Source organism: Microbacterium lacusdiani (genome assembly GCF_054779895.1).
The window spans coordinates 167,073-223,065 of the sequence record NZ_BAAGXJ010000001.1; the positions used below are offsets into that span (position 1 = coordinate 167,073).

General features: G+C 72.8%; 52 protein-coding genes, 1 tRNA gene, 1 other RNA gene and 1 pseudogene (2 of these 55 only partly in view). 30 read left to right on the forward strand and 25 right to left on the reverse strand.

All coding sequences use genetic code 11. From position 1 onward, the window contains the following. Positions 1–852: the 3' portion of a citrate synthase gene (locus ACYVGN_RS00830; protein WP_460788156.1), read on the forward strand. It extends 447 nt beyond the left edge of the window; 852 of the gene's 1,299 nt are visible here — the last part of the coding sequence; its start codon lies beyond the left edge, outside the window; the stop codon is at positions 850–852. 65 nt (positions 853–917) lie between these two features. Here the strand turns inward: ACYVGN_RS00830 and dapD are convergent, their stop codons facing one another. Beyond that, positions 918–1,865 (reverse strand): 2,3,4,5-tetrahydropyridine-2,6-dicarboxylate N-succinyltransferase, encoded by a 948-nt coding sequence (gene dapD / locus ACYVGN_RS00835; RefSeq protein ID WP_460788158.1) that lies wholly within the window; start codon positions 1,863–1,865, stop codon positions 918–920. Between the two features lie 23 nt (positions 1,866–1,888). On the opposite strand from dapD, the gene dapE reads away from it, so the two are divergent. The 3 genes from dapE to ACYVGN_RS00850 all read left to right on the forward strand — a co-directional run bounded on the left by dapE (position 1,889) and on the right by ACYVGN_RS00850 (position 4,449). Beyond that, the gene (gene dapE / locus ACYVGN_RS00840; RefSeq protein WP_055989710.1) at positions 1,889–2,965 is read left to right on the forward strand and encodes a succinyl-diaminopimelate desuccinylase; all 1,077 of its coding nucleotides are present in this window, start codon (positions 1,889–1,891) and stop codon (positions 2,963–2,965) included. Next, positions 2,947–4,158: a hypothetical protein gene (locus ACYVGN_RS00845; RefSeq protein ID WP_460788159.1), complete on the forward strand. Its 1,212-nt coding sequence runs from the start codon at positions 2,947–2,949 to the stop codon at positions 4,156–4,158. Before dapE ends, ACYVGN_RS00845 begins: the two co-directional genes overlap by 19 nt. A gap of 120 nt (positions 4,159–4,278) precedes the next feature. Then, on the forward strand, positions 4,279–4,449 hold the full coding sequence (locus tag ACYVGN_RS00850) for a DUF3117 domain-containing protein (protein WP_082543011.1): 171 nt from the start codon (positions 4,279–4,281) through the stop codon (positions 4,447–4,449). Positions 4,450–4,512: 63 nt separating this feature from the next. Here the strand turns inward: ACYVGN_RS00850 and ACYVGN_RS00855 are convergent, their stop codons facing one another. Next, on the reverse strand, positions 4,513–5,142 hold the full coding sequence (locus tag ACYVGN_RS00855; protein ID WP_055989704.1) for an O-methyltransferase: 630 nt from the start codon (positions 5,140–5,142) through the stop codon (positions 4,513–4,515). Positions 5,143–5,219: 77 nt separating this feature from the next. On the opposite strand from ACYVGN_RS00855, the gene ACYVGN_RS00860 reads away from it, so the two are divergent. Next, positions 5,220–5,591, forward strand: coding sequence for a Sec-independent protein translocase family protein (locus ACYVGN_RS00860; RefSeq protein WP_055989700.1), 372 nt, complete (start codon positions 5,220–5,222; stop codon positions 5,589–5,591). A gap of 3 nt (positions 5,592–5,594) precedes the next feature. Here ACYVGN_RS00860 and ACYVGN_RS00865 read toward each other — a convergent pair whose 3' ends face one another. The 4 genes from ACYVGN_RS00865 to ACYVGN_RS00880 are packed head-to-tail and all read right to left on the reverse strand — an operon-like array spanning position 5,595 to position 9,115. Then, positions 5,595–6,743, reverse strand: a complete 1,149-nt coding sequence (locus ACYVGN_RS00865; protein ID WP_134745739.1) for an Mrp/NBP35 family ATP-binding protein — start codon at positions 6,741–6,743, stop codon at positions 5,595–5,597. Beyond that, on the reverse strand, positions 6,740–7,276 hold the full coding sequence (locus ACYVGN_RS00870; protein ID WP_055989694.1) for a DUF1003 domain-containing protein: 537 nt from the start codon (positions 7,274–7,276) through the stop codon (positions 6,740–6,742). Before ACYVGN_RS00870 ends, ACYVGN_RS00865 begins: the two co-directional genes overlap by 4 nt. After that, positions 7,276–8,568: a magnesium transporter MgtE N-terminal domain-containing protein gene (locus tag ACYVGN_RS00875; RefSeq protein WP_055989691.1), complete on the reverse strand. Its 1,293-nt coding sequence runs from the start codon at positions 8,566–8,568 to the stop codon at positions 7,276–7,278. The genes ACYVGN_RS00870 and ACYVGN_RS00875 overlap by 1 nt, the downstream gene beginning before the upstream one ends. A 58-nt stretch (positions 8,569–8,626) precedes the next feature. Then, a complete protein-coding gene (locus tag ACYVGN_RS00880) occupies positions 8,627–9,115 on the reverse strand; it encodes an ASCH domain-containing protein (protein WP_134745741.1) in 489 nt (162 codons plus the stop codon). Positions 9,116–9,200: 85 nt separating this feature from the next. On the opposite strand from ACYVGN_RS00880, the gene ACYVGN_RS00885 reads away from it, so the two are divergent. Together ACYVGN_RS00885 and ACYVGN_RS00890 are read left to right on the forward strand one after the other, a co-directional pair. Next, a complete protein-coding gene (locus tag ACYVGN_RS00885; RefSeq protein ID WP_460788162.1) occupies positions 9,201–9,872 on the forward strand; it encodes a YflT domain-containing protein in 672 nt (223 codons plus the stop codon). Next, positions 9,869–10,525 carry an alpha/beta hydrolase family protein gene (locus ACYVGN_RS00890; RefSeq protein ID WP_460788164.1) on the forward strand — a complete coding sequence of 219 codons (657 nt, stop codon included), beginning with the start codon at positions 9,869–9,871 and terminating at the stop codon, positions 10,523–10,525. The genes ACYVGN_RS00885 and ACYVGN_RS00890 overlap by 4 nt, the downstream gene beginning before the upstream one ends. Before the next feature lie 106 nt (positions 10,526–10,631). On the opposite strand, the gene ACYVGN_RS00895 is transcribed toward ACYVGN_RS00890, so the two are convergent. Then, a complete protein-coding gene (locus ACYVGN_RS00895; RefSeq protein ID WP_460788166.1) occupies positions 10,632–12,029 on the reverse strand; it encodes an aminopeptidase P family protein in 1,398 nt (465 codons plus the stop codon). A gap of 56 nt (positions 12,030–12,085) precedes the next feature. Between ACYVGN_RS00895 and ACYVGN_RS00900 the strand changes: the two genes are divergently transcribed. Further along, the gene (locus ACYVGN_RS00900) at positions 12,086–12,469 is read left to right on the forward strand and encodes a DUF3054 domain-containing protein (protein WP_460788168.1); all 384 of its coding nucleotides are present in this window, start codon (positions 12,086–12,088) and stop codon (positions 12,467–12,469) included. Between the two features lie 3 nt (positions 12,470–12,472). Here ACYVGN_RS00900 and ACYVGN_RS00905 read toward each other — a convergent pair whose 3' ends face one another. Then, a complete protein-coding gene (locus ACYVGN_RS00905; RefSeq protein ID WP_460788170.1) occupies positions 12,473–13,501 on the reverse strand; it encodes an endonuclease/exonuclease/phosphatase family protein in 1,029 nt (342 codons plus the stop codon). Between the two features lie 129 nt (positions 13,502–13,630). Here ACYVGN_RS00905 and ACYVGN_RS00910 point away from each other — a divergent pair, with 129 nt between their 5' ends. Then, positions 13,631–14,521 carry a PHP domain-containing protein gene (locus ACYVGN_RS00910; RefSeq protein ID WP_460788172.1) on the forward strand — a complete coding sequence of 297 codons (891 nt, stop codon included), beginning with the start codon at positions 13,631–13,633 and terminating at the stop codon, positions 14,519–14,521. 13 nt (positions 14,522–14,534) lie between these two features. Here the strand turns inward: ACYVGN_RS00910 and ACYVGN_RS00915 are convergent, their stop codons facing one another. After that, entirely contained in the window at positions 14,535–15,953 is a 1,419-nt protein-coding gene (locus ACYVGN_RS00915; RefSeq protein ID WP_460788174.1) for a DEAD/DEAH box helicase, read from the reverse strand. A gap of 208 nt (positions 15,954–16,161) precedes the next feature. Between ACYVGN_RS00915 and ACYVGN_RS00920 the strand changes: the two genes are divergently transcribed. The 5 genes from ACYVGN_RS00920 to ACYVGN_RS00940 all read left to right on the forward strand — a co-directional run bounded on the left by ACYVGN_RS00920 (position 16,162) and on the right by ACYVGN_RS00940 (position 19,501). Next, positions 16,162–16,878, forward strand: coding sequence for a ferritin-like fold-containing protein (locus ACYVGN_RS00920; RefSeq protein WP_055989676.1), 717 nt, complete (start codon positions 16,162–16,164; stop codon positions 16,876–16,878). Between the two features lie 77 nt (positions 16,879–16,955). Then, positions 16,956–17,354, forward strand: a complete 399-nt coding sequence (locus ACYVGN_RS00925; RefSeq protein ID WP_128190659.1) for an ArsR/SmtB family transcription factor — start codon at positions 16,956–16,958, stop codon at positions 17,352–17,354. Then, complete coding sequence (locus ACYVGN_RS00930) at positions 17,351–18,229, forward strand: permease (RefSeq protein WP_308210419.1); 879 nt, start codon at positions 17,351–17,353, stop codon at positions 18,227–18,229. The genes ACYVGN_RS00925 and ACYVGN_RS00930 overlap by 4 nt, the downstream gene beginning before the upstream one ends. Positions 18,230–18,272: 43 nt before the next feature. Then, a complete protein-coding gene (locus ACYVGN_RS00935; RefSeq protein WP_164877222.1) occupies positions 18,273–18,434 on the forward strand; it encodes a hypothetical protein in 162 nt (53 codons plus the stop codon). Between the two features lie 80 nt (positions 18,435–18,514). Next, the gene (locus tag ACYVGN_RS00940) at positions 18,515–19,501 is read left to right on the forward strand and encodes an IS481 family transposase (RefSeq protein WP_366372575.1); all 987 of its coding nucleotides are present in this window, start codon (positions 18,515–18,517) and stop codon (positions 19,499–19,501) included. Here the strand turns inward: ACYVGN_RS00940 and ACYVGN_RS00945 are convergent. The 3 genes from ACYVGN_RS00945 to ACYVGN_RS00955 are packed head-to-tail and all read right to left on the reverse strand — an operon-like array spanning position 19,498 to position 20,679. Continuing rightward, positions 19,498–20,160 (reverse strand): DUF6226 family protein, encoded by a 663-nt coding sequence (locus ACYVGN_RS00945; RefSeq protein ID WP_055989673.1) that lies wholly within the window; start codon positions 20,158–20,160, stop codon positions 19,498–19,500. The genes ACYVGN_RS00940 and ACYVGN_RS00945 overlap by 4 nt on opposite strands. A 1-nt stretch (position 20,161) precedes the next feature. Beyond that, on the reverse strand, positions 20,162–20,452 hold the full coding sequence (locus tag ACYVGN_RS00950; protein WP_055989671.1) for a hypothetical protein: 291 nt from the start codon (positions 20,450–20,452) through the stop codon (positions 20,162–20,164). Positions 20,453–20,457: 5 nt separating this feature from the next. Beyond that, the gene (locus ACYVGN_RS00955) at positions 20,458–20,679 is read right to left on the reverse strand and encodes a DUF3107 domain-containing protein (RefSeq protein WP_055989668.1); all 222 of its coding nucleotides are present in this window, start codon (positions 20,677–20,679) and stop codon (positions 20,458–20,460) included. Positions 20,680–20,807: 128 nt separating this feature from the next. On the opposite strand from ACYVGN_RS00955, the pseudogene ACYVGN_RS00960 reads away from it, so the two are divergent. From ACYVGN_RS00960 to ACYVGN_RS00970, 3 genes and pseudogenes are all read left to right on the forward strand, one after another. After that, positions 20,808–21,597 (forward strand): annotated as a pseudogene (locus tag ACYVGN_RS00960) (fructosamine kinase family protein). Positions 21,598–21,607: 10 nt separating this feature from the next. Then, complete coding sequence (locus ACYVGN_RS00965) at positions 21,608–24,838, forward strand: ATP-dependent helicase (RefSeq protein ID WP_460788178.1); 3,231 nt, start codon at positions 21,608–21,610, stop codon at positions 24,836–24,838. Then, positions 24,835–28,362 (forward strand): ATP-dependent helicase, encoded by a 3,528-nt coding sequence (locus ACYVGN_RS00970; RefSeq protein ID WP_460788179.1) that lies wholly within the window; start codon positions 24,835–24,837, stop codon positions 28,360–28,362. The genes ACYVGN_RS00965 and ACYVGN_RS00970 overlap by 4 nt, the downstream gene beginning before the upstream one ends. Here ACYVGN_RS00970 and ACYVGN_RS00975 read toward each other — a convergent pair. Then, entirely contained in the window at positions 28,287–29,582 is a 1,296-nt protein-coding gene (locus ACYVGN_RS00975; protein WP_460788181.1) for a phosphotransferase, read from the reverse strand. The genes ACYVGN_RS00970 and ACYVGN_RS00975 overlap by 76 nt on opposite strands. Positions 29,583–29,711: 129 nt before the next feature. On the opposite strand from ACYVGN_RS00975, the gene nudC reads away from it, so the two are divergent. Further along, a complete protein-coding gene (nudC, locus tag ACYVGN_RS00980) occupies positions 29,712–30,623 on the forward strand; it encodes an NAD(+) diphosphatase (protein ID WP_230667513.1) in 912 nt (303 codons plus the stop codon). Further along, complete coding sequence (locus ACYVGN_RS00985; RefSeq protein ID WP_460788183.1) at positions 30,620–32,392, forward strand: ATP-dependent helicase; 1,773 nt, start codon at positions 30,620–30,622, stop codon at positions 32,390–32,392. Before nudC ends, ACYVGN_RS00985 begins: the two co-directional genes overlap by 4 nt. 787 nt (positions 32,393–33,179) lie before the next feature. Here ACYVGN_RS00985 and ACYVGN_RS00990 read toward each other — a convergent pair. Next, complete coding sequence (locus ACYVGN_RS00990; protein WP_460788184.1) at positions 33,180–34,649, reverse strand: zinc-dependent metalloprotease; 1,470 nt, start codon at positions 34,647–34,649, stop codon at positions 33,180–33,182. Positions 34,650–34,838: 189 nt separating this feature from the next. On the opposite strand from ACYVGN_RS00990, the gene ACYVGN_RS00995 reads away from it, so the two are divergent. The 5 genes from ACYVGN_RS00995 (at position 34,839) to ACYVGN_RS01015 (ending at position 40,753) form a co-directional block, all read left to right on the forward strand. Next, positions 34,839–35,882 (forward strand): YlbL family protein, encoded by a 1,044-nt coding sequence (locus ACYVGN_RS00995; RefSeq protein WP_460788326.1) that lies wholly within the window; start codon positions 34,839–34,841, stop codon positions 35,880–35,882. 67 nt (positions 35,883–35,949) lie between these two features. Further along, a complete protein-coding gene (locus ACYVGN_RS01000) occupies positions 35,950–38,859 on the forward strand; it encodes a UPF0182 family membrane protein (protein WP_460788186.1) in 2,910 nt (969 codons plus the stop codon). Between the two features lie 199 nt (positions 38,860–39,058). Further along, positions 39,059–39,132 (forward strand) — tRNA-Met (locus ACYVGN_RS01005). Between the two features lie 323 nt (positions 39,133–39,455). After that, positions 39,456–39,953 carry a DUF6328 family protein gene (locus ACYVGN_RS01010; RefSeq protein WP_134745756.1) on the forward strand — a complete coding sequence of 166 codons (498 nt, stop codon included), beginning with the start codon at positions 39,456–39,458 and terminating at the stop codon, positions 39,951–39,953. Next, positions 39,950–40,753 (forward strand): carbon-nitrogen hydrolase family protein, encoded by an 804-nt coding sequence (locus ACYVGN_RS01015; protein ID WP_374198144.1) that lies wholly within the window; start codon positions 39,950–39,952, stop codon positions 40,751–40,753. The genes ACYVGN_RS01010 and ACYVGN_RS01015 overlap by 4 nt, the downstream gene beginning before the upstream one ends. Positions 40,754–40,772: 19 nt before the next feature. On the opposite strand, the gene ACYVGN_RS01020 is transcribed toward ACYVGN_RS01015, so the two are convergent. Then, complete coding sequence (locus ACYVGN_RS01020) at positions 40,773–41,990, reverse strand: aminotransferase class I/II-fold pyridoxal phosphate-dependent enzyme (RefSeq protein ID WP_460788188.1); 1,218 nt, start codon at positions 41,988–41,990, stop codon at positions 40,773–40,775. 161 nt (positions 41,991–42,151) lie between these two features. Here ACYVGN_RS01020 and ACYVGN_RS01025 point away from each other — a divergent pair, with 161 nt between their 5' ends. From ACYVGN_RS01025 to ACYVGN_RS01035, 3 genes are all read left to right on the forward strand, one after another. Next, a complete protein-coding gene (locus tag ACYVGN_RS01025; RefSeq protein ID WP_460788190.1) occupies positions 42,152–43,630 on the forward strand; it encodes a S1C family serine protease in 1,479 nt (492 codons plus the stop codon). Positions 43,631–43,700: 70 nt separating this feature from the next. Next, positions 43,701–45,011: a CDP-glycerol glycerophosphotransferase family protein gene (locus tag ACYVGN_RS01030; RefSeq protein ID WP_460788191.1), complete on the forward strand. Its 1,311-nt coding sequence runs from the start codon at positions 43,701–43,703 to the stop codon at positions 45,009–45,011. Then, a complete protein-coding gene (locus ACYVGN_RS01035) occupies positions 45,008–46,459 on the forward strand; it encodes a CDP-glycerol glycerophosphotransferase family protein (protein WP_460788193.1) in 1,452 nt (483 codons plus the stop codon). Before ACYVGN_RS01030 ends, ACYVGN_RS01035 begins: the two co-directional genes overlap by 4 nt. 11 nt (positions 46,460–46,470) lie before the next feature. On the opposite strand, the gene ACYVGN_RS01040 is transcribed toward ACYVGN_RS01035, so the two are convergent. After that, positions 46,471–47,595: a glycosyltransferase family 2 protein gene (locus tag ACYVGN_RS01040; RefSeq protein ID WP_055989638.1), complete on the reverse strand. Its 1,125-nt coding sequence runs from the start codon at positions 47,593–47,595 to the stop codon at positions 46,471–46,473. Between the two features lie 52 nt (positions 47,596–47,647). Between ACYVGN_RS01040 and ACYVGN_RS01045 the strand changes: the two genes are divergently transcribed. The 3 genes from ACYVGN_RS01045 to ACYVGN_RS01055 all read left to right on the forward strand — a co-directional run bounded on the left by ACYVGN_RS01045 (position 47,648) and on the right by ACYVGN_RS01055 (position 49,821). Continuing rightward, positions 47,648–48,877 (forward strand): CDP-glycerol glycerophosphotransferase family protein, encoded by a 1,230-nt coding sequence (locus tag ACYVGN_RS01045; protein ID WP_460788195.1) that lies wholly within the window; start codon positions 47,648–47,650, stop codon positions 48,875–48,877. A 156-nt stretch (positions 48,878–49,033) separates the two neighbouring features. Then, positions 49,034–49,403: a transfer-messenger RNA gene (gene ssrA, locus ACYVGN_RS01050) on the forward strand. A gap of 121 nt (positions 49,404–49,524) precedes the next feature. After that, the gene (locus ACYVGN_RS01055; RefSeq protein ID WP_460788197.1) at positions 49,525–49,821 is read left to right on the forward strand and encodes a DUF7882 family protein; all 297 of its coding nucleotides are present in this window, start codon (positions 49,525–49,527) and stop codon (positions 49,819–49,821) included. 23 nt (positions 49,822–49,844) lie between these two features. Here ACYVGN_RS01055 and ACYVGN_RS01060 read toward each other — a convergent pair whose 3' ends face one another. The 9 genes from ACYVGN_RS01060 to ACYVGN_RS01100 form a co-directional block, all read right to left on the reverse strand. Beyond that, entirely contained in the window at positions 49,845–50,120 is a 276-nt protein-coding gene (locus ACYVGN_RS01060; protein WP_460788199.1) for a hypothetical protein, read from the reverse strand. Positions 50,121–50,156: 36 nt separating this feature from the next. Continuing rightward, on the reverse strand, positions 50,157–50,336 hold the full coding sequence (locus ACYVGN_RS01065; protein WP_055989628.1) for a hypothetical protein: 180 nt from the start codon (positions 50,334–50,336) through the stop codon (positions 50,157–50,159). A gap of 53 nt (positions 50,337–50,389) precedes the next feature. Then, positions 50,390–51,454, reverse strand: a complete 1,065-nt coding sequence (locus ACYVGN_RS01070) for a YihY/virulence factor BrkB family protein (protein WP_460788201.1) — start codon at positions 51,452–51,454, stop codon at positions 50,390–50,392. A 68-nt stretch (positions 51,455–51,522) separates the two neighbouring features. Beyond that, positions 51,523–52,098, reverse strand: a complete 576-nt coding sequence (locus tag ACYVGN_RS01075) for a DUF3618 domain-containing protein (RefSeq protein ID WP_460788203.1) — start codon at positions 52,096–52,098, stop codon at positions 51,523–51,525. Beyond that, complete coding sequence (locus ACYVGN_RS01080; protein WP_460788205.1) at positions 52,095–52,511, reverse strand: phage holin family protein; 417 nt, start codon at positions 52,509–52,511, stop codon at positions 52,095–52,097. The genes ACYVGN_RS01075 and ACYVGN_RS01080 overlap by 4 nt, the downstream gene beginning before the upstream one ends. Further along, positions 52,501–53,439, reverse strand: coding sequence for a hypothetical protein (locus ACYVGN_RS01085; RefSeq protein WP_460788207.1), 939 nt, complete (start codon positions 53,437–53,439; stop codon positions 52,501–52,503). Before ACYVGN_RS01085 ends, ACYVGN_RS01080 begins: the two co-directional genes overlap by 11 nt. Before the next feature lie 159 nt (positions 53,440–53,598). Next, positions 53,599–54,138, reverse strand: coding sequence for a DUF3558 domain-containing protein (locus ACYVGN_RS01090; protein WP_460788209.1), 540 nt, complete (start codon positions 54,136–54,138; stop codon positions 53,599–53,601). Beyond that, positions 54,135–54,962, reverse strand: coding sequence for an inositol monophosphatase family protein (locus ACYVGN_RS01095; protein WP_460788211.1), 828 nt, complete (start codon positions 54,960–54,962; stop codon positions 54,135–54,137). The genes ACYVGN_RS01090 and ACYVGN_RS01095 overlap by 4 nt, the downstream gene beginning before the upstream one ends. Before the next feature lie 56 nt (positions 54,963–55,018). Then, positions 55,019–55,993, reverse strand: partial view of an HNH endonuclease signature motif containing protein gene (locus ACYVGN_RS01100; RefSeq protein WP_460788213.1) — the 3' portion only. It continues 348 nt past the right edge of the window; 975 of the gene's 1,323 nt are visible here — the last part of the coding sequence; the start codon falls outside the window, past its right edge; the stop codon is at positions 55,019–55,021.

Below are 55,993 nucleotides of genomic sequence, written 5' to 3' on the forward strand. Positions count from 1 at the left end.
ACGTACTACGAGGACGAGTCGGACCCGGCCAACCCCGAGCACGTCGAGCTCAACATGATCCGCCTGCTCGCGAAGCTGCCCGTGATCGCGGCCTACGCGCACAAGAAGAGCATCGGCCAGGCGTTCCTGTACCCCGACAACTCGCTGAGCTTCGTCGACAACTTCCTCAAGCTGAATTTCGGCGTGCGCAGCGAGGAGTACGAGGTCAACCCCGTCATGTCGCGCGCGCTCGAGCAGCTGCTGATCCTGCATGAGGACCACGAGCAGAACGCGTCGACCTCGACCGTCCGTCTCGTCGGCTCGACCGGCGCCGACCAGTTCGCGTCGATCTCGGCCGGCATCCACGCCCTCTCGGGCCCGCTGCACGGCGGCGCGAACGAGGCCGTGCTGACCATGCTCGCGCAGATCCGCGACTCGGGCATGGGCGTGCAGCGCTTCGTCGAGAAGGTGAAGAACAAGGAAGAGGGCGTGAAGCTGATGGGCTTCGGGCACCGGGTCTACAAGAACTACGACCCGCGCGCCAAGCTCGTCAAGCAGTCGGCCGACGAGGTTCTCGAGGCGCTCGGCGTGCACGACCCGTTGCTCGACCTGGCCAAGGAGCTCGAGGCCATCGCGCTGGAGGACGACTACTTCAAAGAGCGTCGCCTCTACCCGAACGTCGACTTCTACACGGGCGTGATCTACAAGGCAATGGGCTTCCCGACGCGGATGTTCACCGTCCTGTTCGCGATCGGCCGCCTTCCCGGATGGCTCGCCCACTGGCGCGAGCTGCACCAGGACCCCAAGACCAAGATCGGCCGCCCGCAGCAGCTCTTCACCGGCTCGCCCGAGCGCGCGTACCCCGGCGCCTGAGTTTCTTTCTCTCACGAAGAAGCCCGCCTCTCCGGAAGGAGAGGCGGGCTTCTTCGTTTAGAGAGTCACGCGTGGAGGGCGGCGTTGAGGGTGACGCCGACGCCGGTGCGGCGACGGGCCTCGATCGCGCCCGTGAGCGAGTTGCGGATGTAGAGCAGGCCGCTCGACCCCGACAGCTGTGCGCCCTTGGCGACGCGCGGGGTGCCGTCGGCGGTCGGGGGCTCGTCCACCAGCAGCACCTTGGTGCCGGCGGTGAGGTACAGGCCCGCCTCGACGACGCAGTCGTCGCCGATCGAGATGCCCACGCCCGCGTTGGCGCCGAGCAGCGAGCGCTCGCCGATCGACACGCGGTGCTTGCCGCCGCCCGAGAGCGTGCCCATGATCGACGCGCCGCCGCCGATGTCGGATCCGTCGCCGACCACGACGCCCTGCGACACGCGGCCCTCGATCATGGAGGCGCCGAGCGTGCCGGCGTTGAAGTTCACGAAGCCCTCGTGCATGACGGTCGTGCCGGGGGAGAGGTAGGCGCCCAGGCGCACGCGCGAGGCGTCCGCGATCCGGACGCCCTCGGGCATGACGTAGTCGGTCAGGCGCGGGAACTTGTCGAGCGAGACGATCTGGACGCCGTCGCGCTGCAGGTAGGGGCGCAGGCGGTTCGCGTCGTCCGGGTGCATCGGGCCGGCGGTCGTCCACGCCACGTTCGGCAGGTGGGCGAAGATGCCGTCGAGGTTCAGCTCGTTCGGGCGCACCAGACGGTGCGACAGGGCGTGCAGACGGAGGTAGGCGTCCGACGTCGAGGCCGGCGCGACGTCCAGGTCGATCTCGAGGGTCACGACCTCCACGGACACGTTGCGGCGGTCGTCCGGCGCCGCGAGCCGGTCCAGGCTGTCGACCTCGTCCGCGAGGTCGGTCGCACGGCCCGCTCGGGGCGACGGGAACCACGTGTCCAGGACGGTGCCGTCGGCGGCAACCGTCGCGAGTCCGACACCCGACACCCAGCGCTCATCAGTCATACCTCCAGCCTAGAGTTAGAGCCATGCCCACGCTGGACCTGACCGCCTCCTCCGCCGACATCACGCGCGCCATCTGCGACATCCCGAGCGTGTCGGACGACGAGCGCGCGCTCGCGGACGCGATCCAGGAGGCGATCGAGCCGCTCGAGCACCTCGACTTCCACCGCGACGGGGACACGATCGTCGCCCGCACCCACCGGGGCCGCGGCCAGCGCGTGGTGATCGCCGGCCACATCGACACGGTCCCGATCAACGACAACGTGCCCACGCTCGACTTCCTGCTCGACGGCGAGCCGTACATCCGGGGGCGCGGCACGGTCGACATGAAGTCGGGCGTCGCGGTGCAGCTCAAGCTCGCCGCCGAGCTGACCGACCCCGTGGTCGACATCACGTGGATCTGGTACGACCACGAGGAGGTCGCCGCCGAGCGCAGCGGGCTCACCCGCCTGGCCGCGAACCGGCCCGACCTGTTCGCGGGCGACTTCGCCATCCTGGGGGAGCCGACCAATGGGCTCGTCGAGGGCGGCTGCAACGGCACGCTCCGCGCCGTGGTGCGCACGCACGGCCGGCGCGCGCACAGCGCCCGGGCCTGGATCGGCGAGAACGCGATCCACGCGGCGGCGCCCATCCTGGACACGCTCGCGGCGTACCGCCCGCAGACGATCGCGGTCGACGGCCTCGAGTACCGCGAGGGCCTGAACGCGGTGAAGATCTCGGGCGGCGTCGCGGGCAACGTGATCCCGGACCTGTGCGAGGTCGAGGTGAACTTCCGCTTCGCCCCGAGCCGCAGCGAGGACGAGGCGGTCGAGCACGTGCGGAGCGTGTTCGACCGGTTCGAGGTCGAGATCACCGACCTCTCGGGCGGCGCGCGCCCGGGGCTCGACGCGCCGCTCGCGCAGCAGTTCCTCCGCGCGGTGGGCGGCGAGCCGCGCCCCAAGTACGGCTGGACGGACGTGGCCCGGTTCTCGAAGCTCGGCGTGCCGGCCGTCAACTACGGCCCGGGCGATCCCCTGCTCGCCCACCACGACGAGGAGCGGGTCGCGGTCTCCCAGATCGAGGAGGTCGAGCGGGGGCTGCGCGCGTGGCTGAGCGCCCGCTGACGCCGCTCGACCGTGCGCGGGCGGTGTGGGCCGGATGGCCCGCGCCGGCCCGCATCGCCCTGATCTACGTCGCCGCGCGGATCGTCACGACCGCCCTCATGCTCGGCGTGGCGTCCGCCTCGCCCGCGACGTCGCGCTTCGGCGCGGATCCGTCGCTCGCCGACTACGTCCTGGGCTGGGACGCACAGTGGTACTGGCTCGTGGCCGTCTCGGGCTATCCGGCCGAGCTGCCCGTCGACGCCAGCGGGCACGTCGAGGAGAACGCGTGGGCGTTCATGCCCGTGTACGCGCACCTCGCGAACATCGTGGGCCTGGGCTCGTGGGGCGCGGGGGCGCTCGTCGTCTCGCTCGTCGCGGGCTGGGTCGCGTGCCTGGGCCTGCACCGCCTGCTGCGCGGCCGGATCGGCGACGAGGCGGCCACGTGGGCGGTCGTGCTCTTCGCGAGCGCCCCCCTGGCGGCGCTGTTCCAGGTCGGATACGCCGAGTCGCTGTTCCTCGCCCTGCTGATGTGGGCGCTCGTCTGCCTGGTGGAGCGGCGCTGGGGGTGGCTCTACGCGCTCATCCCGCTCATGGGGTACACGCGGCCGGGCGTGCTGGCGTTCGCGCTGCTGCTGGGCCTGTACGGGATCTGGCGCTGGCGGGTGCGGCGCTCGGACCCGCTGGTGACGCGCGACGTCGCGCACGTCCTGGCCCTCGGCGCGCTCGCAGTCGTCGTCGGCTTCTCGTGGCAGGTCATCGCGGGCCTGGCGACCGGGCGGGCCGACGCCTATCTGCAGACCGAGCTCGCGTGGCGCCGCGGATGGGTGCCCGGAATCGACGGCTTCGTGCCGTTCGAGGGGTGGATCCGCGCCGCGGAGGTCTGGTTCGGGATCTGGGGCCTGCCGGCCTGGGCCGGCTACGTCGCGCTGGGCCTCCTCGTCGCCGGCGCGGCCGCGGCGCTCATCGCAAGGCCCGTGCGGGCGCTCGGCGTCGAGGTGCGCCTGTGGGCGGCGAGCTACCTGCTGTACCTGCTCGCCGTCTTCTTCCCGCAGTCGAGCACGTTCCGCCTGCTTCTGCCGCTGTCCCCGCTGTGGGGCGCGGCGCCCCGGTCGGCGGCCGGGCGGTGGTCCGCCCTGGCGCTGTGCGTGCTCGGGCAGTGGGTCTGGATCGCCCTTATGTACGGCGCGGGGAGCACCTACTGGCAGGTGCCCTGACGGAGCCGAGCCGCGCCGCCAGGCAGACCGGGATACCGTCGTCCCGAGCCGGCGTGCGAACCGCCCGGTCGCGCTCCCACGGTAAACTGACAGGGGAGACCACGACGAAAGGGAGCCACGATGGCAGCCATGAAGCCCAGAACCGGTGACGGACCGATGGAGGCCGTGAAGGAGGGACGCCTCATCATCGTGCGTGTGCCGCTCGAGGGCGGTGGCCGTCTGGTCGTCTCGGTCAACGATGACGAGGCCAAGGAGCTCTACGGCGTTCTCGGCGACGTCGTGAACGCCTGAGGCGCGACGCTTTCACGAAGGGTCGGATCCGATCGGATCCGACCCTTCGTCGTCGTCCGGAGCTCAGTCGGCGACGACGGTCAGCTGGAGGAGCCCCTCGCCGATCGTGGAGAGGGCGGGGATGACGGCGGGCGAGTTCTGCGTCTCCTGGAGGAGCGTGCGGTACGCCACCGTGACGGCATCGCGCTGCACCGGATCGGCGACCCTGCCGTTCAGCACGCGCGGCACCAGGACGGTGCCGCCCGGGCGGGCCAGCCGGAGGCCGTGCTCGACGTAGTCGATGACGTTCTCGGGGTCGGCGTCGATCAGCACGATGTCGTAGGACGCCTCGTTCATGCGCGGCAGGACGTCGGCGGCACGGCCCGTGATGAAGCGCACGCGCGCGGGCGGCACCTTCGCGTGCGTGAACGCCTGGCGCGCGGCGCCGAGGTGCTCGGGCTCGTAGTCGATCGTCGTGAGGACGGCCTTGGGCGCGCCGCGCAGCAGCCACAGGCCCGAGACGCCCGCTCCGGTCCCGATCTCGATGATGGAGCGCGCGCCGGTCGCGGCCGCGATCACGGCGCACTGCGCGCCCACACCCGCGCTCACCGGGGCGGCGCCGAGCTCGAGGGCGTGCTGGCGGGCCCGGGCGATGTGATCCGGCTCCACGATCGTGTCGCGTGCGAAGCGCGCGATCGCATCCTGCTCGCTCATTCAGACCTCCTCGATCCCCTCCAGCCTAGGCTCGCCGGGCGTGAGGGCCGGGCAGGCGCGGCCGGTAGGCTGAAGGCATGTTCTTCGGGCTCACCTTCGAGAAGGTGATGATCATCGCGGCGATCGCGGCCCTGCTGATCGGACCCGAGCGCATGCCGCGCTACGCCGAGATGCTCGCGAAGACCGTCAAGCGCGCGCGGGACTTCGCGAACGGAGCCCGCACGCGGGTGCGCGAGGAGATCGGCCCGGAGTTCGACGACGTGGACTGGCGCAAGCTCGATCCGCGCCAGTACGACCCGCGCCGGATCATCCGCGAGGCGCTCCTCGAGGACGACGAGCCTCCCGCGAAGCCGGCCGCGCCGGTGATCGCGCCGCCCCGCACGACGCCGCTGACGCGCCAGACCTTCAGCGCCACGACGCCCCCGCCGTTCGACTCCGAGGCGACCTGACCCTCAGCGCGCCGGGTTCACCGGGAGGCGCCGGCCCGCCAGGCGGCGGGGCTGCGCCGCGACGCGCTCCGCGAGGAGCGCGATCTCGCGCGCGGCCGGGTCGTCCGGGTGGGCGACGACGACCGGATCGCCCGCATCGCCGGAGGCGCGCAGCGCGGGGCTGAGCGGGATGGACGCCAGAACGGGCACGTCCTCGCCGTCCGCGGACAGGGCCGCGGCCACCTCGGCTCCGCCGCCCGCGCCGAACAGGTCCATGACCGTGCCGTCGGGCAGCGTCATGGCAGCCATGTTCTCGACCACGCCGATCACGCGCTGGCCCGTCTGCCGCGCGACGAGCCCGCTGCGTACCGCGACGTCGGATGCCGCCGCCTGGGGCGTCGTGACGACGAGCACCTCGGCGTGGGGGAGCAGCTGGCCGACCGAGATCGCGACGTCGCCCGTGCCCGGCGGCATGTCGAGCAGCAGCACGTCGAGGTCGCCGAAGTACACGTCGGTGAGGAACTGCTGCACCGTGCGGTGCAGCATCGGCCCGCGCCACGCGACGGCGCCCGTCCCCGCGGTGCCGGCCCCGTCGCCGGTCTGCAGGAACATCCCGATCGAGATGGCCTTCACGCCGTGTGCGACGGGCGGGAGCATGAGCTGGTCGACGCGCGTGGGCTGCGCGACGACGCCGTCCTTCGCGAGGCCGAGCAGCGGCGGGATCGAGAACCCGTGCACGTCCGCGTCGACGAGGCCGACCGCCAGTCCGCGCTGCGCGAGCGCCACGGCCAGGTTCGCCGTCACGGTCGACTTCCCGACGCCGCCCTTGCCGCTCGTCACGGCGATCACGCGCGTGAGGGAATCCGGCCCGAAGGGCATGCCGCGTGCGGGCCGGAGGCGCGCGGTCAGCGCCTGCCGCTCCGCGGGGGTCATGACGCCGACGTCGATCGCGACGGCGCCGACGCCCTCGACCGACTCGGCCGCGCGGCGCACGTCGGCCTCGATCCGGTCGGCGGCGGGGCATCCCACGATCGTGAGGGCGATGCCGACCCGCACGTCCGCGCCGTCGGCCTCCACGCCGCGCACCATGTCCAGCTCCGCGAGGGGGCGGCGCAGCTCCGGGTCCGAGACCCGGCCGACCGCGTCGCGCACCCGCGCCGCGAGGTCGGTCACGCCTGCTCGCCCGCCGGTCGGCCGCCGCGCTCGGCGCGGGCGTCCAGCTCCTCGAGCAGGCCCCGCAGCTCGTCGCGCAGCTCGTCGCGTGACACCATGCGCTGGTCCATGTCGCCGAGGGCCAGGCGCAGCGCGACGATCTCGCGGGCCAGGTACTCGGTGTCGGCGAGGTTGCGCTCGGCGCGCTGACGGTCCTGCTCGATCTGCACCCGGTCGCGGTCGTCCTGCCGGTTCTGCGCGAGCAGGATGAGCGGCGCCGCGTACGACGCCTGCAGCGACAGGGCGAGCGTGAGCGCCGTGAAGCCCAGATCGGCCGAGTCGAAGCGCCAGCCCTGCGGCGTGAGCGAGTTCCAGAGCATCCATGCCAGGACGAAGAGGCTCAGGCCGATCAGGAACGCCGGCGTGCCCATCGCGCGGGCGATCCACTCGGTGGCGCGGCCGAACCGGTCGCGACCGCGCGTGGGGGCCGACGCCGCGAGGCGCGGCGTGCGGCCGCGCACGGTCTCGGGCCGCGAGATGTCGCGCGGCGCCATCACGTGCGCCCCACCGTCGGGATCGTGCCGGTCACGGGCGCGGGCGGGAGCGGATGGTCCGCATCCTGCGAGCGCCAGTCGTCGGGCAGCAGGTAGTCGAGCATGTCGTCGACGCTGATCGCGCCGACCAGGCGGTGCGCCTGATCGACCACGGGCAGCGACACGAGGTCGTAGCTCGCGAGTCGCCGGGCGACCTCGGCGGCCGACGCCGTGACGGGCACCGGCTCGAGCGTGTCGTCCAGGATGGCGCCGATGCGCTCGTGCGGCGGGTAGCGGAGCATCCGCTGGAAGTGCACGGCGCCGAGGAAGCGTCCCGTGGGGGTCTCGTACGGCGGCAGCGTCACGAACACGCTCGCCGCCAGGGCGGGGTGCAGCTCGTGCCGGCGGATGGTCGCGAGCGCCTCGGCGATCGTCGCATCGGCCGACATGATGATCGGCTCGGTCGTCATCAGGCCGCCCGCGGTGTCGGAGCCGTAGCGCAGCAGCATGCGCACGTCCTCGGCCTCCTCGGGCTCCATCAGCTGGAGCAGCTCCTCGCTGCGCTCGGGCTCGAGCTCCGCCAGGAGGTCGGCCGCGTCGTCGGGCTCCATGGCGTCGAGCACGTCGGCGGCGCGCTCGTCGCCCAGCTTCTCGAGGATGTGGACCTGCTCCTCCTCGGGCATCTCCTCGAGCGCGTCCGCGAGGCGCTCGTCGGAGAGCTCCTCGGCGACCTCGATCATCCGCTCCTCGGGCAGGTCCAGCAGCGTGTTGGCGAGGTCGGCGGGGCGCAGCTCGGCGTAGCTGGCGGCCAGGGCCTCGGCGGACTGCGCCTCGCCCGGCGTGTGCTGCTCGCGCACCTCGCTCCACGTCGCGAACGTGGTCGGGCCCTTCGCGAACGGGGACGCGCTGGTCTTGGGCTTGCGCAGGAACAGCTGGCCGATGGCCCACTCGCCCACGCGGTTGGGCTCGATCGCGACGTCCTCGATCACGGCCGATCCGCTGCCGTCCACGAAATGGACGCGGCGGCCCACGATCTCGGCGAGCACGCGCACCTCGTCGGCGCGGGGCTGGAACCGGCGCACGTTGATCAGGCCGGTCGTGATGACCTGGCCGGACGAGATCGAGGTGATGCGCCCGATCGAGACGAACACCTGACGGCGGCCGGGGATCTCGCACACCAGGCCGATCACGCGCGGGGCCGCGCTACTTCGGTACACGACGACGACGTCCCGGACCTTGCCGAGCCGGTCGCCCGCGGGGTCGAAGACGGGGCAGCCGGCCAGGCGCGCCGCGAAAACCCTCTGCGTGCTCATGCTCCCAGCGTAGCCCGCGGCCCCGCTCCGGCGTTCCGGCCCGGCGGGCCGGCGGGCGTCAGGGGTGCAGGACGCGGAAGCGCTCGATGAGCACCGGCATGGATGGGGAGAAGCCGCGCTCGTGCTCCGCGAACTCCGTGAAGAACCGCTCGTGCGACGCTCGCCAGTGATCCAGCGAGCGGTCGCCCTCGCCCTCCGCGTGCGCGTGCTCGGCGTCCACCTCGTCGAAGGGGACGACCGCATGCGCCGTGTTCTGGATGACGGCGCGCGGGCGTCCGGCTCCGTCCAGGATGATGTCGAGCTGGCCGGGCGCGGGGAACTCCTCGCCCGAGGCCTCGAAGTCCCAGACCGCGCTCGCCGTGCCGGTCTTGACGCCGCGCAGGACGAGATCGAGCAGCGCGTCGGCGTGCTCGGGCGTGCCGCCGAACCCCCACGCGGACGGCGGCTCTTCGGGGAGCTGCACCTCGGGCGCGGATGCCGCGATTGCGGCGCGAGCGTCGGCCCAGAAGGCGGCCAGAGCGGCAGGGTCCGGGTCGGGGATCGGCACGCTCCCACCCTACGGGCGCCGCGCCCGCGCGCGGCGGGCGGCGACCTCGGCCTGCCGCGATGAGGTGCGTGGGAGAATGGCGCGCATGAGCATGATGAGCGGGATGGGCCGTCAGTTCGAGGTCGGCGAGACCGTGGCGAGCTTCAAGGAGTACGACGCCGCGCAGAAGGCGGTGTCGCGCCTGATCGCGTCGGAGGTTCCCGCAGCGGACATCGCGATCGTCGGCACGGCGCTGCGCTCGGTCGAGAAGGTCACGGGCCGGCTCGGCTATGCGCAGGCCGCCTGGTCGGGGGCGGTCAACGGCGTGCTGCTCGGCCTGCTGTTCGCGGCGATGGTCGTGATCTGGACGCCGGGCCTGCCGATGTCCGTGTTCGCGGGCCTGCTGCTCGTCGGCATCGCGTTCGGCATGCTGTTCCGTCTCATCGCCTACGCGATGCTGCGCCGCCGCCGCGACTTCGCCAGCGTCATGCAGGTGTCGGCCGACCACTACGAGGTCACGGTGCTGCCGCGGAGCGTCGCCAAGGCGCGCCAGGCCCTGGGCGCGAGCAGCGCGCCGCCCGCGCCGGCGGCCGCCTCGCCCGCCGCGACCGAGCCGCCGCGCTACGGCGTCCGCGTCGAGCCGACCCCGCCGCCGGCCGCCCCCGCGCCCCACCCCGAGCCCCACGTGCCGCCGGCCCCGGCGGATCCCGCCGCGGACCCGGTCGCCCCGCCGCGCCCCGATGGGGAGGGCCCCGGCGACACCCGCGGCGGCGCGTGACCGCGGAGGGCTCGCTCGCCGTCGCGCTTCCCGGCGGTGAGACCTCGGTCTCCCTGGCCGTCGACGCCGCCGAGTCGCCGCGCGGCATCGTGGCCCTGGCACACGGCGCGGGCGCTGGCATGCGCCATCCGTTCCTGGCCGGACTCGGCGCGGCGCTCGCGGGCGAGGGGCTCACGGTCATCCGGTTCAACTTCCCGTACGTCGAGGCGGGGCGCCGGATGCCCGGGCGTCCGGCCGACGCGATCGCGACGTGGCGCGCCGTGGTCGCGCACGCCTCGCGCGAGGGCCTGCCCGTGTGGGCGGCGGGTAAGTCCTACGGCGGCCGGATGGCGTCCATGGCGGCCGCGGAGGGCGACTTCCCGGTACGCGGCCTGATCTACCTCGGCTACCCGCTGCATCCGCCCGGGCGCCCCGACCGGCCGCGCGCCGAGCACCTGCCGGCGATCGACGCGCCGCAGCTGTTCGTGGAGGGCGAGAACGACCCGTTCATCCAGCCGCGCGAGCAGTTCGACGAGGTGGTCTCGACCTGCCGGAACGCGTCGGTCGCGTGGATCGAGGGCGGCGACCACTCGTTCGCGGTCAAGGGTCGCAAGCGCGCCGCCGACGTGATCGGCGCGGAGCTCGCGCCGATCGTCGCCGCGTTCGTCCGCTGACGGCACGACCGGTCGCGTCGCGCGGCGCCAGACCGGGAAGAATCCGCGACGCAAGGACATCCCAGGTGGAATCGTCCTCGTGCCGCGGAGTCGTCCTTGTCTCAGGTCAGCTGCGAGACCGGCTGATCCAGGCCTCGATCTCGTCCGCCGTGCGCGGGATGGCCGCTGAGAGGTTCACGGGGCCGTCCTCCGTGAGCAGCACGTCGTCCTCGATGCGCACGCCGATGCCGCGATACTCCTCGGGGACCGTCAGATCGTCGATCTGGAAGTACAGGCCCGGCTCGATCGTGAACACCATGCCCGGCTCGAGGACGCCGTCGTAGTACATCTCGCGTCGCGCCTGGGCGCAGTCGTGCACGTCCAGGCCGAGGTGGTGGCTGGTGCCGTGCACCATGTACCGGCGGTGGTGGCCGCCGCGGTCGGCGTCCAGCGCCTCCTCGGCCGTCACCGGCAGCAGGCCCCACTCGGCCGTGCGGCGCGCGAGGACCTCCATGGCGGCCTCGTGCAGCGCGCGGAACCTCACGCCCGGCCGGGCCGCGGCGAACGCCGCGTCGGCCGCCTCGCGCACGGTCTCGTAGATCCTGCGCTGGATGGGCGTGAACGTGCCGCTCACGGGCAGCGTGCGGGTGATGTCCGCGGTGTAGAGGCTGTCGACCTCGGCGCCCGCGTCGATCAGGATGAGGTCGCCCGGCAGGACGGCGCCGTCGTTGCGCGTCCAGTGCAGGTAGCAGGCGTGCGGGCCCGACGCGGCGATCGTGTCGTAGCCCTCCCAGTTGCCGTCGCTGCGGGCGCGCTGGTGGAAGACGCCCTCGACAACCCGCTCGCCGCGGGGGTGCTCGACGATGCGCGGCAGCTCGCGCACGATGTCGTCGAAGCCGTCGGCGGTCACCTGCACGGCGAGGCGCATCTGCGCGATCTCGTACTCGTCCTTGACCAGCCGCAGCTCGGACACGAAGCGCGTGATCTCCTCGTCCTGGTCGACGACGAGGTCGCCCTCCTTCGACTCGAACGCGTCGATGTGGGCGGTCGGCACGCCGAGCTCGCCGGCCACACCGCCGAGCGCCGGGCGGGGGCCGATCCAGAACTCGCCGATCGTGGCGTCCGAGTAGAACTCGGCGGTCGTGCGGTCGGCGCGCTCCCGGAAGTACAGGGTGACGTCGTGTCCGTCGTCGGTGGGCTCGAACACCAGGACCGAGTCGGGCTCCGAGTCCGCGCCCCAGCCGGTCAGGTGCGCGAACGCCGAGTGCACGCGGAAGGGGTAGTCGGTGTCGTTGCTGCGCTGCTTGAGCGGCCCGGCCGGGACGACCAGGCGCCTGCCCGGGAAGGCCCGCGACACCGCGGCGCGGCGCGCGGCGGCGTACGGCGCCTGTTCCCGCAGCGGGGGCAGCTGCTCCGGGCGCTCGGCCCAGCCCTCCGAGATGGTGTCGAGGAAGCCCTGCGGGTACGGCTGCTTGCGGTTCGTGACGCCCGGCTTCTCGGTCTGCTTCTCGGTGGTCTCTGACATGCTCCCAGTCTCTCACCGGTGGGCGGTGTCCGCGCGGTCTCGCCTAGCCTGGGAGCGTGACCGCTCCCGCCCGCCCGATGCATCCTGCGCTCGTGTACACGATCGACCTCGTCCTGGTCCTCGCGTTCTGCGCGCTGGGCCGCGGCACGCACGGCGAGGCGCCGATCGGCGCCGGATTCCTCGCCACCGCGGGGCCCTTCGTCGTCGGGCTCGTGATCGGATGGCTCGTCAACCGGTTCGCGCTCGGCGGGCACACGGCATCCCTCCGCGCGGGCGCCGTCGCGTACGCGGCGACGCTCGTCGGCGGCATGCTGCTGCGGATCGCGACCGGGCAGGGCACGGCCGCGCCGTTCGTGATCGTCGCCGCGTTCGCCCTCGCGGCGCTGCTGCTGGGCTGGCGTCTCGTGGCGCGCGCGGTGCGCCGGCTGCGTCGCCCCTGAGGCTCAGCCCGCGGGCTCCAGCTGCACGACGAGCGGCCGGTGGTCGCTCCCCGCGCCGTCCAGGTTCGTCAGCACGATCGAGCCGGTCGCGCGCCACGAGTCGGAGTGCATGACGTGGTCGATCGGCGTCGCCAGCAGCGCCGGGACGTCCGTGGGCCACGTTCCCACGCCGCCGTTGCCCGTCTGGGCGGCCGCGTCGCGGCAGTAGCCGAGGTCGTACCCGTCCGCGGCCAGCGACGTCATGTGGTCGACCGTCGCGTTGAAGTCGCCCGCGATGATGACGTCCTCGCCCGCGGGGCACTGGTCCGCGATCCACTGCAGGTCCTGCTGCCACAGCTGCATGTACGAGGGGCGCGGGGCGATCGCGTGCACGGCGACGACCGTGGGGCCGGTGCCGTCCACCGGCATGACGACCGCGCTCGGCAGCACCTGAGTGTTGCTGGTGCCGTCGTCCGACGACTCGATGACGGCGTAGTCGCCCAGGTCGGGGGAGATCAGGATGGTCGTGACCCACGACTGCGGGCCCCGCTCGATCTCCTCGTGGTACTGCACGTGGTGGACCCACATCGGGCGGCCGAGCTCGCGCATCTCGATCGCGACGTCCTCGCCCACGCTCTGCGCGGTCTCGGGCAGCGCGATGATGTCGGCGTTCATGGCGACGGCCGTCTGGGCGATCTGGTAGGCGCCCGTGGCGTCGCCCGCCGTGTTCCACGTCATGACGCGGACGCTGCTCTCGGTCTCGGCCGGCAGCGCGTCGCCGTACCCGCGCATCCCGAGCGTGACGCCGCCCGCGATGGCGCCGATCGCCGCGACCAGGGCCATCGACATCGCGAAGCCGCGCAGGGGGCGGGCGAGCGCGAACAGCAGGAAGAGGAGCGTCAGGACGGCGAAGCCGGCCACCATGACCCCGCGCATCGACACGATCTGGGCGACCGGGACGGTCCGCTCCAGATGGAAGAACGACGGCCACGTGAGCACCGCGGTCGCGATCGCGAACACCACGGTCACGAGGATCCCGAGCAGTCGCAGCACGCCTTCGACCCTAGGTCGGCGACCTGGGAAAGCGGCGGATGCGGCACCGTCCGGGGGTCATGTCGGGAGGGCTCCGAGCGGCCGGACGCGCCGCGCTCCGGGGCGCCTGCGAGCGGCTACGATCGGCTCGTGGGAGAACTGGGCGGCACCGGCATCCCGGCGCAGCGATTCAGCGGCCCGAGCGACCTGCACCTGCACTCCGCGCGGTCGGACGGCACCGAGCCGCCGGCCGACGTGATGGCGTCGGCGCACCGGCACGGGCTCCGCACCGTCGCGCTCACCGACCACGACACGACCGCCGGATGGGCGGAGGCGGCCGAGGCGGCCGTGTCGCTCGGCATGACGCTGCTGCCCGGCATGGAGTTCTCGGCCAAGCACGAGTGGCGCAGCGTCCACATGCTCTCGTACCTGTTCGATCCGGACGACGCTGCGCTGCGGGCCGAGACGGATCGGATCCGCGGCGACCGGATCGGCCGGGCCGAGCGGATCGTGCGCAACATCTCGCGCGACTACGACCTGACGTGGGACGACGTGCTCGCGCAGACGACCGAGGACGCGACCGTGGGGCGTCCGCACATCGCCGACGCGCTCGTCGCACGCGGTCTGGTGCGGGACCGCGGCGAGGCGTTCGACGGCATCCTGCACCCGCGCGAGGGCTACTACGAGCCCCACTACGCGCCCGCGCCGCACCGCGTCGTCGAGCTCGTCACGCGGGCCGGGGGAGTCGTCATCATCGCGCATCCGACGCCCTCGGGTCGCGCCCGGATGCTGCCCGAGCCGGTGATCCACGACCTGATCGACGCCGGCCTGGCCGGCTTCGAGATCGATCACCGCGAGAACACCGAGGCGGGCAAGCGCATCCTGCGCCGCATCGCGGCCGACCGCGACCTCATCGTGACCGGCTCCAGCGACTACCACGGCCGCGGCAAGCCCAACCTGCCGGGCGAGAACACCACGAGGGACGAGATGGTCGCCCGCATCATCGACCGAGCCACCGGCATCGCGCCGGTGTATCCCTAGTCCTTCTCGGAGATCAGGCGCCCTGGGCGGTCTGGCCCGAGGTGCGGCGACGGCGACGTCGGCGGCGCGCCGCGGCGGGCTTGCCGTCGTGGTGCTCCTTGCCGGCGCCGTCGTGGGTGCCGGAGCCCTCGGGCTTCTCCGCGGGCGCCTCGGCGGCCTGCTCCTCGGGGCGGCGGCGACGCGTGCGCTCCCGGCCCTCGCCCTCTCGGCGGCGCTCGTTGCGCTGCGGACGCTCGGCCTTCGGGGCCGTCGTCAGGCGTCCCTTCGTGCCGGCCGGGATGTCCAGGTCGGTGTACAGGTGCGGGCTCGACGAGTACGTCTCGGTGGGCTCGGGCTGGCCGAACTCGAGCGCGCGGTTGATGAGCGCCCACTTGTGCAGGTCGTCCCAGTCCACGAACGTGACCGCGATGCCCGTGCGGCCCGCTCGACCCGTGCGGCCGGCGCGGTGCAGGTACGTCTTGTCGTCGTCCGGGATGGTGTGGTTGATCACGTGCGTGACGTCGTCCACGTCGATGCCGCGCGCGGCGACGTCCGTCGCGACGAGCACGTCCTTCTTGCCGGCCTTGAACGCGGCCATGGAGCGCTCGCGCTGCTCCTGACCCATGTCGCCGTGGACGCCGCCCACGTTGAACCCGCGGTCGGTCAGCTCGTCGACCAGGCGCTGCGCGGCGCGCTTCGTGCGCGTGAAGATCACGGTCTTGCCGCGGCCCTCGGCCTGCAGGATGCGGGCGATGACCTCGTCCTTGTCGAGCGAGTGCGCCCGGTAGACGATGTGCTTGATGTTCGCCTGCGTGAGGCCCTCGTCCGGGTCCGTGGCGCGGATGTGGATCGGGTTCGACATGAACCGGCGCGCGAGCGCGACGATCGGACCCGGCATGGTGGCGCTGAACAGCTGCGTGTGGCGCACCTGGGCGACCTTCTGGAAGATCTTCTCGATGTCGGCCAGGAAGCCGAGGTCGAGCATCTTGTCGGCCTCGTCCAGCACGACCTCGGTCGCGTTGGACAGGTCGAGCAGGCGCTGGCCCGCGAGGTCGATCAGGCGGCCGGGGGTGCCGACGACGATCTGCGCGCCGGCCTTCAGCTGGTCGATCTGGCCCTCGTAGGCCTTGCCGCCGTAGATGGCGACGACGCTGGTGGAGCGGTTCGACGTGAGCAGGTCGAGGTCCTCGTACACCTGCACCGCGAGCTCGCGGGTCGGCACGACGATGAGCGCCTTGACGCCGGGTTCCGGGTTCGGCCCGAGGCGCTGCACCACGGGGATGCCGAAGCCGAAGGTCTTGCCGGTGCCGGTCTTGGCCTGGCCGATGACGTCCTGGCCGGGCATCGCCAGGGGGATGGTCTGCTCCTGGATCGGGAACGCGTCGACGATCCCCTTGGAGGCGAGGGCGTCGACGATGTCCTGATCGACGCCGAGGTCGGTGAAAGTGGTCACGATGTGCTCGAGCCTGTCCGGCAGCCAGCGCTGCCTGGGTGAAGTGCGATCCACGCCCTCGATCTGCTCCAGGCGCGGCGGCCCCGATCCGTCGCCGGGGACCGCACCAGCCTACCCGAGGGGTGCGCGGCGGCCCCGGAGCGCGCGACGCGCTCGCGTGGGCGCGGATCGCTCGGGTCCGGGAGCCTCGACGCCGTAGGCTGGCTCCGTGGTCAACTGGAGGTTCTGGGAGCGGCGCCCGCCCGCGCGCATCCTGCGGCTGCGTCCGCGGGGCGAGATGGGCGACGCCACCCGCGTCGACTTCGAGGAGCTCGCGCCGGATGTCGACACGTTCCTGGGGCAGGCCGCATACCTCCAGCTCGGCTACTTCGAGACGCTGACGCGGCTGATCCGCGCGACCCCCGATCTCCAGGAGAAGGAGGCGCTGTCGCTCGCGGCCGGCGCCGCGCTGGTCAAGCACCGCGCGATCGTCGACGTCATCCGGGACCGCGGCGACGAGCCGACCGAGATCATGGCGCCGTTCCGCGAGCAGCTCGACGGCTTCCGGCGCGCGACCATCGGGGCGCGCCCGCGCGAGACCATGCTGTCGGTCCACATCACGGCGGGCATGCTCGACGACTTCTACCGGACGCTGGCCGCCAGCTACGGCGACACGGGGCGCCGGGTGGCGCGCATCCTGAACGTCGACAGCGACCGCGAGCTGATCGTCGACCTCATCCGGGCGACGATCGAGGCCGACGACGAGATGCGCTCCCTGCTGTCGATGTGGGCCCGTCGCCTCGTGGGTGACACGCTGCTGGTCGCGCGCGCCGCACTGCGCCCGCAGAGCCTCGGTGAGGCCGACGAGAAGAAGGTCGAGCCGGTCTTCACGGCGCTCATGGCCGCGCACGCACGGCGCATGGACGCCCTCGGTCTGGCGGCCTAGCTGTACTGACCAGGGACGTTGATCGTTAGACAAGTGCCCACTTGTCACACAAAGAAGCGCTTGTCTATAGTGTGGGTATGACAGTTTCACTGGATGTTGCCATGCCGCGCACGGACCTGTCGGCGCGGGATCACGCGCGGATGCTTGCTCCGTTGTTGAAGCCTTTGTCAGACGAGAACAGACTGATGATCGTGCTGACGCTTGCGGCGGGGGCGTGCTCGAACAAGCAGTTGCAGGAGGCCACCGGGTTGAGCCAGGCGCTGGTGAGTCACCATGTGGCAGCCTTGCGGGAAGCGCGGCTGATCAGTGTGCGGGCCGAGGGCCGGTCCAACATCTACGAGCTGTGTTGTGAGCAGTTGGCGGCGCCGGTGCAGTGGCTCGCTCACTTGGCGACTCTCACTCCAGAGGGACAGAAGGCGTGCTGCACTGCCCCAGCAGGGGAGGGTCAGGCATCGACTGAGGGTGCTGCGCGGTGATTCATGCGGTACAGACCTTCGGGTTGATCCTGGTCGAGTTGCTCGTCCTGTTCTCGCTGATCTCGGTTCTCGTTGCGCTGGTGAACCGGCGGTTCGGGCCGGATCGGATCCAGAGCTGGATGGCCGATGGGCGCCTTCCCGGCCCGGTCAAAGGGCTACTGCTGGGGGCGATCACGCCGTTCTGTTCCTGTTCGACGCTGCCGGTGCTGGCTGGGATGTTGAAGTCGGGGGTGGCGTTCCGGACGTCGATGACCTTCCTGATCTCGTCACCGCTGCTGGATCCCATCATCGTGGCCGGGGTGGTGCTGCTGTTCGGCTGGCGTATCGCGTTGGTCTACACGGTGGTCACCGCCGCATGGTCCCTGCTCGCCCCCCTCGTATGGGAACGACTCGGTATGGCCAGCCAGCTCAAGCGAGTCAAGGTCGTCGGCGACGACAGCACCCCCCGCCCCTGGGCGGGACTGCGCAACGAGATCCGGCCCGCACTCGGCGAGGCCTGGGCCGATCTGAGACCGCTGCTCGTCCCGATGGTGCTGGGTGTCTCGGTCGGTGCATTTATCTACGGTTTCGTGCCTCAGGACCAACTCGCCGCGGTCGCTGGCGACGACAAGCCATGGGCCGTGCCGTTGGCCGCCGTGCTTGGCGTTCCGCTTTACGTGCGGATCGAGACGATGTTGCCCATCGGCTTGGCCCTCAGCTCGGCCGGTATGGGGCTAGGGGCAGTGTTCGCGCTGATGATCGGCGGCGCCGGAGCCTCGATCCCCGAGATCTCGATGCTCACCGCCTTGTTCAAGCCCCGACTGGTCGTCACTTTCGTGGTCACTGTCATCGGCACGGCCATCGCCGCTGGCTACCTCATCCCACTGATCGCCTGACCCCACCACCACATTCCCAACCACACGAGGAGAACAAACAACCATGGGACTCAAGGACCTCTTCACCGCACGCAAGCAGGACAGCAGTTGCTGCGGAGCCCAGATCGTGCCCGACGATGACGACCAGCCCCAGAGCGAGCAGGGAACGCCCACCGAGACGGCTGCCTCTTCAGCGCCGAACCGCGAGGACACGGACGGCAACTGACATACCGAATCGATGGGGGCTGCACCACAGGGTGCAGCCCCCATCACCGTCTCCACCCGCTCGTCACCAGGAAGACCACCATGCCCCACGCCAATGCCGCCCTCACACCGCGTCACCGCTTGAAGGTCGCCCAACTCGTCGTCGACGACGGATGGCCGATCAGCGAGGTTGCCGCCCGCTTCCAGGTCTCTTGGCCCACCGTCAAACGCTGGACCGGCCGCTACCGAGCGGGCGAGTCCATGCAGGACCGGTCTTCCCGACCGCACCACTCACCGAACAAGATCAGCCCGACGGTCACTCGCCGCTGTATCCAGCTGCGGCTACGACTCCGAGAAGGACCCGTGCAGTTGGCGTGTCGGCTGGGGATCGCGCCGTCGACGGTCCACCGGATCCTGACCGACGCCCACCTGAACCGGCTGTCGCATGTGGACCGCGCCACGGGGGAACCGGTGCGCCGTTACGAGCACGACCATCCCGGCGCGATGCTCCACGTCGACGTGAAGAAGCTCGGCAACATCCCCGACGGCGGAGGCTGGCGCTACGTCGGACGCCGACAGGGCGAGAAGAACCGGGCAGCTACACCAGGCAAGCTCAGGAGCAAGTACTCCGACCCGTTGATGGGCAAGGCCTACGTCCACACCGTCATCGACGACCACTCCCGCGTCGCCTACGCCGAGATCCACGACGACGAAACAGCCCACACCGCCACCGCGGTCCTGGTGAGGGCCGTCGAGTGGTTCAACGCCCGCGGGGTGACCGTCGAGCGGGTTCTGTCGGACAACGGCGGGGCATATCGCTCACACCTGTGGCGCGACACCTGCGCCGAGCTCGGTATCAGGCACAAACGGACCAGGCCGTATCGCCCTCAGACCAACGGCAAGATCGAGCGCTTCCACCGCACCCTGGCCGACGGCTGGGCATACGCCCGCTGCTACACCTCCGAGACGGAGCGCCGCGGCGAACTCGACGGATGGCTGCACTACTACAACCATCACCGGCCCCACACGGCCTGCGGGAACCAGCCGCCCTTCTCACGATTGACCAACGTCTCCGGTCAGTACACCTAGCGGGCGCCGTCCTCGGTGCCGGCTCGCCGAGGCCAGGCGGCCCAGCCGCCGGGCAGGCGGTCGAGGGTGGGGCGTGCCGCGTCGAGCACGCGCCCGTCGAGCCCCGCGGGCCCTCCGCCGGACCCGCGGCGATCCGTCGTCGCGAGGCGGTGCCACAGCTCGGCGTGCGCGCCGCCCGTGAGCGTCTCGGCGTACCCGCCCGCCGTGACCGCCGCGACCAGCCATTCGAGCTCGTCCGCGCAGGTCTGCCAGGTCTCGTCGCACGCGTCGCAGCCGCAGGCCGGATACGGGAAGTCGTGCAGCAGGCCCGCGTGCACGATCATCCCCGGGAAGTCCGTCCACACGAACGTGAGCGAGGCGGCATCCGGATGCGCCGGGGTCAGCCGAACGGCGCGCAGGACGGAGGGCCGCGGATGCAGCAGGTCGGACGCGAGCTCCGCGCCCTCCTCGACCTGGACGTCGAACGTCGCGCTCAGCCAGTCGACCAGCGCATCGGCGACCTCGTGCAGCGGCGCGAACCGCTCGGGGTGGCTGACGACCGAGCAGCTGTCCTCGGGCGTCCCATCCATGCCCCAGCGCTCCCCGTAGGGACGGCCGAGGTCGTCGACGAACACGGCGGGCGCGATCGGCGGGCGGGCGTACCCGCCCGCCCCGGTCATGTCAGGCCAGGCCCAGGCGGCGGGCGGCGGCCTCGTCGCGCGCGGCGCGCGAGCGGGTGATGGCCGCCGTGCCGGCGACGCCGACGACCGCGGCGGCGGCCAGCGAGATCACCCAGGTCCAGATGTTCGCCTCGCCCAGCCCGGTCCACGTGCACACGCCGTAGGCGACGGCGGCCGCCGCGCCCGCGATCGACGGGGCGAGCGCCACGCCGCGGCGCTCACGGTGCGGCAGGGCGAAGTGCACGCCGACGCCGATCGCCACGGCGGCGATCAGGGCCAGGAGGATGTACACCGGCGTCAGGCCACGAAGCCGACGCGGCGGGTCTCCTCGCTGCCGACCTCGACGAACGCCAGGTTCGCGGTCGGCACGATGTAGGAGTTGCCCTTGACATCGGTGAGCGTCAGCGGGGCGCCGGACGTGATCGCCTCGGCCACCGTGGCCTTGATGCTGTCGGCGCTCTCCGACGACTCGAAGCTCAGCTCGCGGCCGGTGTTGGTGATGCCGATGCGGATGTCCACGGGTGACTGCCTTTCGTCGCGCCTGACCGGCCGCTCCGTGTCGGGTCGGCCGTGCGTCAACTCTATGGCAGGGCACGGACGCGGCAGGGCGCTGAACGCTGAGGGCGAAATCGACCGAGACTGGTGACATGCGCGCGACGATCGTGAAGGAGGACCCGCACGCCCCCGAGGGCTTCTTCGAGTCGGAGGCGGCCGGACTGCGCTGGCTCGGCGGCGCCGACGGGGGAGCGCGGGTCGTGGACGTGATCCGGGTCGGGCCGGGGCGGATCGTGCTCGAGCGCGTCGCCGAGGCGCGGCCGACGCCGGCGGCGGCGCGCGCGTTCGGCGCGGCCCTGGCCCGCACGCACGACGCGGGCGCGGCCGCGTTCGGGGCGCCGCCCGACGGCTGGGACGGGCCCGGGTTCATCGGGCGGCGGCCGCAGGCGTACGCGCACGAGGCCAGCTGGGGCGCGTTCTACGCCCGCGACCGGGTGCTGCCGTTCCTCGACATCGCGGCTGCGGCGGGCACCGTGACGGGCGACGAGGCGGACCTCGTGCGCCGGGCGTGCGACGCCGTCGCCGCCGGCGCGTTCGACGACGGCGAGCCGCCCGCCCGGATCCACGGCGACCTGTGGGCGGGCAACGTGCTCTTCTCGCCGGAGGGCGTCGTGATGATCGACCCGGCCGCGCACGGCGGGCACCGGGAGACCGATCTGGCCATGCTGGCGCTGTTCGGAGCGCCGCACCTGAGCGAGATCCTGGCCGGATACGACGCGGCGCATCCGCTGCGGGACGCGCATCCCGTTGCATCAGCTGCATCCCCTCGCGGTGCACGCAGCGGGCCACGGACGTGCCTACGGCGTCGAGCTCGCGCGTGCGGCCGCGGCCGTGCTCGCACTCGCCGGGCGCGATCGCGCCGATGTCCGGGGCCGCCTCTAGCGTGGACGGCATGACCTCTCGCGAGTGGGACGCCGGGCAGCGCGCCGTCCTCGAGCTGTCGGGCGACGCGTCGGGCACGGTGATCGGCGCGCCCGGCACCGGCAAGACCGCGGTCCTGGTCGAGCGCGTCGCGCGTCTGCTCGCTCGCGGGGCGGCGTCCGACGAGGTGGTCGTGCTCACGCCGACGCGCGCATCGGCGACGCGGCTGCGCGACGAGCTCGGGGTGCGCGTCGCCGTCGCGACCCCCGGTCCGCTCGCCCGCTCGATCGGTTCGTTCGCGTTCCAGGTCGTCCGCGCCGAGGCGGTGCGCCGCGGCGAGGAACCGCCGAAGCTGCTCACGGGCGCCGATCAGGACCGGATCGTGGCCGACATCCTGGCGGGCGACGAGGAGGACGAGCGGGACGGGGTCGTCCGCTGGCCGGCCGACCTCGCCGCGCCGGTGCGCGCCTCGAAGGGCTTCCGCTCGGAGCTGCGTGCGTTCCTCAGCGAGCTCGCCGAGCTCGGCGTGGGGCCCGACGAGCTGGAGGGGATGGGGGTGCCGGCCTGGACGGCCGTCGCCGGCTTCGCGAGGGACTACCGGAACGTGCTGGACGGCATGCGCTCGCCCCATCGCGAGGTCGCGGAGCTCTACGCCGAGGCGGCGGCCTCCCTGCGCGCCGGCGCGGTGATCGCCGGGCTCGAGCGGCTCCGCATCGTGCTGATCGACGACGCCCAGGAGCTCACCCGCGGCGGCGTCGCCGTCGTGCGGGCGCTGCGCGCACGGGGCGTCGCGGTGCTCGCGTTCGGCGACCCCGATGTCGGATCCGGCGCGTTCCGCGGCGTGACGCCGGAGCTCTTCCTGGAGCTCGCGACGGCGCTGGGGGAGCGGTTCGTGCTCGACGGCGCGCACCGGGCCGCGCCCGCCCTCACCCGTCTGACCCGCTCGGTGACGCAGGCCATCGGCGCGAGCGGCGTGGTCGCGCACCGCCGCCCGCCGGGTCCCGAGGCCGAGGACCACGGCGCCGTCTCGACGTGCCTGGCCGCGTCTCCGTACGAGGAGGTCGACCGGATCGCGTGGACCCTCCGGGACTGGCACCTGCTCGGAGGCGTGCCCTGGTCCGGCATGGCCGTGATCGCGCACGACACGCGGCAGCTCACGATGCTCGAAGCCGAGCTCGCGGCGCGCGAGGTTCCGACGCGCGCGGCAGGCGTCCAGCGGCCCCTCGGCAGCGAGGCGGTCGTGCACGACATCGTGGAGATCGTGCGGCTCGGCCTGCAGGCCCACGCCGAGCGCGACGCCGAGCGGCTGGTCGAGGCCCTCCGCTCGCCCTTCGGCGGGCTGGACGGCGTCGGTCTGCGCCGCCTGCGGGCCCACATGCGCCACGCCGAGCTCGCCGACGGCGGCAACCGCCCGGCGCGCGAGCTGCTGCACGAGGCGCTGGGGCACCCGGCGACGTTCGACCTGATCGACACCCCGGAGGCCCGCACCGGGCGGCGCCTGGCCGAGACGCTGCGGCTGGTCCACGAGGAAGGAGCGCGCGGGGCGACCATCCACGAGCTGCTGTGGCTGGTGTGGGACCGTGCGCGCACCGGCGACGGCCGCCGCCTGGACCGGGCGTGGCACGAGGCGGCGCAGGGGCAGGGCCCGCTCGCGGCCGAGATCGGGCGCGCCCTCGACGCGCTGGTCGCGCTGTTCGCGGCGGCGAAGCGCTCGGTGGAGCGGAGCCCGGAGGAGGGCCCGCAGCCGTTCATCCGCGAGATCCTCGACAGCGATGTCCCGGAGGACATGCTGGCGGCCCCCGAGCGCGAGGGCGCCGTCACGCTGATGACCCCCGCGAACGCTCTCGGCGTGGAGTTCGACGCCGTCGTGATCGCCGGGGTGCAGGAGGGCGTCTGGCCGAACGTGCGCCTGCGCGGCGGGCTGCTGGAGTCGTGGCGTCTCGCCGACGCCGTCGCCGCGCATCGCGACGGCCGCGCCGGGGCGGAGCCGGCGGGCGTGCTGGACCGGCGGCGCGCGGCCATGCACGACGAGCTGCGGCTGTTCGTGCGGGCGGTCTCCCGCGCGCGCACGCGCCTGCTCGTGACCGCGGTGGACGATGACGACACGGGCCCGAGCGCGCTGTTCTCCTTCCTGCCCGACCCGCCGCCCGACGACGGCCGCGCGGAGCATCCGCTGACGCTGCGCGGGCTGGTCGCACGGCATCGCCGCGCGCTGACGGAGTCGGGCGACGAGCAGGCGCGGGCCGAGGCCGCCGGGCAGCTCGCCATGCTCGCCGCCGCGGGAGTGCCCGGCGCCGACCCCCGCGAGTGGTACGGCGTGCGCGAGCCGTCGACGGACGCGCCCCTGCGCGACCTCGACGCCGGGCCCGCGCGCGTCTCGCCGTCGCGGCTCGAGGCGTTCGAGGAGTGCGGTCTCGGCTGGGTCATCGACAGCCTCGGCGGCAGCACGGTCACCCCGCCGAGCGCCGGCATCGGCACCATCCTGCACGCCGCGCTCGAGCGGCACCCCGACGGAGACCTCGAGGGTCTGCGCGCCGTGCTCGCGGAGCGCTGGCCCGAGCTCGATTTCGAGACCCCGTGGATCGCCGCGAAGGAGCGCGCGAGGGCCGAGCTCTACGTCGATCGCCTGCACGCCTACCTGACGGCCGTGCGCGCCGACGGGGGAGCGCATGTGGCGTCCGAGGCCCCGTTCCGCTTCGCGGTCGACACCCGCCCGGCCGAGGACGCGCCCCCGGCCGTGTACGTGGGCGACGAGATCCACGGCCCGCAGCGCGCCGTGGTGAGCGGTGTGATCGACCGCGTGGAGACGTACCCGACGGGCGCGGGGGAGCATGCGCCCGGGCGCTCGCGAGGATGGACCGCCATGGAGTGCGGCGATCCGGCGGCCGGCGAACACGTCGTCGTCGCGGACCTGAAGAGCGGCCGCTACGAGAAGCCCGGCGATGGCGACGTCGTCGAGCACGCGCAGCTGGCCGCGTATCAGGTCGCCGTGCAGGAGGGGCTCGTCGAGGGCGCGCCGGCGGGCTCGCTGGCCGGTGCGCGCCTCGTGATCGTCTCGCAGACGCTCGCCAAGAGCGACTACCGCGTCGCGCACCAGCACCGGCTGGCCGACGAGCCCCGCGCGCAGTTCCTGCGTCGCGTGGCCGAGGCGGCGCGCGGGATGTCCGCGAGCAGCTTCACGGCCCAGGTCGACGCGCACTGCACCGAGGGGATGTTCGTGAAACCCTGCCGCATCCACACGATCGACGCGGTGAGCGCATGACCCTGCGCACCGACCTGGATCCGATTCCCGAGCCGGCCGCAGGCGGCGCGGCGCCGGAGTGGCGCGGCGGACACGGCATCGCCGCGACCGACATCGCCGCCGCGCTGGGCCTGCCGACGCCCACCGAGGCCCAGCAGCGCGTGATCGAGGCGCCGCCCAGCCCGGCGCTCGTGGTCGCGGGGGCCGGCAGCGGCAAGACCGAGACCATGGCGGGCCGCGTGGTGTGGCTCGTCGCGAACGAGCACGTCCGGCGCGACGAGATCCTCGGGCTGACCTTCACCCGCAAGGCGGCCGGCGAGCTCGCCGAGCGGATCGGCGCCCGCCTCGCGCTGATCGACGAGTTCGGGCGGCGCGGGCTGCTGCCGCACCTGCGGGACATCGTGCGCAGCGGCGCCCTGGCGCGCATCGAGGCCGCCGGGACGCCCGCCCAGCGCGAGGTGGTGCGGCGCGAGGTGCTCGACGCGCTGGCCCGATCCTTCGACACCGGATGGGACCCGACGGCGCCGCGCACGGTCGACGACCTCATGATCCGGCCGCGCGTGGCGACCTACAACGCGTTCGCCGACTCGATCGTGCGCGAGCACGCGGCCCGCATCGGTCGCGACCCCGACGCCGCGATGCTCAGCCAGTCCGCGTCGTGGCTGATCGCGCGGCAGGTGGTGCTGCGGGCGCAGATCCCCGGCCTCGAAGAGGTCGACCGCGCGCTGAACGGCGTCGTGGACGCCGTGCAGCGGCTGTCGGCCGAGGTGCTCGACCACCGCATCGACCTCGACGAGCTGCAGCGCGTCGCGCTCGACCAGGCGGCGGCGTTCGAGCCGTACCGCGAGAAGGAGGCGGTCGACAAGGCAGCTGCGAACCTGCTCGCCATGCCGATCCTGGTGCAGCTCGTGCGCGACTGCATCGCCGAGAAGCAGCGCCGCGGCGTGCTCGACTTCGCGGATCAGGTGAACGGCGCCTACGAGATCGTCGAGACCGCGCCGCAGGTGCGCGAGGACCTGCGGGCGCAGTACCGGGTCGTGCTGCTCGACGAGTACCAGGACACCTCGGTGATCCAGACGCGCTTCCTGGCCGAGCTCTTCCGGGACGGCACCGTGATGGCGGTCGGCGACCCGCACCAGTCCATCTACGGCTGGCGCGGCGCGAGCGCCGACAACCTGTACGCGTTCGACTCCGCGTTCGCGCGCGAGGTGCCCGCCGCGCACTTCAGCCTGATGACGAGCTGGCGCAACGACGCGCGGATCCTCGCGGCCGCGAACCGCGTGCTGCGCCCGCTGCAGGGCCGCGGCTCGTTCACCGTGCCGGAGCTCGAGCCCCGCCCGGGCGCCGGCGAGGGACGCGTGTCGTCGAGGTTCGAGCTCACCGTCGACGACGAGGCCGCGGCCGTGGCCGACTGGTTCGCGCAGGTCCGGGAGGAGCACACGAGCGACAAGCCGCACACGGGCGCGATCCTGTTCCGGTCCAAGAAGCACATGCAGACCTTCGCGAAGGCGCTGGGCGACCGCGGCATCCCGCACCGCATCCTGGGCCTGGGCGGCCTGCTCTCCACGCCGGAGGTCACCGACGTCGTGTCCGTGCTGCGGGTGCTGCACGACCCCACCGCGGGTTCGGCACTCATCCGCCTGCTCGTGGGCCCGCGCTTCCGGATCGGGGTCGCCGACATGGCCGCGCTGTACGACCTGGCGGCCACGCTCGCCGTGCGCGACGGCTCTCTCGCCCCGCTGCCGGACGAGCTGAAGGACCGGCTGCGCACCTCGGCCGGGGTCGACGAGGCCGTGTCGATCGTCGACGCCCTGGACTTCGTCCGCACGGCGCGCGACGACTACCGCCTGCTCCAGGGGATCACGCCGGAGGGACGCGCGCGCCTTCGGAGCGCGGGAGAGATGCTCGACCGGCTGCGCCGCGCGGTGGGGCAGCCCATCCCGGAGCTGATCCGCCTGATCGAGGGAGAGCTGCGCCTGGACATCGAGCTCGCGGCCAACGAGACGCGCGGATCGGCGCGCGTCGCGTCGACGCAGCTGCGCGCGTTCGTCGACGAGGTGCGCGGGTTCCTCGCCGCCGACGAGCGCGGCACGATCGGCAGCCTGCTGGCCTGGCTCGACAAGGCCGAGTCCACCGACGAGCTCATGCCGCGCACCGAGCCTCCCGAGCCCGGGGTGGTCCAGCTCCTCACGATCCACGGCTCCAAGGGCCTCGAGTGGGATGCGGTCGCGGTCGTGCGGATGGTCGAGGACGAGCTCCCGAGCCGCGTGAGCGACACGTCGGGCTGGTTCGGGTTCGGCGTGGCGCCGTTCTCGCTCCGCGGCGACGCGGCCGCGCTGCCGCGGTTCGGCTGGGATCCCGCGGGAGCCATGGCCGAGGCGGGGGAGGATCCCCTCAAGCGGCACAAGGCCGCGCTGGACTCGCTCGCGGCGGGCCGCACCAAGGCCTACCCGCACGGCGGCGCGCTGGTGCGCTTCAAGGACGCCTACCGCGACTACCAGCAGGAGGAGGAGCGCCGGCTCGCCTACGTGGCGGTGACCCGGGCCCGCCGCGACCTGCTGCTGACCGGGGCGCACTGGGCGGGCCAGAAGTCGCCGCGGCGCCCCAGCCCGTACCTCGTCGAGCTGATCGAGGAGCTGGGGCTGGAGGAGGTCGGGGAGGTCGACAAGGACGACAACCCGTACGAGGGCACCGCGCTCACGCGCCAGTGGCCGCTCGACCCCCTCGGGAACCGGCGCGGCCGCGTGATGGCGGCGGCCGAGCTCGTGCGCGCCACGGCCCCGGCCGAGCCCACGGATCAGGCCGCCCGGCTGCTCGCCGAGCGCGAGGAGCGCAGCCGCGGCCGGCGGCCCGCCGCGCCGACCCGCATCCCGGCGTCGCGGTTCAAGGACTACGTCGCCGACTTCGCCGGCACCGTGGCGTCCATCGACCGTCCGCTGCCCGAGCGGCCGTACACGCAGACTCGCATCGGCACCCTGTTCCACCAGTGGGTCGAGCAGCGTTCGGGCATTGCGGGGGCTGGATCGTCGACCGACGACGCCCTGTGGGAGAGCGACGAGGAGATCTGGTCGGACGCCGCGACGCCCGAGACCGAGGTCTCGGCCGAGGACGAGGCCGCGCTCGCGCGCCTGCGCGAGACGTTCCTGCGCAGCGAGTGGGCCCCGCTGAGGCCGCTCGAGGTCGAGACGGAGATCGACTTCGCGCTCGGTGCGGCCTCGGAGGCCGGCGGATCGCCCGCGCACATCGTGATCTGCAAGCTCGACGCGGTGTACGAGCGGGACGGCCGGATCGAGATCGTCGACTGGAAGACCGGCAAGGCGCCCCGCACCGCGGCCGAGCGCGAGGAGCGCATGCTCCAGCTCGCGCTCTACCGCCTCGCGTATCACCGCCGGCACGGGGTGCCGCTCGACCGCATCGACGTCGCGCTGTACTACGTCGCGGACGACCTCGTCATCCGCGGCGACCGGTTCTACTCCGAGGAGGAGCTGGTCCAGCGCTGGAACGCGGCGCGCGCCGAGCGGCGCGCCTCCTCCGCGTCGCGCTGATCCTCGTCCGGCGAGACCGGATCGGCCTCGGCCGGGCGCTCGCCCTCCGGCGTCGTGACGCCCACGAACTCGGACGGGTCGAGCGGCTGCGTCTCGTTGGCCGCGGACGCGGCCCGCGCCCGCTTGTCCTCGCTCCACGAGCCGTCGGCGGCGAGCGACAGCTCGTCCGGGTCGAACGCGTCGGTCTGCATCGACGTGTCGACGGCCGGGGCCGCGGGCGTGGCCGGCACGTTCGCGAGCACGGTGAGCGCGTCGTCGATGTCCGTGCGACCCTCGTCGTCGATCTCGGCCAGCAGGACGTCGTCGCGCACGCCCTCCGCGAGCGACTCGAGCAGCCGGGCGGCGTCGGCGACGACATCCGCGCGGTGCGCCTCGAGCCCGTGCACGAGCCAGCGAGCGAACTCCAGCTCGGCGTGCAGGCGCGCGCGGACCCGCGCCCCGGCATCCGGCGCGCGGTGCGCGGCCTCGCCGTAGGCACGGAAGATGTCCCGCGCGGCATCCGGGGCCGAGGCGATCCAGCGCAGGTCGACGGCCGGGTCGTCGATCGAGAGCCCGTGCCAGTCGAGCACGCCGGAGACGGCCGGGGCTCCCCGCTCGTCGTCGGTGTAGAGGAACGACGTGGCCTGCGTGCCGCCGAGCACGACGGCCGGCTCGAACGCCCAGAGGCGGTCGTCGTCCACCGCGTCGCGCCAGCGCACGGTCAGCCGCACCGGCAGCCGGCCGCTCGCGCCGGCCGCGTCGATCAGCCGGCGCACCTCGGCACGGGACTGCTCAGCCGTGCGCTCACGCAGCCCGGCCGAGCGGACGACGGACGGCGGCAGGGCGTGCAGCGCGGCCAGTGCTCGGCCCACGGAAGTGGCGGCGCCCTCGCCGGGCGGGATCTCGTCGGCGTCGATCAGGTAGCCGGGCACGAACGTCGTGACGATCGCCCGTCCGCCCGGCAGCGCGGTCGCGCCGACGTACTCGGGCGCCAGGAACGGCAGCATGCCGCGCACGCCGGGGGTGAGGGCGCGCAGCGCGACCACCTCGGCGGCGATCTCCTGGTCGACGCTCTCCTCGGAGGCGACGCGCGCCACGAGCTCGCGGCCGTCGGCGAGACGGGCGACCGCGGCGTCGAAGCGCCCGCCGCCGCCCGCGGTGAGGCGCCGGACGCCGACGACCTCCACGTCCGGGACGGCCGCCGTGACGGCCGCCGCTAGAGTGAGAGGAGAGCGTGCCATGCCTCCCAGGTTAGGTCGCAACGTCCCGGCGCCCCACCGCGCCACGCCCGCGAGGGCCAGGCGCCCGCGGACGTCCGCCCGTCGGAGACACCGTCGGACAGCCCGTGCGCGCGACGCGAGGAGATGTCGATGAGCCGATCCGCCGCCGTGATCGCGAGCGACCTCGCGGCACCCGAGCGGGAGCTCCCCGGTCTGCTGGAGCGCCTGCGCGGCGACGCGTCCACGCGCGTGCTCGCGGTGCGCGGAGACGCGGCTCCGCGCGCGGCCGGCGACGTCCCCGCCCTGCACGCTGTCGCGCCCGCCGACGTCCCGGCGGGCGCCGAATGGGGCTTCCTCGGTCGCGACGCCGACGGTGCGGCGGTGCTCGTCGCGGCGTTCGATCCGGCCGAGCCGGAGCCGTTCGACGCCCCCGCCGGCTGGGCGGGGCTGCGCGAGATCGGCGCGACCCTGGACCCGGGGGAGACCCACACGTTCATCGTGGCGGTGAGCCTCGGACGCTGGCTCGTCGGCCACCGCTTCTGTCCCGCGTGCGGCGGGCGCGCGGTGCTCAAGCAGGCCGGGTGGTCGCGCCGATGCGAGTCGTGCGGCCGCGAGCACTTCCCGCGCACCGATCCCGCAGTGATCGTGGCGGTGACGGATCCGGGCCGCACGCGCCTGCTGCTCGGAGCCAACGCCGCCTGGGGCGGGCGGATGCACTCGTGCTTCGCCGGGTTCGTCGAGACCGGCGAATCCCTTGAGTCCGCGATCCACCGCGAGCTGCTCGAGGAGGCGGGTGTGCGGCTCCGCGACGTGCGCTACCGCGGCTCGCAGCCCTGGCCGTACCCCCGCTCGCTCATGCTCGGGTTCGAGGCGGTCGCCGAGGACGTCGAGGCGGCGCGTCCGGACGGCACGGAGATCCTCGCGGTGCGCTGGTTCACACGCGACGAGATCGGCGAGGGCCTGGCCGGCCGGGGGTCCACGGCCTTCCCGAGCGGCGTCTCGATCGCGCACCGCCTGATCCGCGCGTGGTACGACGAGACCGCCCCGGGGGACGAGCGATGAGCGCGCTGGACGGCCTCGACGAGCACCAGCGGGAGGCGGCGTCGATGCTGCGCGGGCCGGTCGCCGTGCTCGCGGGCGCCGGCGCGGGCAAGACGCGCGTGATCACGCACCGGATCGCGCACGGCGTCGACACGGGCGCGTACTCGCCCCAGCGCGTGATGGCAGTGACGTTCACGACCAAGGCGGCGGGGGAGCTGCGCGGGCGCCTCCGGGCGCTCGGCATCGAGGGCGTGTCGGCGAAGACCTTCCATGCCGCGGCCCTCGCGCAGCTCAACTTCTTCTGGCCGCAGATCGCCGGGGACGAGGCGCCGCGCATCGTCGACAACAAGGTGAAGCTCCTCGCGCACGCGGCGGACGCGCTGCGGCTGCGGCCCGACCGGGCGACGCTGCGCGACATCGCGTCGCAGATCGAGTGGCGCAAGGTCACGATGCGCTCGATCGAGCAGTACGCGCGGCTCGGTCGCACGGTCGGGTCCCTGCGGCACGAGCAGCTGGTGGACCTCATGGGCCAGTACGAGAAGCTCAAGGACGAGCGCCGGCAGCTCGACTTCGAGGACGTGCTGCTCGCGTGCGCCGGCATGCTCGAGGCCGAGCCCCGCGTCGCGATCGCGGTGCGCGAGCAGTACCGCCACTTCACGGTCGACGAGTACCAGGACGTCTCGCCGCTGCAGAACCGGCTCCTCGAGCTGTGGCTGGGGGACCGGCGCGACCTCTGCGTGGTCGGCGACGCGAGTCAGACCATCTACTCGTTCACGGGCGCGGACTCGAGGTTCCTGCTGGAGTTCGGAACACGGTACCCGGACGCCACCGTGGTGCGGCTGGAGCGCAACTACCGGTCGGACGGCGCGGTCCTGGATGTGGCGAACGCGCTGATGCGCGGACGGCCCGGGGCGCTCACGCTCGTGCCCGCCCGCGGCGAGTCGTCGTCGCCCAAGCCCGAGGTGACCGCGTACCCCGACGACCAGTCCGAGGCCGAGGGCGTCGCCGACACCGTCTCGCGGCAGCTGCGGAACGCGACGGCCGACGAGATCGCGGTGCTCTACCGCTCCCACGCGCAGTCCGCGCTCATCCAGCAGGCGCTCGCCGCGCGCGGCATCGCGACCACGGTCCTGGGCGGCACCCGGTTCTTCGATATGCCCGAGGTGCGCCAGGCCGTGCTCGCGATCCGCGCCGCGGCCGTCGCGCCGCACGGCGACGGCTTCGTCGACGAGGTGCGCACCGCGCTGCGCGGGCTCGGGCACCAGGACGAGCCGCCCGCCGCCGGGGGAGCGGTGCGGGACGCCTGGGAGGCGCGCGCGGCCATCCTGCGGCTGGCCGAGGACGCCCCGCAGGGGACGACGCTGCGCTCGTTCGCGGACGACCTGATGGCGCGCGCGAAGGACCAGCACGAGCCGTCCCTGCGCACCGTGACGCTGTCGACGCTGCACGCCGCCAAGGGCCTCGAGTGGCCGCACGTGCACATCATGGGATTCAGCGAGGGGCTGCTGCCCATCTCCTACGCGTCGTCGCTCGAGGGCGTGGACGAGGAGCGGCGCCTGGCCTACGTGGGCATCACGCGGGCCGAGCGAACCCTGTCGATCTCGTGGTCTCGCGGATCGGGACGGGGCGAGCGGTCGCCGTCGCGCTTCCTCGCCGAGATCGGTCCGTTCCTGCGTGCGGGCGACGCCCGGCGGGCGACGCCGACCGGCAGAGGCACTCGGGATGAGGGCGATGGGACCGCCACCCCCGCCGCGCCTCGGCGTCCTGGCGCACGGACGTCGTCGCGCTGACGCCGTCCGCCCGCGCCTCATCGACGTGCGCGTCGCGCAGCAGCCGGGCGGCGAGGGAGCCCGCCTCCATCGCGCGGGGGCGCGGCACGGCGACCGGCCGACGGCCCACCAGCTGCGCCGCGATCACGGGCCAGGCCGGATCGCGGTCGCGCTCGTGCGCCGCGAGGCAGGCGAGGCACGCCGTCCGCCCGGGCACGACGAGCGGGCCCACGGTCGCGCCGCCGCCGTCGAACACGACGGGCAGGTGCGCGACGTCCCCGGCCATGAGGTGCGCGGGAAGATGCGGTGGCACGTGGTGCTGGGCGAGCAGCACGACAGCGTCGGCCTCGACGGGGGCGGGGGCGGGCTCCCAGATGGCCGCGAGGCCCGCCGCGCCGAGCGCCTCGGCCACGTCGCTGCAGGTGGTGGGGTCGACGCCGTCCGCGGCCCAGAGCGCGATGCGCCGGGCGGCCGCGGGACGCGCGAGCGCCGCGCCCACCAGAGCCAGGAACGCGTCCAGCTCGGCGGGCGGCACGTCGAGCGCCGCCGTGAGACGGGCCAGCGTGCCCGGTGCGACGCCGCGCTCCATCGCGTGCAGCACGCGCTGCTGCCACGGAGCCGGGTCCGGCAGGGTCACGACGGCGCGGGCGCCGAGCTGCAGCGTGCGCTCGTCGCGCCAGAGCGCCGGGAGCGCGGGATCGAGTCGCAGGATCGTCATGCCGCCATCGTGCTCGCCCGCGCCCGCGGACGGCGGCGCTGTCCACAGGACCGGCTCCGCCCGTGCTGGGCGCCGGCCTGTGGACGAGGCTCACACGGGGCGGGGGCCCTCCGGCGTGCCGCCCTCCGAGCTCTCGCCGTCCTCGCCGCTGTCGTGCGGTGAGTCGCCGCTGGACTCCGGGGCATCAGCGCCGGCGTCCGCCGGGCGGCCGTGCTCGGCCTCCGCGAGCAGCCGATCGAGCGCGTCGTCCATCTCGTCGCGCTGCGGCGCCTCGCCGCGCTGGCTGGCCTCGAGGCGCGCGATCAGCGCCGACGGGTCGTCGATGTCGGTGGATTCGGGCACGAAGTCGGGGGAGTCCCACAGTGCGTCGCGGGCCTCGATGCCGACCGCGTCGGTCACGGCGCGCCACATCGCGGCGGCCTCGCGCAGGCGGCGCGGCCGCAGCTTGAGCCCCACGAGCGCGCCCAGGGCGTCCTCCGCGGGCCCGCCGACCGCGCGGCGGCGGCGGATCGTCTCGGCGATGCGGTCCAGGTGGGGGATGCGCGCCGTGGCGTCAGCCGTCACGACGTCGACCCAGCCCTCGATCAGGGCGAGCATGTTCTCGAGCCGGTCGAGCGCCCGCTTCTGCGTCTCGGTCTGCTGGGGCAGCAGCGCGCCGCTCTCGAGCGCCGCGCGCAGCTCGTCCATGTCGGTCGGGTCGAACCGCGACGCCAGCTCCTCCAGCCGCTCGGTGTCGATGTGCACGCCGCGCGCGTACTCCGTCACCTGCGACAGGACGTGCAGGCGCAGCCACTTGGCGTGACGGAACAGGCGCGCGTGCGCCAGCTCGCGCGCCGCGACGTACAGGGCGAGCTGGTCGTCCGGGATCTCCAGGCCGCGTCCGAGGTCCGCGAAGTTCTGCGGCAGGATGGCGGCGGTCCCGGCGGGCAGCACCGGGATGCCCACGTCGCCGCCGCTGACGACCTCGAGCGAGAGCTTGCCGACGACATGGCCGAGCTGGGTCGCGAAGAGCGAACCACCGAGGGTCCGCATCATCTGGCCCGCATTCGCGACCAGGCCCTGCATCTCCTCGGGCACCTGGGAGCTCAGGCTCTCCGTGAGGGCGTCCGCCACGCTCGTCGCGACCGGCTCGGCGAGCTCCTGCCAGACCGGCAGGCTCTGCTCGACCCACTCGCCGCGGGTGATGGCGCGCGGCATGCTCCCGAGATCCGAGATCGCGGTCGCCTCCGACAGCCACAGGTCGGCGAGATGGAAGGCCTGGTCCAGGTCGCTGCGCTGCCCCTGCGTGACGCTCAGACCGTCCTGGTTCGAGATGTGCAGCGCCTGGCGCTTGGTGACCTCCCACGGGATGCCGCCGCCGGACTGCCGGAACGCGCTCTGCAGGTTCTGCATGACCTGCGACAGCGTGGCCGGGTCGATCTGGCCGCCCGTCAGGCGCGCCAGCTGCTCGGGATCCATCCGCGCGAACTGCGACGGATCGAAGTCCTCGCCGGACGCGCCGAACAGCTGCCGCATCAGCTCCTGGAACTGCTCCTCGGGGGAGCGGTCGTCATCTGCCACGTCAGCCGCCTTTCAGCCGGTCAGTCCGATCGAGAACTACGCTAGTCTCACCCGTCCCCGCCCAGCCCGGGCTTCGCCGCGAGCGCTGTACGCCGCCCGCGAACGACGGCGCGAAAGGAAGCTGTGACGCAGTACGAGGGTGCGGAGCCGGTCCGCGAGCACGCGCTGCCGCGCCGCACTCTGGCGGGCATGTGGGCGGTCGTCGTGGCCATCGTCGTGCTGGTCGTGCTGACCTTCCTCCCGACCGCGTACGTCATCCAGCGCCCCGGTCCCGTGTACAACACGATCGGCACCGCCGAGTCGGCCGACGGCGAGCAGCTGCCGCTGATCGAGATCTCGGGCGCCGAGACCTACCCGACGTCCGGGACGCTCGACCTGACCACCGTGCAGGTCGTGGGCAACCGCGAGCGCACGCCCTCCTGGTTCGAGCTGGCGCTGGCGTGGGCCGACCCGTCGCGCGCGGTCGTGCCGATCGACGCCGTGTTCCCCGAGGGCGTGAGCCCCGAGCAGCGGGACGAGCAGAACGCCACGCTGATGGTCGACTCGCAGGCCGAGGCCACCGCCGCCGCGCTGAGCGAGCTCGGTCACGACGTGGGCGCCGAGGTGGAGGTCGCGGGCCTGGCCGGGGACGACGTCCCGGCCGCCGGGCTGCTCGAGCCGGGCGACGAGATCGTGTCGGCCGACGGCACGCGCGTGGCCGACGCGGCCGCGCTGCGCGAGCTCATCCAGGAGGGCGACGGCGACCCCGTCGAGATCGTCTACGAGCGCGACGGCGTGCGCGACACCGTGCGGATCACGCCCGAGGAGGCGGCGGTCGACGGGGAGACGGCGTGGCTCATCGGCATCACGCTCACCACGACCTTCGACTTCCCGTTCGACGTGAAGATCCAGCTCGACAACGTGGGCGGCCCGAGCGCCGGCATGATGTTCGCGCTCGGGATCGTGGATGTGCTCACTCCCGGCCCGCTGAACGGCGGCGAGCAGGTCGCGGGCACGGGGACCATAGCGGCGGACGGCACCGTGGGCCCGATCGGAGGCATCCGCCAGAAGCTGTACGGCGCGCGTGAGGCGGGCGCCGAGTGGTTCCTGGCCCCGGCCGCGAACTGCGGCGAGGTGGTCGGCCACGTGCCCGACGGGCTGCACGTCTTCTCGGTCGAGTCCCTCGACGACGCCCTCGATGCGCTCGACGGCATCAAGGCCGGCGAGACCGCCGAGCTGCCGACCTGCGGCTGACGGACGGATCGCGAGGGGCGCCGATCCTCGCGGCAGGGGCATAGACACCCATGCCTAGACTGAGAAGGTGACCACGACCTCCGCGCCCAGGGCGGCCGCGCCGTCCCCGTTCCGACGCATAGTGACGACCTCCCTGGCGGTGATCGCCGGTCTCGTCGTCGCGTTCTTCGCCTTCTCGAACCTCTACGCCGAGTTCCTCTGGTTCGCCCAGCTGGGCTTCGAGAACGTGCTGACCACGCAATGGCTGGCGCGCGTGGTGATGTTCGTGATCGGGTTCGTCGCGATGGCCGCGCCCGTGTGGCTCGCGATCTTCCTCGCGTACCGCCTGCGCCCCGTCTACGCGCGGCTGAGCTCGCAGCTGGACCGCTACCAGGAGGTCGTCGAGCCGCTCCGCCGCCTGGCGATGTGGGGCATCCCGGTGTTCTTCGGCTTCTTCGCGGGCTTCGCCGCCTCGGCCCAGTGGGAGACCACCTGGCTCTGGATCAACGGCGTCGCGACGGGGCAGACCGACCCCGAGTTCGGGCTCGACACGGGCTTCTACATGTTCGCGATGCCCTTCTATCAGGCCATCGTCGGCTTCGCCTCGGCCGTCACGCTGATCAGCCTTCTGATGACCGGCGTGGTGTCGTACCTCTACGGCTCGGTGCGCGCGGGCCAGGGCGAGCTGCGCATCTCGAAGCCGGCCCGCATCCAGCTCGCGGTGATCGCGGGCGTCTACCTGCTGATCCAGGCCGTCAGCCTGTGGCTCGACCGGTACGCCACGCTCGTGGCGCCGGGCGACCGCATCACCGGTCCGGCGTACACCGAGGTGAACGCGGTCATCCCCGGGCAGACGATCCTCGCGGTCGTGGCCGCGCTGGTCGCCATCCTGTTCTTCGTGACCGCCGTGATCGGTCGCTGGCGCTACCCGCTGGTGGCGACGGCGCTGCTCATCGTGACGTCGCTGGTCGTCGGCGTCGGCTACCCGTGGGCGGTCGAGACGTTCCAGGTGCGCCCCAACCAGCGCTCGCTCGAGATGGACTACTACCAGCGCAACGTCGACATGACCCGCGCGGCCTACGGCCTGGACGGGATCGAGAAGACCGAGTTCAGCGCCGAGACGGAGGCCGAGGCGGGCCAGCTGCGCAACGACGCCGACACCACCGCGTCGCTGCGCCTGATGGATCCCGCGATCATCAGCCCGACGGTGCGCCAGCTGCAGCAGTACCGCGCGTACTACGGCTTCAACGAGCGGCTCGACGTCGACCGGTACGAGATCGAGGGCGAGACCCAGGACACCGTCGTGGCGGTCCGCGAGCTGGACCTGCAGCAGCTGGATGACAGCGCGCAGACCTGGCAGAACACGACCATGGTCTACACGCACGGCTACGGCCTCGTCGCCGCGAAGGGCAACGAGCGCACGAACGAGGGCGAGCCGGTCTTCATCGAGAGCGACATCCCGTCGTCCGGCTTCCTGTCGGAGCTGGACTACGAGCCGCGCATCTACTTCGGCGAGAACTCGCCCGAGTACTCGATCGTCGGCGCGCCGGACGGCACCGATCCGATGGAGCTCGACTACCCGCGCGGGCAGGAGGGCGCCAGCGAGACGCGCAACACGTTCGAGGGCGACGGCGGGCCGAGCATCGGCAGCTTCTTCCACAAGCTGCTGTACGCCATGAAGTTCCAGTCGGAGCAGATCCTGTTCTCGGACAACGTGAACGAGGAGTCGCAGATCCTGTACGACCGCCACCCCGCGGTGCGCGTGCAGAAGGTCGCGCCGTACCTGACGATCGACAGCGACCCGTACCCGAGCGTGGTCGACGGGCGCATCGTGTGGATCGTCGACGCGTACACGACCAGCGCCACGTACCCGTACTCGACCGGCGTGAGCCTGTCGCAGGCGATCAGCGACTCGACCAACCCGACGCCGAACCTGCGCCTGGACGACATCAACTACATCCGCAACTCGGTCAAGGCCACGGTCGACGCCTACGACGGCAGCGTGACGCTGTACGCGTGGGATGAGGAGGACCCGGTGCTGCAGGCGTGGCAGAAGGTCTACCCGTCGACGGTCGAGCCGATCAGCGAGATGTCGGGCGAGCTGATGAGCCACGTGCGCTATCCGACCGACCTGTTCAAGGTGCAGCGCGCGATGCTCGGCACGTACCACGTCGACACCGCCGGCGCGTTCTACCAGCGGGACAACGCGTGGGCGACGCCGCCGGACCCCGCGAACGACCAGGTGCTGCAGCCGCCGTACTACCTGTCGATGCGGATGCCCGGCCAGGACGAGCCGACGTTCTCGATGTTCACGACGTTCATCCCGGACGGCGGCCAGCGCAACGTGCTGATGGGCTACCTCTCGGTGGACTCGGACGCGGGAAGCGAGGACGGCGTCAAGCGCGAGGACTACGGAAAGCTCCGCATGCTCGAGATCTCGGCCGACACGACCGTGCCGGGACCGGGCCAGGTGCAGAACGCGTTCGACTCGGACGCCGAGATCGCCACGCAGATGAACGTGCTGCAGATCGGAAACTCCAACGTCCGGCTCGGCAACCTGCTGACGGTGCCCGTCGGCGGCGGCCTGCTGTACGTGCAGCCCGTCTACGTGCAGTCGACCGGCGGCACGACGTACCCGCTGCTGCGCAAGGTGCTGGTGGCGTTCGGCGACCAGCTGGCCTTCGAGGACACGCTCGCCGATGCGCTGGACACGCTGTTCGGCGGAGACTCGGGCGCCGCGACCGGCGACGACGACGTGACGCCCACCGAGCCGGGGGAGGAGCCGGCCGAGCCGACCGATCCCGCGGAGGAGCCCGCCGATCCCGGGACCGAGCCGCCGGCCGACGGCGACGCCTACGCGCAGGCCCTGGCCGACGCGCAGCAGGCCCTCGCCGACAAGCAGGCCGCCCTGGCGTCCGACGACCAGGTGGCCTACGCGGAGGCCGACCAGCGCCTCAACGAGGCCGTGCAGCGACTGGTCGAGCTCAGCGGGGAGTAACGCCGCTTCCACCAGTCGCGACACAAGGAAGACGCCGCGAGGCGAGGACGATCCCACCCGGATTCTCCTCGCCTCGTGGCTTTCTCCTAGCCCGAGGCAGGGTGACGCGCGGATGAACGCCCGGCGACGCGCCCGGGAATCACGGTGACCGCCCCGATTGGCCACCTCCCGGATCCCGTGCTAAAGTTAACTCTTGTGCCGCGGGGTGGAGCAGCTCGGTAGCTCGCTGGGCTCATAACCCAGAGGTCGTAGGTTCAAATCCTGCCCCCGCAACAAAAAGCGAAAGGCCCGGTCTTCTGACCGGGCCTTTTGCCATGCGCAGGGGTGGGTTGTCGAGCGAACCGGATCTCGCGACGTCGAGCACGAGGATTCCGGGCGCTCGGGCTCCTGAGTCGCCTCGGACTGCGCGGGGACGTTCTGCTCCACATCCTGTCAGTCCGGATCGCGGTGCGCGCGTCGAACGCCGCTCGCGCCCACGGACCGGCGATCTGATGTGCCCACCCCCTTCCAGCCCCAGGCGAGGACCCGCGCCGCGCGCTTGTCAAGTCGCGGCGTGCGGGTTTGCCCGCGCGGGCGCACGGCGGGAGGATGGGCGCATGACCGGCTCCACCGATCGCGACGCGCTGCGCAACGAGACCCCGGCCGAGCGATACGACCGCAACTGGATCGAGGTGCTGCAGGAGCTGCGCGTGCTGCAGACCGGCACCCAGATCCTCACCGGCTTCCTGCTGGCGCTCGCGTTCCAGCCGGCGTTCCTCGACCTGGCCGAGGGGCAGCGGATCTTCTACCTGGTGCTGGTCGTGCTCTCGGCGCTGAGCGCCGTGATCGCGCTGGCTCCGGTCGCGCTGCATCGCATCCTGTTCCGCGAGGGGGCCAAGGGGACGATCGTCGCCTACGGTCACGCGTCCCTGCAGTCCGCGCTCGTGATCGTCTCGCTGCTGCTGGTGGGCGTGGTCGCGTTCATCTTCGACGTGGTCGTGAGCGACACGGCGTCGTGGATCGCCGCCATCCTGCTGGCGGTGTTCGTCGTCGTGCTGTGGCTGATCGTGCCGTTCTTCCTGCGGTCCCGGCGCAATCGGCGGGGCGAATCGTGACCGCGCCCGTCGGGATCGGCGTCGCCCAGTTCGCCCCCACCGCCGACGTCGCGGCGAACCGCGAGGCGGTGGCCGAGCTCGCGCGGCGCGGCGCCGACCGGGGCGCGGACGTCGTGGTGTTCCCGGAGTACTCGAGCTTCTTCACCGATCCGTTCGACGAGACGCTGGCGGCCCACGCCGAGGCGCTCGACGGCCCCTTCGTGCAGATGCTCACGCAGGTCGCCGCCGAGCTGGGGATCGTCGTCGTCGCCGGGCTCGTGGAGCGCGCGAGCGACGAGGGCCACGTCCGCAACACGGTCGTCGCCGTCGACGCCTCCGGCGTGATCGCCCGCTACCGCAAGCAGCACCTGTACGACGCGTTCGGCCAGCGCGAGTCGGACTGGATCGAGGCGGGCGAGCTGTCGGAGCCGGAGATGTTCCAGGTCGCGGGCCTCACGTTCGGCCTGATGACCTGCTACGACCTGCGCTTCCCGGAGGTCGCGCGGACGCTCGCCGATGCGGGCGCGGACGTCGCGCTCGTGCCCGCCGAGTGGGTGCGCGGACCGCTCAAGGAGCACCACTGGACGACGCTGCTGACCGCGCGCGCGATCGAGAACACGATGTACGTGGCCGCGGCGGATCATCCCCCCACGCTCGGGGTGGGTCATTCCGCCGTGATCGACCCGCAGGGCGTCACGATCGCGGCGGTGGGCACCTCGACCGACGTGACGGTCGGATGGGCCGACCGCGACGCGATCGCGACGGTGCGCCGCGTGAACCCCGCGCTCGCCCTGCGTCGATACCGCGTCGTGCCGCGCTGAGCCGGCGCGGCGGTCGCCCTCAGCGGGCGTAGGCCGCCAGGCGCGCGGCGGCCTCGTCGAGGACCTCGGCGCGCTTGCACGCCGCGAAGCGCACGAGCGAGGCGTACTCCGCCCGGCGCTCCGGCGTCACGAACGCCGTGAGCGGGATCGCGACCACGCCGGCCTGCGCGAGCTCGCCGCGGCAGAACGCGTCGGCGTCCGCGACGCCGAGGGACGACGCGTCGGCGACCGTGAAGTAGGAGCCGCGCGGCGCGGACACCGCCAGGCCCGCGGCCCGCAGGCCGGCACCGAGGATCTCGCTCTTGCGCTTCATGTCGGCCGCGATCCCGGCGAAGAACGCGTCCGGCAGCCGCAGCCCGGCGGCGATCGCCGGCTGGAACGGCGACCCGCTCGTATAGGTCAGGAACTGCTTCACGGTCTGGACGGCCGTGATCAGCTCGGCGGGCCCGCACGCCCAGCCGATCTTCCATCCGGTGGTGCGGAACGTCTTGCCGCCGGACGAGATGGTGAGCGTGCGCTCGGCGGCGCCGGGAAGCGCCGCGACGGGCAGGTGCGGGGCGTCGAACGTCAGGTGCTCGTACACCTCGTCCGACACCACGACGGCGTCGTGCAGGTGCGCCAGGCGCACGATCTCCTCGAGCACGCGCCGCTCGAAGACCGTGCCGGTCGGGTTGTGCGGGTTGTTCACCAGGATGACGCGGGTGCGGTCGGTCACGGCATCCGCGAGCTCGTCGAGGTCGGGCTGGAAGTCCGGCCAGCGCAGCGGCACGGTGCGGAGGGTCGCGCCGGCGAGCGCCACGCAGGCCGCGTAGGAGTCGTAGTACGGCTCGAACACGACCACCTCGTCCTCGGGGCCGTCGATCAGCGCCAGCAGCGCGGATGCGAGCGCCTCGGTCGCCCCCGTGGTGACCAGGACCTCGCCATCGGGGTCGTGGCCGAGCCCGTAGAAGCGCTGCTGATGCTCGGCGATGGCCTGGCGGAGCTCGGGGATGCCGGGACCGGGCGCGTACTGGTTGGCGCCGCGCGCGATCGCGTCCCTGGCCGCCTCGAGCACCTCGGCGGGACCGTCCTCGTCGGGAAACCCCTGACCGAGGTTGATCGCCCCGGTGCGGCCCGCCAGAGCCGTCATCTCGGCGAAGATCGTGGTGCCGACGACCACCCCGCCGCCGCTCGGATCGGTCCGCAGGAGTCCCGCCCCCTCGGCGGTGCGCCGCCAGGCGCCGGCTACGTCTCGCATCCCGCCAGGCTACCGCCGGGCCCGCCGCGCAGCGCCCTCGGGCGGTCACACAGACGCCATACTGCCGTCATAGGTTTCGCAAAGGAAACGGCGCGACCCTGGAAGGGCTTCGGAAACCTGAAGCGCTCGCATCCCCGAAGCATCTGTACAAAGGAGCAGGCATGGACACCCAGCGTTCCGACGAGACGCCCGAGCCGACCTCGGGCGGTGCCCCGCAGGCCGGGCCGGGCGACTACCGCGCCCCGGACGGACTGCACATCCCGCCGCGGCCCCCGGCGCCCCACCCCTCGCCGGCCTACGGCACCGTCCCGCCCGCGCCGTACCCGGCGCCCGCCCCTCACGGTCACGCGTTCGGCCAGGCCGCGCACCCCCAGCTCACCCAGCCCACCCAGCCGCTGCCGAAGGACCTCCACGGGGGCGCCGGTCAGGATCGGCAGGAGCGCGCGAAGCCCGGCGCCGGCCGGGTCGCCGCCCTGCTGGTCGCCGCCGCGCTCGTCGGCGGGGCGGCCGGTCTCGGCGGCAGCTACGCGGGCGACGCGCTGTGGGGATCCGACGGCGCCCCCGGCGCCGCGTCGGGCCCCTCGAACATCACGGTGAACAATCCGGGCTCCGTCAACGAGGCCACAGCCGTCGCGACCGAGGTGCTGCCCAGCGTCGTGACGATCGAGGTGGCCGGCGGATCCGAATCCGGATCCGGATCCGGCGTGGTGCTGAGCGAGGACGGCTACGTCGTCACGAACACGCACGTGGTCACGCTCGGCGGGGCGACCGGAGACGCGCAGATCCGGGTGACGGCGTCGGACGGCCGGATCTACGAGGCCGAGATCGTCGGCACCGACCCGACCTACGATCTCGCGGTCATCAAGCTCGCGGACGCCCAGGGGCTCACGCCGATCGAGTTCGCGGACTCCGCGAAGCTCAACGTCGGCGACATGACCGTCGCGGTCGGCGCCCCGCTCGGGCTGTCGAACACCGTCACGACCGGCATCGTCAGCGCGCTGAACCGCAGCATCGAGATCGCGTCGGCGGCGACGCCCGAGCAGGGCGACGAGGCCGAGAAGACGCCGGAGCAGGAGCAGGAGAGCCCCTGGTTCTTCGACATCCCGGGACAGGAGGACCCCGGCCAGGCGCGCGAGTCCATCTCCATCGCGGTGATCCAGACCGACGCCGCGATCAACCCGGGCAACTCGGGCGGTGCGCTGGTCGACTCCCAGGGCCGGCTGATCGGCGTGAACGTCGCGATCGCCACGGCGAGCGGCTCGAGCGGCGAGTCCGGATCCATCGGGGTCGGGTTCGCGATCCCGTCGAACGTGGTGCAGCGGGTCACGGACGAGCTGATCGCCGAGGGCAAGGCCACGCACGGCCTGCTCGGGGCCAGCGTCACGCCGGCGAGCGCCGCGCGGGACGCGACCACGGCGGGCGCGCTGATCGAGGAGGTCACTCCGGGCGGCGCCGCGGAGCAGGCCGGCCTGCGGGCGGGCGACATCGTCACCGAGTTCAACGGCGTGCGCATCGGATCCGCCGTGGACCTCACCGCGCAGGTGCGCGCCGCCGCGGGCGGCAGCCAGGCGACGCTGACGTACGTGCGGGACGGGGAGTCGCACACGATCGACGTCACCCTCGGATCGCTGGGGGAGTAGCCGGCGATCGAGTGATCGGCCGCCCCGCGAGCCACGGCAGGCCCGGACGGGCATGTCATAGGCTCGCGGGGTGGCCTCCTTCTCCTTCGGTGCGGGAAACGCGCGGAAGATCGCCCGGCTGCCGCTGTATGCGCTCGGGCGGCTGGTCACGCTGGTGACCCCGCGCACCGAACGCTGGGTCTTCGGCTGCGGCGCGGGGATCGGCGACGGGGCGCTCGCGCTCTGGCAGGTCGCGGCCGAGCACGGACGGGACGCGGTCTGGCTGACCGACGACCCGCGGGAGGCGCGCGACGCGGCGGCGCTGGGCATCCCCACGCTGCGCAAGTCGTCGCTCGCGGGGTTCTGGGCCACGGCCCGCGCCGGCGTGATCGTCGTGGCGTACGGTTTCGGCGACGTCAACCCCTATGCGATCGGGAGCGGCTTCGTCGCGCAGCTCTGGCACGGGATCCCGCTCAAGCGCATCGGGCTCGACGCCCCCGAGACGCTGCGCAGCCCGATCCGCGTGGGCGCCGCGCTCGTGAGCCGCGCGCTCGGGCTGATGTACCGCGCCGCGGCCCGCCGCATCGACCTCCTGCCCGCGGCCTCGCACCTGGTGCGCGGGCGGCTGGAGTCGGCGTTCGGCCTGCCCGCCGAGCGCATCGTCGTGACCGGAGAGCCGCGCACGGACGTCCTCTCGCGAGGCACGGCCGAGGAACGGCGCGAGAGCGCGCGGACGCTGATCCGGAGGCTCGTCCCCGACCTTCCGGGAGAGCGGCTCGTGATGTACGCGCCCACGTGGCGCGACGGCGAGCCGGATCCCGCGGTCCCGGGGGCCGCCGACTGGAAGGCGATCGACGAGGCGCTCGCGCGCCACGACGCGGTGCTGCTGGTCCGCTCCCACCGGCTGGGCGCGGGGGACTACGCGCCGCCCGCGGGGGTGTCGCGGGTGCGCTCGCTCGGCGCCGAGCTGCTCAACGACGTCACACCGGCGCTCCCGGGCCTCGACGCGCTCGTCACCGACTACTCGTCGCTCGTGTACGACGCCGCGCTCGTGCCGCTGCCCGTGCTGTTCCTCGCGCCGGACGTGGCGGCGTACGCGCGACGTCGCGGGTTCTACGGCGCGTATCGCGACGTGGCGGGCGATGACGCCGCCACCACGTGGGCGGAGCTGCTGCCGCAGCTCGACGCGCTCCTCGGGGATCCCGCCGTCGCGGCGGAGCGCACCGCGCGTTCGCGCGCGCTGAGCGAGCGCGTCCACGCGTTCCACGACGGCCGCAGCGCGGAGCGCGTCTACGCGGCGATCGTCGCGCGCGCGGGCCTGGCGCCGGACGTCCCGCGACCCGCCGGCCGATACACCGGCCCGAACGACCCGAACGACCGAGTACGGAAGGCCACTCGATGACCTCGCAGATCACGGCCCGCTTCGAGCCGGGCGATCCGCAGCTCGTGATCCAGGGGGCGGGCGCGCGACCTGCGTCCGCCACGCTCACCGGCCCGCGCGCGCACGTCGACGGCCGGATCACCGGGGGCGGGAAGACCTGGACCGTGCGGTTCCCGCTGCGCGCGTCGCGCTGGGGCGGACCCGAGCTCCCGCTGCCCACTGGCGAGTACCGCGTGGGCATCGAGGGGGTCGAGATCGACGCGCAGCTGCCGATGCGGGTGCTCGGCGGATCGTCGCGTGCGGGCCTCCGGGCCGAGCTGCGCGGCGCCGCGCTCGTCGTCGGCCCGCCGGTCGACCCGGTCTACGACGATCCCGATGCGCAGGGCGCGCTCGAGCGGCGCTACGTCGACCGCGCGACGCCGCTCGAGAACGCCGTGTTCTTCGAGAGCTTCTACGGGCGCGGCGCGGGCTGCAACCCCCTCGCGATCGACCGGGAGCTGGCCCGGGTGGCTCCCGGCGTCATCCGGTACTGGAGCGTCGTCGACCTGTCGGTGCGCGTGCCCGAGGGAGCCGTCGCTGTGGTCGAGGGCAGCCCGGAGTGGTGGCGGGCGCGCAGCGCGGCCCGCCTGCTCGTCGTGAACGACTGGCTGCGACGCCGGTACGTGCGCCGGCGCGGGCAGAAGGTGCTGCAGACGTGGCACGGCACGCCCCTGAAGCGGCTCGCGCTGCACCGGCCGGGCTTCGACCCGCGGCGCGCCGGCGCCGTCGTCAAGGAGTCGCTGCGCTGGGACCTGCTCCTGGCGCAGAACCCCTACGCGGCGCGCATCCTGCGCAAGGCGTACGCGTTCTTCGCTCGTCCCATCTGGGTGGAGGGCTACCCGCGTAACGACGCGCTCGTGAACGGCGACCCTGCGGCGATCCGCAGGGAGCTGGGCATCGCGCCGGGGGAGCGGGTGCTGCTGTACGCCCCCACCTGGCGCGACGACCGTCAGGAGATCGTTGACTTCCTCGACCCCGAGGCGCTCGCCGCCGAGACCGGCGCGGTCGTGCTCGTGCGCGGGCACTCCCGCACTCTGCTCCCGGGACATGACGTCGCGGGCGCGCGCGTGATCGACGTGACCGGGTATCCGGATGCCGCACCGCTGCTGCTCGCGGCCGACGCGCTCATCACCGACTACTCGTCCGTGATGTTCGACTTCGGCGTGACGGGTAAGCCCATGTACTTCCTCGTACCCGACATGGAGCACTACCGCGGCGAGCTGCGCGGTTTCTACTTCGACCTCGCGGCCCGCGCCCCGGGACCGCTGGTGCGCACGCAGGATGAGCTGGTCGCCGCGCTCGCCGCGGACCCGGCCGAGCACGCCGACCGCTACGCCGCCTGGACCGCCCGGTTCAACGCGCGCGACGACGGCCGGGCATCGGAGCGGGTCGTGGCCCGCATCCTCGACCAGGGCCTCCTCGACCGCTGACCCGCGGCCGCCTACGGGAGCGGGGTGTTGCGGCCGTCGAGCCGGGAGGTGTCGACCGTGTCGTGCGCGCCGCGCGTGAGGCCGACGAGGAACCCGGCGCCCCACGCCAGGTGCATCGTCGGCAGCACCGCGAGGGTCCAGAGCTTGTCGCGCAGGCCCGATCCGCCGCCGCGGCCGGCCGCGACGACCAGGACGAGCAGGATGTACGCCGCCACCGGCACGTGCACGAGCGACGCGATCGCCGCCCAGACGCCCGAGACGACTCCCGTGATCTGCAGCACGCCCACCACGACGGAGAGCAGCACCGCGAGCACGAGCACGGGCGGCGCGAAGAAGCGCAGCGAGTTGCGCAGACCGTAGCGGCGCACGAGCTCGCCGCGCCAGGTGCCGGTCGCCACGAACTGCCGCGCCAGCCGGATCCAGCTCTCGCGCGGCCAGTACGTGACGGACAGCGCCGGATCGAACCAGACGCGGTAGCCGGCCGAGCGGATGCGCAGGTTGAGCTCCCAGTCCTCGCCGCGGCGGATCGACTCGTCGAAGAGCCCGACCTGCTCGAGGACGGCGCGGCGCATCACGCCCAGGTAGGCCGACTCGGCCTCGCCCTCCGGAGCCCCGCCGTGGTAGGCGCCGCCTCCCAGCCCGATCCGCGAGTTGTACGCGCGCGCCACGGCGCGCTGGAACGGCGTGCGCCCGTCGGCGCGCATCACGCCGCCGACGTTCCCGGCGCGCGTGCGCTCGAGCGTCGCAAGCGCCCGCGCCGTGTAGCCGGGCGCGAGTTCCGAGTGGGCGTCCACCCGCACGATGGTCGGGTGGGAGCTGGCGCGGATCGCGGCGTTGAGCCCCACCGGAATGTCGGCGGCCGGGTTCTCGACGAGCACGATGCGGCCGTCCTCGGCCGCCAGCTCGCGCGCGAGCTCGGTGGTGCCGTCGCTCGAGGGGCCGAGCGCGAGGACGACCTCGACCGGGCCGTCGACCCGCTGCTCCAGCACCGTCTCGACCGCGCGCCGGAGATAGCGCCGCTCGTTCAGCACGGGCATCACGAAGGACACGCCCGAGCCGGGCGGGACCGCCGGCGCGTCGCGTCGCGGCGCCTCCTGCCGAGACGCGCGGAGCCGCTCGGCGGGATCGTTACGCATTCGTCGATCATCCCACGCAGGTGCCCGTGAGACCGCTGGTTAGGCTGGTCGGATGGGCGTGGCGCGGGATGTGAAGACGGCGGTCGGACTCCTTCGGAAGGCCCTCGCCTCACGCCGCGCGAAGCACGCCATCAGGGCCGCGCTGGCCGCCCGCCCCCCGCACACGCCGGGCACCTTCCGCATCGCGGTGTACTTCGCCGACGGCGACGTGAACATGTACCAGATGCGGCAGTGGTACCGCCCGCTCGCCGAGCTCGCCCACACGCACCCGGTGGTCGTGATGGCGCGCAGCGCCACCGGCGCCGCGGCCCTGCTGAAGGATGACGCGCTCCCCGTCGCGTTCGTGCCCACCGTGCGGGACATCGAGCGGTTCCTCGACGCGCAGGACATCCGGATCGTCCTGTATGTGAACCAGAACACGCGCAACTTCCAGATGTTCCGGTACGGCGAGCGCTGGCACGTGTTCATCAACCACGGCGAGTCCGACAAGATGTACATGACCACCAACCAGTACAAGGCCTACGACTGCGCCCTGATCGCCGGGCAGGCCGCGCGCGAGCGCCTGAGCCGCACGCTGTGGGACTTCGATCTCGACCGCCGCACGATCGAGATCGGCCGGCCGCAGGCCGACCACTACTCGGGTGAGCTTCCCTACACGCCGGACCAGCGCACCGTCGTGCTCTACGCGCCGACGTGGGAGGGCGACCGTCCGGCCGCGCACTACGGCTCGATCCGGACCCACGGCGAGGCGCTCGTGCAGGCGCTGCTCGCGACCGGGCGCCATCGGGTGATCTATCGCCCTCACCCGCGCAGCGGCGTGGTGGATCCCGAGTTCGGGGAGGCGAACCAGCGGATCATCCAGGCGATCGAGGCGGCGAACGCGGCGGATCCGGAGGCGCATCACGTGTACGACGACGGCCCGGATCTCGGCTGGCAGCTGGCCGCCGCGGATGTCGCGATCGCCGACATCTCCGCCATGGTCTACGACCGCCTCGCGGCCGGGAAGCCGCTGCTCATCACGCGCCCGGCCGATCCGGCCGCCGAGGTGGACGAGGGCGGCTACCTGTCTGCGTGCGAATGGCTCCGCGCCGAGGACGCGCCGAGAATCGTCGAGGAGGTCGAGCGCGTGCGCCACGACCCCGAGGCGGCCGAGCGCCTGCGCCACTGGGTCACGCACTACTTCGGCGACACGACGCCCGGCGCCGCGACCGCGCGCTTCCACGCCGCGATCGAGCAGCTCATGGCGAAGTGGGACGACTGGAGCGCGCGGGCCGGCCGGTGACCCGCGCGGCGCGGCCGACTCGCCGGGAATGGCGTCGCGCTCCGATCCGTTGTAGTCTGTGATGCTCGGTGCTCGTCACCGAGATCGCCCGGTCTCCGGACCGGGATGGCAATTCCACAGCGTGCGACAACGGCTCCTTCGCGAGAAGGAATTCACGGGGCTGATCGGTTTCGACAGTGCTTGCGAATCTGCGAGAAGCGGGCCGAGGACGCAGGGTTATCTCGAAAACGCTCCCTGCAAAACAATAAGTGCCAATGCAAAGCGCACTGACTTCGCCCTCGCTGCCTAAGCGAGCCCGATAGTCCGTCAGACCGTGGGTGATCCCGACACGGATTCTGGCGTCATCTAGGGATCTTGCTGCGTGACGGTGTCGGGACGTCACGCGGGACTCTTTCTCGACTGGGCCCGTCGACTTAGGTGTCTGTGACAAAGGTCGGGGCCGAGCAGAACGTCTTCACAGACTGCGCCCGGAGAATCCCCAGAGACTCAGCGCTGGACGGGGGTTCGATTCCCCCCAGCTCCACGACCGTCGTCGCACCGCTCGAAGGCCCCGCGATCCTCTGGATCGCGGGGCCTTCTGCGTCGCGGCGCGTAACACTCGTCGTCCCTCTGGCGGTGGGAGCGCTCTCGAAATTACGGTATCTCGCGTGGGCATCCTCCTGTATGGCGACCTCCCCCCAGTCGACCTGGACGACCGCACGCTGGCGCATCTCAAGGTGGTGATGCTGGCCAAGCTCCGTCGCCACGAGAGCTTCTGCGTGTCCTGGCCGCACTGCGACGGCAGCGGTCGCAGCACGATCTGGGTGGGGCCCGGCATCCCGCTCCGCTTCGTGTTCGAGTCCGCCGAGTTGCCGCAGCTCGACCCGGACCTGCTCGAGGAGCTCGCCGAGGAGGCCCTGGGGCTCAGCGGCATCCAGCTCGGCGAGCGCCTCGTGTCGACCTAGCCGGGCGATCCGCTCTCGAGCCGTCAGTCGCGCCGCACGGACAGCAGCGACCAGCCCTCCGGCACCTGCGCCTCGAGCGCGGCCATGTCCGCCGCGCTGATCTCGCGCGTCTCGCCCCAGCGGGCCATGCGCCCGGTGGCGGTGAGCGCGCTCGATCCCTTGGGCATCGAGACCTTCGCGTGGGTGAGCTGCCATCCCTCCGGCACCTGCGCCTCGAGGGCCCGGTGCACGTCGTCCAGCGTTGCGCCCTCGGCGCTCAGCTCGCGGGTCTCGGTGGGACGGATGACGCCGATCAGCACGTCCTCGATTTTATCGAGGGCCGCGCCGACGACCCGTCAGGCGGTCGCCCACAGGCTCTGGCTGATGCGGCGGCGGAGCAGCACTCCGCCGGTCTCGGCGGCCAGGCGCTCCGCCTCGTGGCGGGAGAGCGGGCCGACCGCGTTGCCGGGTGAGCCGGAGCGCTTCACGGCGTACTCGAACCAGTAGTGACTGCCGTCCGTGTCCACGTCGTACATCTCCCGTACCTCCCGCACTGAAGGATGCGCGAGACGCGCCACTGATACACGCGTCACTCGTCATCGGGCTCGCGCGCGGACTCCCGGATGCGGCGGGCCTCGGCGAGGTCCTTCCTCTCCTTCTCGGCGGCCTTCTCGATCTGCGTCGTGTCGCGTGGCGGCAGCTGGATGCGCTCCTCCGCCTCGATGCCGGCCTGCAGCTCACGGGTGCGCTCCAGCTCCGCATCGAACTCGGCGCCGAACAGCAGCGCCATGTTCGCGATCCACACCCACAGCAGGAAGATCACGACTCCGGCGAGCGATCCGTAGGTGCGGTCGTAGCTCGAGAAGTTCGCGACGTAGATGCCGAAGCCGAGCGACGCCAGCGCGAGCGTGACGATCGCGATGACCGCGCCCGCGCTGACCCAGCGGAACTTCGGCTGCTTGGTGTTCGGCGTGAAGTAGTACAGGGCGGCCACGAAGAAGATCACGACTCCCACGAGCAGCGGCCACTTCGCGATCTGCCAGATCAGCTGGCCGGTCTCGCCGATGCCCAGCGCCTCGCCGACGGTGCGGGCGACGGGACCCGAGACGATCAGGAGGCCGATCCCGATCACCCCCAGCACGATCGTGAGCAGCGTGAACGCGAGCTGCGCGGGCTTGCGCTTCCAGAACGGGCGGCCCTCGTCGATCTCCCAGATGCGGTTCATGGCGCGGCTGAACGCGCCGACGTAGGCCGACGCCGACCAGATCGCGACGGCGACACCGGCGATCAGCGCGATGCCGGCGCTGGAGGAGCTCGCGACCTCCTCGAGCGGGCCGCGAAGGCCCTCGGCCGCGTCCGGTGCGACCTCGCGCACGATGCCGAGCACGGCGTTCGCGGCCTCGCCGTCCTGCCCGACCACGCCGAGCAGGGAGAACACCGCGATCAGGCCCGGGAACAGGGACAGCACGGTGTAGAACGTCAGGGCGGCCGCGAGGTCGCGGCACTCGTCGTCTCCGAACTCCGCCACCGTCTTCTTCAGCGCGTACTTCCATGACGGCTTCTCGATCTCGCCGAGGGAGTCGGGCTTGTCCGGGTGATCCGGATCGGGGGAGTGCTTCTGGTCGTCGACCGGCGCGGACGTCGTGCGGCTCATGATGGTGCCTTTCCAGGGGTGGGGGCGGCGGCCCGCGCCGCCGCCCCCGTGGTGCTTCCTGCGGTCGGTCAGCTGCCGCTGACGTTCGACCGTGCCTCGTCGGCCCGTTCGCGCACGGTGCCGGCGGCATCCTGCGCGTCGGACTGCACGTGCGATGCGGCTTCCGAGGCGGTGTCCTTGACCGCCGTTGCGGCCTCCTTCACGGGCTCCTTCAGGTCCTGGCCGACCTGCTGCGCGACCTGCTTGGCCTCGTCGACCAGCGGCTGCGCTTGCTCCTTGACGCCCTCGGCCAGCTCCTTCTCCTTGGCGGAGGCGGGGATGAGCGAGGACACCACGAGCCCGGCGGCGAACGCCATGAGGCCCACGGCGAGAGGGTTGCCCTCGGCCTTGGCGGCCACGCGGTGGGTCGCGTCGGAGACGCCGCCCGCGACGGACGAGCCGCGATCGTGCAATGCCGAGCCGGCGTCGTCGGCGGCGCCCATGACGCGGGTGCGGAGCGAGCCGAACGCGCCCTTGATCTTGTCGGTCTGGCGGTGCACGACCTTCGAGGGCGTGACCTTGTCGACCAGAGCGTCGGCGTCGCGGCTGAGTTCACGGCGAGTGCGCTCGATGTCGGCGCGGATCGCCTCAGGCGAATCGGTCATCGGTTCTCCTCATTCCTCTTCAGTGCGTCGGGGATCTTCCCGAGCGACTCCACGGTGCGCGGAGCCCCCTTCACTTCCTTGATCTGATTGCGGCCCGTCAGGAACAGCGCCGCGGCGATCACGGCCCAGAGGACCGCGACGAGCACGGCGGACCAGCCGAGCCCGATGAGCTGACCGAGTCCCCACCACAGGGCGACGGACAGGAAGAAGATCGCCATCGACGCCGCGTAGCCGGCGCCGCCGATCATCCCCCCGCCCTTGGCCGCGCGGGTGGTGGACTCCTTCAGCTCGGCCTTGGCGAGCGCGATCTCCTGCCGCATCAGCAGCGAGAGATCCTGCGTCACCTCGCCCAGCAGGTCGCCGAGCGACGTGTTCGCGGCCTTCTGCTCCGAGGGCGTCGTCTCATCGGCCATCGTGCGGCTCCCCGAGTCCCTCGAACCCCGGCTCGGCGGCCGGGTTCGCTGCGTGCGAGTCGTCATACAGCGGCGTGGACTCGCCGGCGGCGCCCGTGGACGACACCGGCTGCCCGCCCTGCGGGGTCGGCCGGACGTCCGAGACGCCGGATCCGAACGCCGGATCGACGGTGTGCGCGGTCGCGGGGTCGTCGCCCTCGCCGCTCGCCCATTCGCCCGTGCCCGTTCCCGTTCCGGCGGTGGTCGCGCCCGCCCCGGCGCCCACCCCGGCGCCGACGCCCGTGCCGACAGCCGTGCCAGGCGAGTAGCCGCCCGCACCGTAGCCCGTGCTCGCGCCGACGCCCGTGCCGGTCACCGGCGCGGGCGGCGGAACCGTGCCCGGCGTGCCGGCGGTGGCGCCGCGCTCGTCGGCCGCGGACTCGCCCAGCGCGCGAGCGAGGCGACCCGCCAGCACGCCGGCGACCAGCGCGCCTCCGATGAACAGGCCCGGCTTGCGCCGCGCGAAGGTCTTCACCTCGTCGAGCAGGCTGCCGGGGTCGCGGGCGGACAGCCACGACGAGACGTCGGTCAGCTTCGTGGACGCCTGGCGCACGAGGTCGGTCGCGACGCCGCCGTTCTCGGAGTTGCGGGCGAGCGACTGCAGCTCGTCGCCGATCGAGCGGAGGCCGTCGGCCACCCGCTGCTGCTGCGTGGCCGCCTGGTCGCTCAGCTCGCGCTTGGTCTGGGCGTACACCTGCTTCGCCTGCGTCTTCGCCTCGCGGGCGACCGTCGACGCCTCCTGCTTGGCGGTGTCGAGGACGTGCCCGGCCTCGGCCTTGGCCGTGCCGGCGACCTCCGAAGCCTCCTGCTTCGCCGTCTCGGTCGTGCCTGACGTGGATCCTGTGCCTGTCGTGGTCGACGGGGGCACCGCTCCATAGTTCTGCGACATCGGTCTTCCTCTCCCTTACCGCTTGCGGACGTGGGACTTCGATGTAACGCGCAAATCGCGGGCGGCACCTACCTCTTGACATGGAGGCGCGAGCGTGGCATGAGAACGCGCGGAGCGCCATCCAGTGGCGCAGTCCGGCGCGGAATCGGCGGAAGAAGGTCAGGGCCAGGTGATGACGGCGAGGTTCTGCTTCGGCGCGGCGACCTTCACGAAGCCGTCGCCGAACGCGTACGCCATGGCGTCCTCGGGAACCGGCGCGAACGGCTCGGTGTAGACGGCCAGTCCGCCCTCATCGCTGCGCGTCCAGCCCTGCTCGGTGAGGAAGGCCTGCCACTTCTCCGCGCCGGCGGCGTCGAGCGGGGCCCATCCGAAGATCTGCACGCCGTGGTCGGTCGCGACGTCCGGTGCGCCCCAGGTGCACATCACGCCGCCTTCGATCGAGGTGGTGGCGGGATCGCCGAAGCTGAACGGCTCCTCGATCGCCTCGAGGCCGTAGCCCTTGAACTCGGCGACGAGGGACTCCGACAGGATCGTCTCGCACGTCGGCTCGGCGTTCGGATCGGCCGGCGGAGCGCTCGCCCCCGCGGTGGGCGCCGAGGGGTCGGCGGGCGCCGCGCCCGGCTCCGGCGCGCACGAGGCGAGGCCCAGCATCGCCGTCACGGCGAGCAGGACGGCCGCCGCGCGGCGCCCGGGGGTCATGACGTCCCCGTGCCGTGCAGGACCTCGAGGATCGCGTCGTGCAGCACGCCGTTGGTCGCGACGGCCGAGCCGGACGCGATCGTCGGCTCGCCTTCGAACGACGAGAAGCGGCCGCCCGCCGCGGTCACGATGGCCGCCGCGGCCGCAAGGTCGTACTCCTTGACGTCGAACTCGCCGACCATCTCCAGCCTGCCCTCGGCGAGGAGCATGTACGACCAGACGTCGCCGTAGGCACGGTCGCGCCACACGCGGCGCGTCAGCGCGACGAGGGCGTCGAGGTGCCCGGCGTCGTCCCACTGGCCGATGCTCTGGAAGCTGACGCTCGCGTCGTCGAGCGTCGCGACGTCCGACACCCGGATGGCGCGCGGCTCGCCGCCGTCGACGCTGGTCCACGCGCCGAGCCCGATGGCGCCCCACCAGCGGCGGCCCAGCGCGGGGGAGCTGACCACGCCGAGGCGGACCACGCCGTCGATCTGGAGGCCGATCATGGTTCCCCAGACGGGTACGCCACGGAGGAAGTTCGCCGTGCCGTCGATCGGGTCGATGATCCAGCGGCGGGCGCGCTCCTCGTCGGCGCCGTACTCCTCGCCGAACACCCCATCGTCCGGGCGCTGCTGGGCGAGGAGCTCGCGCACCGCGCGCTCGGCGGCCAGATCGGCGTCGGTCACGTGGGTGCGGTCGGCCTTGCGCGACACGTCGAGGTCGGCCGCGTCGAAGCGCGGCAGGGTCTGCGCATCGGCCGCGTCGGCCAGGCACAGCGCGAGCTGCAGGTCCGCGTCGAGATCGCCGAACGACAGGGGGGAGCCGGACGCGGGGGGAGTCACCGGAACAGGATACCTGCGGGCGGTGTCGAGCCCGCTGAGGCGCCGCCGCGCCTGGATCAGAAGGGAGCGGGTGTGCGCGGCAGGTAGTAGATCGTCTCCGCCGCGTGGACGTAGTCGTATCCCGCCGGGCTGCGCATCCGCATGCGGCCGCGCGAGAGCTGCTCGAAGCGCCAGGGGGAGAAGTGCTTCATCATGTGGTGCTGCTCGCAGACCGCGGCCATGTTCGTCACCGCGGTCGGGCCGCCGCGCGACCACGGGATGGTGTGGTCGATGTCGGCGTGCTTCGCCGTGACGGTGCATCCCGGGACCCGGCACGTCCGGTCCCTGGCGAGCAGGTATCGACGCTGCGCGGCGGTCGGATGGTGATGGTCGACCGTGAGCAGGGCGCCGGTGTCGGGGTGCAGGAACACCCGCTCCCACCCGACGGCGGTTCCCGCGAGGCGACGGGCGGTGTCGGGGTCGATCGGGCCGTAGCCGGCGAGGAGGGCGGGCCCGTCGTCGAGGCCCGCGAGCGTCGTCACGGGGATGACCACCTCGACCGTCGCGGTGATCGCCTGCTCCAGCTCGTGGCCCGTGGGCAGGCCGCACAGCAGCAGGTCGAGCGCGATGTCGGCGCGCAGCTGGCCGAGGTGCCGTTCGTCCGTGTACTTGGCGTACGCGGGGTCCTCGGGCGCGGGCTCGACGCCGTCGAGATCGCGCACGACCGCGCGGCGGTCGCGCTTCACCGCCTCGCCGCAGGAGGTCAGGCGGTCGTGCGCGGCGTGGATGGCGACCGCCGGGCCGATGATGCCGAGCATCGCCTGGCCGTCGGGCAGGTCCTCGACCCACGTGCGCCGGTCGGCCCGCGCCCGCTCGTGACGCTCGGCGAGGGTCGTCGGGTGGTGGCGCTCGGCGACCTGCCTGGCGAGGCTCTTGATCCCGTGCGGCGTCCTCGTGGCGGCGAGCGGGACGACCTCGCGTTCGTAGGCGTCGCGCGCGTCCGGCTCCGCGATGTCGGCGCCGGCCGTGGCGATCTCGCGTGCGTGCCGATC

Bases quoted from the DNA above. Each gene is read 5' to 3' on its own strand.
- nudC (WP_230667513.1), top strand. From the start codon at position 29,712: ATGAGCCGATCCGCCGCCGTGATCGCGAGCGACCTCGCGGCACCCGAG.
- ACYVGN_RS01035 (WP_460788193.1), top strand. From the start codon at position 45,008: ATGACCTCGCAGATCACGGCCCGCTTCGAGCCGGGCGATCCGCAGCTC.
- dapE (WP_055989710.1), top strand. From the start codon at position 1,889: ATGCCCACGCTGGACCTGACCGCCTCCTCCGCCGACATCACGCGCGCC.
- ACYVGN_RS00925 (WP_128190659.1), top strand. From the start codon at position 16,956: ATGACAGTTTCACTGGATGTTGCCATGCCGCGCACGGACCTGTCGGCG.
- ACYVGN_RS01020 (WP_460788188.1), bottom strand. From the start codon at position 41,990: ATGCGAGACGTAGCCGGCGCCTGGCGGCGCACCGCCGAGGGGGCGGGA.
- ACYVGN_RS00985 (WP_460788183.1), top strand. From the start codon at position 30,620: ATGAGCGCGCTGGACGGCCTCGACGAGCACCAGCGGGAGGCGGCGTCG.
- ACYVGN_RS00875 (WP_055989691.1), bottom strand. From the start codon at position 8,568: ATGAGCACGCAGAGGGTTTTCGCGGCGCGCCTGGCCGGCTGCCCCGTC.
- ACYVGN_RS00945 (WP_055989673.1), bottom strand. From the start codon at position 20,160: ATGACCGGGGCGGGCGGGTACGCCCGCCCGCCGATCGCGCCCGCCGTG.
- ACYVGN_RS01010 (WP_134745756.1), top strand. From the start codon at position 39,456: ATGACCGGCTCCACCGATCGCGACGCGCTGCGCAACGAGACCCCGGCC.
- ACYVGN_RS00965 (WP_460788178.1), top strand. From the start codon at position 21,608: ATGACCTCTCGCGAGTGGGACGCCGGGCAGCGCGCCGTCCTCGAGCTG.
- ACYVGN_RS00970 (WP_460788179.1), top strand. From the start codon at position 24,835: ATGACCCTGCGCACCGACCTGGATCCGATTCCCGAGCCGGCCGCAGGC.
- ACYVGN_RS00870 (WP_055989694.1), bottom strand. From the start codon at position 7,276: ATGGCGCCGCGCGACATCTCGCGGCCCGAGACCGTGCGCGGCCGCACG.
- ACYVGN_RS01040 (WP_055989638.1), bottom strand. From the start codon at position 47,595: ATGCGTAACGATCCCGCCGAGCGGCTCCGCGCGTCTCGGCAGGAGGCG.
- dapD (WP_460788158.1), bottom strand. From the start codon at position 1,865: ATGACTGATGAGCGCTGGGTGTCGGGTGTCGGACTCGCGACGGTTGCC.
- ACYVGN_RS00860 (WP_055989700.1), top strand. From the start codon at position 5,220: ATGTTCTTCGGGCTCACCTTCGAGAAGGTGATGATCATCGCGGCGATC.
- ACYVGN_RS01080 (WP_460788205.1), bottom strand. From the start codon at position 52,511: ATGGCCGATGAGACGACGCCCTCGGAGCAGAAGGCCGCGAACACGTCG.
- ACYVGN_RS00855 (WP_055989704.1), bottom strand. From the start codon at position 5,142: ATGAGCGAGCAGGATGCGATCGCGCGCTTCGCACGCGACACGATCGTG.
- ACYVGN_RS00975 (WP_460788181.1), bottom strand. From the start codon at position 29,582: ATGGCACGCTCTCCTCTCACTCTAGCGGCGGCCGTCACGGCGGCCGTC.
- ACYVGN_RS01045 (WP_460788195.1), top strand. From the start codon at position 47,648: ATGGGCGTGGCGCGGGATGTGAAGACGGCGGTCGGACTCCTTCGGAAG.
- ACYVGN_RS01085 (WP_460788207.1), bottom strand. From the start codon at position 53,439: ATGTCGCAGAACTATGGAGCGGTGCCCCCGTCGACCACGACAGGCACA.
- ACYVGN_RS00895 (WP_460788166.1), bottom strand. From the start codon at position 12,029: ATGTCAGAGACCACCGAGAAGCAGACCGAGAAGCCGGGCGTCACGAAC.
- ACYVGN_RS00935 (WP_164877222.1), top strand. From the start codon at position 18,273: ATGGGACTCAAGGACCTCTTCACCGCACGCAAGCAGGACAGCAGTTGC.
- ACYVGN_RS00940 (WP_366372575.1), top strand. From the start codon at position 18,515: ATGCCCCACGCCAATGCCGCCCTCACACCGCGTCACCGCTTGAAGGTC.
- ACYVGN_RS01075 (WP_460788203.1), bottom strand. From the start codon at position 52,098: ATGACCGATTCGCCTGAGGCGATCCGCGCCGACATCGAGCGCACTCGC.
- ACYVGN_RS01025 (WP_460788190.1), top strand. From the start codon at position 42,152: ATGGACACCCAGCGTTCCGACGAGACGCCCGAGCCGACCTCGGGCGGT.
- ACYVGN_RS00995 (WP_460788326.1), top strand. From the start codon at position 34,839: ATGTGGGCGGTCGTCGTGGCCATCGTCGTGCTGGTCGTGCTGACCTTC.
- ACYVGN_RS00885 (WP_460788162.1), top strand. From the start codon at position 9,201: ATGAGCATGATGAGCGGGATGGGCCGTCAGTTCGAGGTCGGCGAGACC.
- ACYVGN_RS01070 (WP_460788201.1), bottom strand. From the start codon at position 51,454: ATGAGCCGCACGACGTCCGCGCCGGTCGACGACCAGAAGCACTCCCCC.
- ACYVGN_RS01065 (WP_055989628.1), bottom strand. From the start codon at position 50,336: ATGTACGACGTGGACACGGACGGCAGTCACTACTGGTTCGAGTACGCC.
- ACYVGN_RS01090 (WP_460788209.1), bottom strand. From the start codon at position 54,138: ATGACCCCCGGGCGCCGCGCGGCGGCCGTCCTGCTCGCCGTGACGGCG.
- ACYVGN_RS00850 (WP_082543011.1), top strand. From the start codon at position 4,279: ATGGCAGCCATGAAGCCCAGAACCGGTGACGGACCGATGGAGGCCGTG.